Source organism: Neobacillus mesonae (assembly GCF_001636315.1).
Lineage (GTDB): Bacteria > Bacillota > Bacilli > Bacillales > Cytobacillaceae > Neobacillus > Neobacillus mesonae.
Map to the genome: position 1 here is coordinate 4,229,755 of NZ_KV440949.1, position 57,671 is coordinate 4,287,425.

Annotated in this window: 60 protein-coding genes, 1 pseudogene and 1 other annotated feature (2 of these 62 only partly in view); of the genes and pseudogenes, 41 read left to right on the forward strand and 20 right to left on the reverse strand. The window is 39.6% G+C overall.

All coding sequences use genetic code 11. From position 1 onward, the window contains the following. The 4 genes from A6749_RS19745 to addA form a co-directional block, all read left to right on the forward strand. Positions 1 to 327: the 3' end of a TVP38/TMEM64 family protein gene (locus A6749_RS19745; protein ID WP_066394761.1), read on the forward strand. Its footprint begins 330 nt before the window's first position; 327 of the gene's 657 nt are visible here — the last part of the coding sequence; the start codon falls outside the window, past its left edge; the stop codon is at positions 325 to 327. After that, positions 327 to 881, forward strand: a complete 555-nt coding sequence (gene lepB / locus A6749_RS19750) for a signal peptidase I (protein WP_066394768.1) — start codon at positions 327 to 329, stop codon at positions 879 to 881. Before A6749_RS19745 ends, lepB begins: the two co-directional genes overlap by 1 nt. A gap of 173 nt (positions 882 to 1,054) precedes the next feature. Next, positions 1,055 to 4,534: a helicase-exonuclease AddAB subunit AddB gene (gene addB, locus A6749_RS19755; RefSeq protein WP_066394771.1), complete on the forward strand. Its 3,480-nt coding sequence runs from the start codon at positions 1,055 to 1,057 to the stop codon at positions 4,532 to 4,534. Further along, entirely contained in the window at positions 4,527 to 8,303 is a 3,777-nt protein-coding gene (gene addA, locus A6749_RS19760) for a helicase-exonuclease AddAB subunit AddA (RefSeq protein ID WP_066394782.1), read from the forward strand. Before addB ends, addA begins: the two co-directional genes overlap by 8 nt. Positions 8,304 to 8,341: 38 nt before the next feature. Here the strand turns inward: addA and A6749_RS19765 are convergent, their stop codons facing one another. From A6749_RS19765 to A6749_RS19790, 6 genes are all read right to left on the reverse strand, one after another. Then, a complete protein-coding gene (locus A6749_RS19765; RefSeq protein ID WP_066394786.1) occupies positions 8,342 to 8,560 on the reverse strand; it encodes a spore germination protein in 219 nt (72 codons plus the stop codon). A 77-nt stretch (positions 8,561 to 8,637) separates the two neighbouring features. Further along, positions 8,638 to 9,012: a spore germination protein GerPE gene (locus A6749_RS19770; RefSeq protein ID WP_066394792.1), complete on the reverse strand. Its 375-nt coding sequence runs from the start codon at positions 9,010 to 9,012 to the stop codon at positions 8,638 to 8,640. Continuing rightward, positions 8,993 to 9,199, reverse strand: coding sequence for a spore gernimation protein GerPD (locus A6749_RS19775; RefSeq protein WP_066394796.1), 207 nt, complete (start codon positions 9,197 to 9,199; stop codon positions 8,993 to 8,995). The genes A6749_RS19770 and A6749_RS19775 overlap by 20 nt, the downstream gene beginning before the upstream one ends. After that, entirely contained in the window at positions 9,189 to 9,809 is a 621-nt protein-coding gene (gene gerPC, locus A6749_RS19780) for a spore germination protein GerPC (RefSeq protein WP_066394802.1), read from the reverse strand. Before gerPC ends, A6749_RS19775 begins: the two co-directional genes overlap by 11 nt. Before the next feature lie 106 nt (positions 9,810 to 9,915). Further along, positions 9,916 to 10,131: a spore germination protein GerPB gene (locus A6749_RS19785; RefSeq protein ID WP_066394805.1), complete on the reverse strand. Its 216-nt coding sequence runs from the start codon at positions 10,129 to 10,131 to the stop codon at positions 9,916 to 9,918. 18 nt (positions 10,132 to 10,149) lie between these two features. Continuing rightward, the gene (locus A6749_RS19790; protein ID WP_066394810.1) at positions 10,150 to 10,371 is read right to left on the reverse strand and encodes a spore germination protein; all 222 of its coding nucleotides are present in this window, start codon (positions 10,369 to 10,371) and stop codon (positions 10,150 to 10,152) included. Positions 10,372 to 10,514: 143 nt separating this feature from the next. On the opposite strand from A6749_RS19790, the gene A6749_RS19795 reads away from it, so the two are divergent. From A6749_RS19795 to A6749_RS19810, 4 genes are all read left to right on the forward strand, one after another. Then, the gene (locus A6749_RS19795; RefSeq protein WP_066394817.1) at positions 10,515 to 11,432 is read left to right on the forward strand and encodes a fumarylacetoacetate hydrolase family protein; all 918 of its coding nucleotides are present in this window, start codon (positions 10,515 to 10,517) and stop codon (positions 11,430 to 11,432) included. Between the two features lie 94 nt (positions 11,433 to 11,526). Beyond that, positions 11,527 to 11,889, forward strand: coding sequence for a YisL family protein (locus tag A6749_RS19800; protein ID WP_066394819.1), 363 nt, complete (start codon positions 11,527 to 11,529; stop codon positions 11,887 to 11,889). A gap of 120 nt (positions 11,890 to 12,009) precedes the next feature. Then, entirely contained in the window at positions 12,010 to 12,282 is a 273-nt protein-coding gene (locus A6749_RS19805; protein WP_066394823.1) for a ubiquitin-like small modifier protein 1, read from the forward strand. A 3-nt stretch (positions 12,283 to 12,285) separates the two neighbouring features. Continuing rightward, positions 12,286 to 12,558 (forward strand): hypothetical protein, encoded by a 273-nt coding sequence (locus A6749_RS19810; RefSeq protein WP_066394829.1) that lies wholly within the window; start codon positions 12,286 to 12,288, stop codon positions 12,556 to 12,558. A gap of 37 nt (positions 12,559 to 12,595) precedes the next feature. Here A6749_RS19810 and A6749_RS19815 read toward each other — a convergent pair whose 3' ends face one another. Continuing rightward, complete coding sequence (locus A6749_RS19815; protein WP_066394831.1) at positions 12,596 to 14,425, reverse strand: aldehyde ferredoxin oxidoreductase family protein; 1,830 nt, start codon at positions 14,423 to 14,425, stop codon at positions 12,596 to 12,598. A 202-nt stretch (positions 14,426 to 14,627) separates the two neighbouring features. Between A6749_RS19815 and A6749_RS19820 the strand changes: the two genes are divergently transcribed. After that, entirely contained in the window at positions 14,628 to 15,656 is a 1,029-nt protein-coding gene (locus tag A6749_RS19820) for a ThiF family adenylyltransferase (protein WP_084797909.1), read from the forward strand. A gap of 42 nt (positions 15,657 to 15,698) precedes the next feature. Here A6749_RS19820 and A6749_RS19825 read toward each other — a convergent pair whose 3' ends face one another. Next, the gene (locus tag A6749_RS19825) at positions 15,699 to 16,262 is read right to left on the reverse strand and encodes a DUF2777 domain-containing protein (RefSeq protein WP_066394836.1); all 564 of its coding nucleotides are present in this window, start codon (positions 16,260 to 16,262) and stop codon (positions 15,699 to 15,701) included. 341 nt (positions 16,263 to 16,603) lie between these two features. Between A6749_RS19825 and A6749_RS19830 the strand changes: the two genes are divergently transcribed. Beyond that, a complete protein-coding gene (locus tag A6749_RS19830; RefSeq protein WP_066394852.1) occupies positions 16,604 to 18,136 on the forward strand; it encodes an alpha-amylase family glycosyl hydrolase in 1,533 nt (510 codons plus the stop codon). Positions 18,137 to 18,181: 45 nt separating this feature from the next. On the opposite strand, the gene A6749_RS19835 is transcribed toward A6749_RS19830, so the two are convergent. Next, positions 18,182 to 19,054, reverse strand: a complete 873-nt coding sequence (locus A6749_RS19835) for an SDR family oxidoreductase (RefSeq protein ID WP_066394859.1) — start codon at positions 19,052 to 19,054, stop codon at positions 18,182 to 18,184. A gap of 104 nt (positions 19,055 to 19,158) precedes the next feature. Beyond that, the gene (locus A6749_RS19840; protein WP_066394866.1) at positions 19,159 to 19,650 is read right to left on the reverse strand and encodes a YajQ family cyclic di-GMP-binding protein; all 492 of its coding nucleotides are present in this window, start codon (positions 19,648 to 19,650) and stop codon (positions 19,159 to 19,161) included. A 126-nt stretch (positions 19,651 to 19,776) separates the two neighbouring features. Between A6749_RS19840 and A6749_RS19845 the strand changes: the two genes are divergently transcribed. Both A6749_RS19845 and A6749_RS27790 read left to right on the forward strand, forming a co-directional pair. Further along, entirely contained in the window at positions 19,777 to 20,643 is an 867-nt protein-coding gene (locus A6749_RS19845; protein ID WP_066394870.1) for a CvfB family protein, read from the forward strand. 73 nt (positions 20,644 to 20,716) lie between these two features. After that, a complete protein-coding gene (locus A6749_RS27790; protein WP_084797910.1) occupies positions 20,717 to 20,848 on the forward strand; it encodes a DUF3941 domain-containing protein in 132 nt (43 codons plus the stop codon). Positions 20,849 to 20,880: 32 nt separating this feature from the next. Here the strand turns inward: A6749_RS27790 and A6749_RS19850 are convergent, their stop codons facing one another. Then, positions 20,881 to 21,732, reverse strand: coding sequence for a DegV family protein (locus A6749_RS19850; RefSeq protein ID WP_066394877.1), 852 nt, complete (start codon positions 21,730 to 21,732; stop codon positions 20,881 to 20,883). Between the two features lie 106 nt (positions 21,733 to 21,838). Here A6749_RS19850 and A6749_RS19855 point away from each other — a divergent pair, with 106 nt between their 5' ends. Both A6749_RS19855 and A6749_RS19860 read left to right on the forward strand, forming a co-directional pair. Then, entirely contained in the window at positions 21,839 to 22,681 is an 843-nt protein-coding gene (locus A6749_RS19855) for a YitT family protein (protein WP_066401064.1), read from the forward strand. A 93-nt stretch (positions 22,682 to 22,774) separates the two neighbouring features. After that, a complete protein-coding gene (locus A6749_RS19860) occupies positions 22,775 to 23,467 on the forward strand; it encodes a BsuPI-related putative proteinase inhibitor (RefSeq protein WP_066394878.1) in 693 nt (230 codons plus the stop codon). A 33-nt stretch (positions 23,468 to 23,500) separates the two neighbouring features. Here A6749_RS19860 and A6749_RS19865 read toward each other — a convergent pair whose 3' ends face one another. From A6749_RS19865 to A6749_RS19870, 3 genes are all read right to left on the reverse strand, one after another. Beyond that, positions 23,501 to 23,686, reverse strand: a complete 186-nt coding sequence (locus tag A6749_RS19865; RefSeq protein ID WP_066394880.1) for a DUF3813 domain-containing protein — start codon at positions 23,684 to 23,686, stop codon at positions 23,501 to 23,503. 2 nt (positions 23,687 to 23,688) lie between these two features. Further along, positions 23,689 to 23,841, reverse strand: coding sequence for a hypothetical protein (locus A6749_RS28650; RefSeq protein ID WP_164745633.1), 153 nt, complete (start codon positions 23,839 to 23,841; stop codon positions 23,689 to 23,691). Positions 23,842 to 23,952: 111 nt separating this feature from the next. Beyond that, entirely contained in the window at positions 23,953 to 24,765 is an 813-nt protein-coding gene (locus A6749_RS19870; protein WP_066394885.1) for a Cof-type HAD-IIB family hydrolase, read from the reverse strand. Between the two features lie 259 nt (positions 24,766 to 25,024). On the opposite strand from A6749_RS19870, the gene A6749_RS19875 reads away from it, so the two are divergent. From A6749_RS19875 to A6749_RS19885, 3 genes are all read left to right on the forward strand, one after another. After that, complete coding sequence (locus A6749_RS19875; protein WP_066394891.1) at positions 25,025 to 25,333, forward strand: metal-sulfur cluster assembly factor; 309 nt, start codon at positions 25,025 to 25,027, stop codon at positions 25,331 to 25,333. Positions 25,334 to 25,345: 12 nt separating this feature from the next. Beyond that, positions 25,346 to 25,684 carry a DsrE family protein gene (locus A6749_RS19880; protein WP_066394894.1) on the forward strand — a complete coding sequence of 113 codons (339 nt, stop codon included), beginning with the start codon at positions 25,346 to 25,348 and terminating at the stop codon, positions 25,682 to 25,684. 167 nt (positions 25,685 to 25,851) lie between these two features. Next, positions 25,852 to 26,976, forward strand: coding sequence for a TIGR04053 family radical SAM/SPASM domain-containing protein (locus A6749_RS19885; protein WP_066394900.1), 1,125 nt, complete (start codon positions 25,852 to 25,854; stop codon positions 26,974 to 26,976). Positions 26,977 to 27,023: 47 nt separating this feature from the next. On the opposite strand, the gene A6749_RS19890 is transcribed toward A6749_RS19885, so the two are convergent. After that, positions 27,024 to 27,722, reverse strand: coding sequence for a Crp/Fnr family transcriptional regulator (locus tag A6749_RS19890; protein WP_066394902.1), 699 nt, complete (start codon positions 27,720 to 27,722; stop codon positions 27,024 to 27,026). Between the two features lie 268 nt (positions 27,723 to 27,990). On the opposite strand from A6749_RS19890, the gene moaA reads away from it, so the two are divergent. After that, on the forward strand, positions 27,991 to 29,007 hold the full coding sequence (gene moaA / locus A6749_RS19895) for a GTP 3',8-cyclase MoaA (RefSeq protein ID WP_066394904.1): 1,017 nt from the start codon (positions 27,991 to 27,993) through the stop codon (positions 29,005 to 29,007). 46 nt (positions 29,008 to 29,053) lie between these two features. Here moaA and ric read toward each other — a convergent pair whose 3' ends face one another. After that, a complete protein-coding gene (gene ric / locus A6749_RS19900; protein WP_066394907.1) occupies positions 29,054 to 29,749 on the reverse strand; it encodes an iron-sulfur cluster repair di-iron protein in 696 nt (231 codons plus the stop codon). Between the two features lie 230 nt (positions 29,750 to 29,979). Here ric and A6749_RS19905 point away from each other — a divergent pair, with 230 nt between their 5' ends. The 4 genes and pseudogenes from A6749_RS19905 to A6749_RS27795 all read left to right on the forward strand — a co-directional run bounded on the left by A6749_RS19905 (position 29,980) and on the right by A6749_RS27795 (position 33,573). Beyond that, a complete protein-coding gene (locus A6749_RS19905; RefSeq protein ID WP_066394910.1) occupies positions 29,980 to 31,245 on the forward strand; it encodes a molybdopterin molybdotransferase MoeA in 1,266 nt (421 codons plus the stop codon). Next, positions 31,233 to 31,754 (forward strand): molybdopterin-guanine dinucleotide biosynthesis protein B, encoded by a 522-nt coding sequence (mobB, locus tag A6749_RS19910; RefSeq protein ID WP_066394915.1) that lies wholly within the window; start codon positions 31,233 to 31,235, stop codon positions 31,752 to 31,754. The genes A6749_RS19905 and mobB overlap by 13 nt, the downstream gene beginning before the upstream one ends. Positions 31,755 to 31,821: 67 nt before the next feature. After that, positions 31,822 to 32,550, forward strand: coding sequence for a YwiC-like family protein (locus A6749_RS19915; RefSeq protein ID WP_066394918.1), 729 nt, complete (start codon positions 31,822 to 31,824; stop codon positions 32,548 to 32,550). 329 nt (positions 32,551 to 32,879) lie between these two features. Next, positions 32,880 to 33,573, forward strand: a pseudogene (locus tag A6749_RS27795) (transposase). Between the two features lie 299 nt (positions 33,574 to 33,872). On the opposite strand, the gene A6749_RS19935 reads toward A6749_RS27795, so the two are convergent. Beyond that, on the reverse strand, positions 33,873 to 34,571 hold the full coding sequence (locus tag A6749_RS19935; RefSeq protein ID WP_066394935.1) for a Crp/Fnr family transcriptional regulator: 699 nt from the start codon (positions 34,569 to 34,571) through the stop codon (positions 33,873 to 33,875). Positions 34,572 to 34,811: 240 nt separating this feature from the next. Between A6749_RS19935 and A6749_RS19940 the strand changes: the two genes are divergently transcribed. Both A6749_RS19940 and clpB read left to right on the forward strand, forming a co-directional pair. Beyond that, complete coding sequence (locus A6749_RS19940) at positions 34,812 to 34,991, forward strand: YjzC family protein (RefSeq protein WP_066394938.1); 180 nt, start codon at positions 34,812 to 34,814, stop codon at positions 34,989 to 34,991. Positions 34,992 to 35,106: 115 nt separating this feature from the next. Beyond that, positions 35,107 to 37,704 carry an ATP-dependent chaperone ClpB gene (gene clpB, locus A6749_RS19945; protein ID WP_066394943.1) on the forward strand — a complete coding sequence of 866 codons (2,598 nt, stop codon included), beginning with the start codon at positions 35,107 to 35,109 and terminating at the stop codon, positions 37,702 to 37,704. A gap of 35 nt (positions 37,705 to 37,739) precedes the next feature. Here the strand turns inward: clpB and A6749_RS19950 are convergent, their stop codons facing one another. Next, on the reverse strand, positions 37,740 to 37,922 hold the full coding sequence (locus A6749_RS19950; RefSeq protein ID WP_066394954.1) for a YjzD family protein: 183 nt from the start codon (positions 37,920 to 37,922) through the stop codon (positions 37,740 to 37,742). A gap of 167 nt (positions 37,923 to 38,089) precedes the next feature. Here A6749_RS19950 and A6749_RS19955 point away from each other — a divergent pair, with 167 nt between their 5' ends. The 4 genes from A6749_RS19955 (at position 38,090) to A6749_RS19970 (ending at position 41,056) form a co-directional block, all read left to right on the forward strand. Next, a complete protein-coding gene (locus tag A6749_RS19955) occupies positions 38,090 to 38,812 on the forward strand; it encodes a lipase family protein (protein ID WP_066394959.1) in 723 nt (240 codons plus the stop codon). 78 nt (positions 38,813 to 38,890) lie between these two features. Continuing rightward, positions 38,891 to 39,718, forward strand: a complete 828-nt coding sequence (locus tag A6749_RS19960) for a hypothetical protein (RefSeq protein ID WP_066394961.1) — start codon at positions 38,891 to 38,893, stop codon at positions 39,716 to 39,718. Positions 39,719 to 39,904: 186 nt separating this feature from the next. Next, positions 39,905 to 40,852 (forward strand): BMP family ABC transporter substrate-binding protein, encoded by a 948-nt coding sequence (locus tag A6749_RS19965; protein WP_066394963.1) that lies wholly within the window; start codon positions 39,905 to 39,907, stop codon positions 40,850 to 40,852. A gap of 15 nt (positions 40,853 to 40,867) precedes the next feature. Beyond that, a complete protein-coding gene (locus A6749_RS19970) occupies positions 40,868 to 41,056 on the forward strand; it encodes a ComZ family protein (protein WP_066394970.1) in 189 nt (62 codons plus the stop codon). Positions 41,057 to 41,085: 29 nt separating this feature from the next. On the opposite strand, the gene A6749_RS19975 is transcribed toward A6749_RS19970, so the two are convergent. Next, positions 41,086 to 41,454 (reverse strand): hypothetical protein, encoded by a 369-nt coding sequence (locus A6749_RS19975; RefSeq protein WP_066394977.1) that lies wholly within the window; start codon positions 41,452 to 41,454, stop codon positions 41,086 to 41,088. A gap of 194 nt (positions 41,455 to 41,648) precedes the next feature. Between A6749_RS19975 and A6749_RS19980 the strand changes: the two genes are divergently transcribed. From A6749_RS19980 to A6749_RS20020, 9 genes are all read left to right on the forward strand, one after another. Beyond that, positions 41,649 to 42,581 carry a beta-ketoacyl-ACP synthase III gene (locus A6749_RS19980; protein WP_066394985.1) on the forward strand — a complete coding sequence of 311 codons (933 nt, stop codon included), beginning with the start codon at positions 41,649 to 41,651 and terminating at the stop codon, positions 42,579 to 42,581. Between the two features lie 58 nt (positions 42,582 to 42,639). Then, a complete protein-coding gene (fabF, locus tag A6749_RS19985) occupies positions 42,640 to 43,878 on the forward strand; it encodes a beta-ketoacyl-ACP synthase II (protein WP_066394995.1) in 1,239 nt (412 codons plus the stop codon). A 119-nt stretch (positions 43,879 to 43,997) separates the two neighbouring features. Continuing rightward, entirely contained in the window at positions 43,998 to 44,789 is a 792-nt protein-coding gene (locus A6749_RS19990; protein ID WP_066394996.1) for a DUF2268 domain-containing putative Zn-dependent protease, read from the forward strand. Between the two features lie 152 nt (positions 44,790 to 44,941). Continuing rightward, positions 44,942 to 45,964: an ABC transporter ATP-binding protein gene (locus A6749_RS19995; protein WP_066395004.1), complete on the forward strand. Its 1,023-nt coding sequence runs from the start codon at positions 44,942 to 44,944 to the stop codon at positions 45,962 to 45,964. Next, positions 45,964 to 46,974, forward strand: a complete 1,011-nt coding sequence (locus A6749_RS20000; protein WP_066395006.1) for an ABC transporter ATP-binding protein — start codon at positions 45,964 to 45,966, stop codon at positions 46,972 to 46,974. The genes A6749_RS19995 and A6749_RS20000 overlap by 1 nt, the downstream gene beginning before the upstream one ends. 30 nt (positions 46,975 to 47,004) lie before the next feature. Beyond that, a complete protein-coding gene (gene opp4A / locus A6749_RS20005; protein ID WP_066395008.1) occupies positions 47,005 to 48,720 on the forward strand; it encodes an oligopeptide ABC transporter substrate-binding protein in 1,716 nt (571 codons plus the stop codon). A 184-nt stretch (positions 48,721 to 48,904) separates the two neighbouring features. Continuing rightward, complete coding sequence (opp4B, locus tag A6749_RS20010; RefSeq protein ID WP_066395011.1) at positions 48,905 to 49,870, forward strand: oligopeptide ABC transporter permease; 966 nt, start codon at positions 48,905 to 48,907, stop codon at positions 49,868 to 49,870. Between the two features lie 11 nt (positions 49,871 to 49,881). Beyond that, positions 49,882 to 50,793 carry an oligopeptide ABC transporter permease gene (opp4C, locus tag A6749_RS20015; protein ID WP_066395018.1) on the forward strand — a complete coding sequence of 304 codons (912 nt, stop codon included), beginning with the start codon at positions 49,882 to 49,884 and terminating at the stop codon, positions 50,791 to 50,793. Between the two features lie 271 nt (positions 50,794 to 51,064). Continuing rightward, positions 51,065 to 51,811, forward strand: a complete 747-nt coding sequence (locus A6749_RS20020) for a YjbA family protein (RefSeq protein WP_066395021.1) — start codon at positions 51,065 to 51,067, stop codon at positions 51,809 to 51,811. 54 nt (positions 51,812 to 51,865) lie between these two features. On the opposite strand, the gene trpS is transcribed toward A6749_RS20020, so the two are convergent. Continuing rightward, entirely contained in the window at positions 51,866 to 52,855 is a 990-nt protein-coding gene (gene trpS, locus A6749_RS20025) for a tryptophan--tRNA ligase (RefSeq protein WP_066395023.1), read from the reverse strand. Positions 52,856 to 52,901: 46 nt separating this feature from the next. Continuing rightward, positions 52,902 to 53,147 (reverse strand) — a binding site (T-box leader). A gap of 479 nt (positions 53,148 to 53,626) precedes the next feature. On the opposite strand from trpS, the gene A6749_RS20030 reads away from it, so the two are divergent. From A6749_RS20030 to A6749_RS20045, 4 genes are all read left to right on the forward strand, one after another. After that, entirely contained in the window at positions 53,627 to 55,225 is a 1,599-nt protein-coding gene (locus tag A6749_RS20030) for a peptide ABC transporter substrate-binding protein (protein WP_066401065.1), read from the forward strand. 102 nt (positions 55,226 to 55,327) lie between these two features. After that, a complete protein-coding gene (locus A6749_RS20035; RefSeq protein ID WP_066395026.1) occupies positions 55,328 to 56,263 on the forward strand; it encodes an ABC transporter permease in 936 nt (311 codons plus the stop codon). Between the two features lie 2 nt (positions 56,264 to 56,265). Then, complete coding sequence (locus A6749_RS20040) at positions 56,266 to 57,189, forward strand: ABC transporter permease (protein WP_066395034.1); 924 nt, start codon at positions 56,266 to 56,268, stop codon at positions 57,187 to 57,189. A 4-nt stretch (positions 57,190 to 57,193) separates the two neighbouring features. Then, on the forward strand, positions 57,194 to 57,671 hold the beginning of the coding sequence (locus tag A6749_RS20045; protein WP_066395037.1) for an ABC transporter ATP-binding protein. 590 nt of this gene lie beyond the right edge of the window; 478 of the gene's 1,068 nt are visible here — the first part of the coding sequence; the start codon lies at positions 57,194 to 57,196; the stop codon falls past the right edge of the window.

The window sequence follows — 57,671 nt, forward strand, 5'->3', positions numbered from 1 at the left end:
GGCCCGCTTTTCTTACTGCTTTGTTTTCCGTTTACGCCGTCAGCAGTAGTAAACATTGTGGCGGGACTTTCGAGAATCAGCCGTGCGCAATACATGCTTGCTGTTTGTATTGGAAAAATGGTGATGATTTTTACCATAAGCTTTATTGGGTATGATATACGGGCATTAATCACACAGCCATATCGGACAGCCATTGTTTTGGCGGTCATATTTATTCTATGGTTTGTTGGTAAAAGAATTGAAACAAGACTTAATAAAGCTGGTGTAAGTGACGATAATGGAGAAACCGATCGAAACAATGAGATGGAAAAACGGAGGGGAATTTGATGAAAAGTGAGTGGAAAAGGGAAGGCTTGGAATGGATTAAAGCATTCGCGGTGGGGATTATTATCTTTGCTTTTATTCGTACATTTTTCTTTTCCAATTATATAGTGGAGGGCGAATCAATGATGCCGACTCTGCAGGATGGCAATAAGCTGGTGGTAAATAAGCTTGGATATCAAGTAAGTGATTTACAGCGCTTTGATGTTATTGTTTTCCACGCTAATGCCAAAGAGGATTTTGTCAAAAGGGTTATCGGACTCCCGGGAGATAAAGTAGAATACCGCGATGATCAATTATATATTAATGGGCATAGGTATAACGAGCCATTTTTAAGCGAATATAAGAAGAAATCCCCCGGTATGAAGCTGACAGGTGATTTCGATTTGAAAGAAATTACCGGTGAAAATGCGGTCCCAGAGGGGAAATTATTTGTTCTTGGTGATAACCGGTTAGGCAGCTGGGACAGTCGTCATTTTGGTTTTATCTCAGTGAGTCAGGTAGTCGGCAAAGTAGACCTGCGGTACTGGCCATTAAATGAGATGGATGTACATTTTTAAACAAGAAATGGCACGATATCATTATCGTGTTTTTTTGTTGTGTCTAGCTCCAGCGCTTTTCTATGTTTTTCCCAGTTCTGCCTAAAATCTGTTTAAGTTGTATCCAAACATTTGTGCTTATTTATGTTAAAATGATAGGTACAAAGTTTATGAATGGAAAGTGGGGGTTGGGTATGTCATTAAGAATGGTAATCGGACGCTCCGGCAGCGGAAAAACGGCCATGTTTCTTAAGGAGATTCGTGACAAATTGGTGGAGAATCCGGAAGGGCCGCCGCTTATTTATATCGTTCCCGAGCAGATGACGTTTCAAACGGAATACGGCCTGGCAACAGACAAGGAAATTGGCGGCATGATTCGGACACAGGTATATAGCTTTTCCAGGCTGGCGTGGCGAATCCTGCAGGAAACTGGCGGGATTAGCCGTACTCATTTAAACAGTGTAGGCATCAGTATGTTAATCCGAAAAATTATTGAAGAGCAAAGGGAGCAATTGAAGCTTTTCCAGCGGGCTGTAGATAAGAATGGGTTTATCAAGCAATTAGAGCAAATGGTTACAGAATTCAAGCGCTATTGTATCAGGCCGGAGGAGCTTGTTAATAGTTCAAACCAGCTTTCCTCAAATGCTTTACAAGATAAGCTGCACGATTTAGAAATTATTTATCAAAAATTTGAGGACGAAATCTTTGGCAAATATGTTGATTCTGAAGATTATTTTCGCTTACTGGCAGAAAAAATTGCAAGTTCATCTTATTTATGCAATGCAGAAATATATATTGATGGTTTTTATAGCTTTTCTCCTCAGGAATATCAAATCATCCAGGAATTAGCTGGTCATTGCAAAAGGCTGTCTATCGCAATGACGACGGACCGGTTATCGTTCAATACTCCCCCGGATGAGCTGGATCTATTTCGCGCTGCCAATGAAACATGCTGCACTCTATTTGAGATGGCCAGCGCATTACAGCTTGAAATAGAGCAGCCGGTGGTATTACAGCAGCAAAGAAAATGGGACCATCCATCCTTAATGCATTTGGAAAAGAACTTCGATGAACGGCCGGTGCAAAGTTATCAAGGGGAACCTGCTATTCATCTTTCTCAGGCGGCAAATCGCCGTGCTGAAATCGAGGGGATTGCCCGTGAAATTTATCAATTGGTACGTACAAAAGGATATCGTTACCGTGATATTGCCTTATTAATCAGAAATGGAAGAGATTATCATGAAATTGTTGAACCCGTTTTCAGCGATAGCCAAATTCCATACTTTATTGACCAAAAAAGGACGATGCTTAATCATCCGCTGATAGAATTGATTCGTTCCAGCCTTGAAGTTATCCATTCTTATTGGCGCTATGAACCGGTTTTTCGGGTGGTGAAAACAGAATTAATCTTTCCGCTTCAGGAAAATTTGGGGAAAATGCGTGAGAAAATGGACAAGCTTGAAAATTATGTGCTTGCATACGGAATTAATGGGAGTAAGTGGACAAAAAAGGAGCGATGGGAATATCGAAACATTAGAGGGTTGGAGATAGGAACTAAGCTTCAAACGGATGCGGAAAAAGAGTGGGAACAGGAATTAAACGAATTAAAGATTATGATAACAGCTCCTCTGCTTCGGCTATCAAGACGGCTGAATAGAGCCGATTCAGGGAGGAAACTGTGCGAAGCAATCTACTTATATTTAGAGGAATTGGATGTTCCGGCCAAATTGGAAAATTGGAAGACGGCTGCGGAAGAAAAAGGTAATCTTGTACAAGCTCGGGAACATGAGCAAGTGTGGAATGCCGTGATTGACCTTCTTGACCAGTATGTTGAAATTTTAGGAGATGACAAGGTGCCATTAAAGTCATTTTCGGCCATACTTGAGGCGGGATTTGAATCGTTGCATTTTTCGTTAATTCCGCCGGCACTTGATCAAGTATTAATTGGTGATTTAGAGAAGTCAAGGCTGAATCAAATTAAGGTTGTGTTTGTGGCGGGCGTTAATGAGGGAGTACTGCCAGCAAAAATTTCCGATGAAGGAATTTTAACCGACGAAGACCGTGAATTGCTGATGATGCAAGGGGTCAAATTAGCACCAAGCAGCCGAATTCGATTGCTCGATGAAAACTTTTTGGCCTATAAAGCTTTTACCGCACCTTCAGACTTACTTTATGTTAGCTGTCCGCTTGCCAATGAGGAAGGGAAATCCTTAATTCCATCTTCCTATATTAAAAGATTAAAAGAGATGTTTCCTGAAGCACAGGAACTTTTTTATGTTACAGACCCGGCGGACTTAATGGAGCATGAACAGTTAAGCTTTGTCACGAATGAAACAACAACGCTTTCGTATTTAAATGCCCAGCTGCAATTGAAATCAAGAAATTATCCAATTTCAGACCTGTGGTGGGATGTCTATAACTATTATTTGAAGAGTCCAGAGAAGCAGCAGGCTCAAAAAGTACTCTCCAGTCTTTTTTACACCAATCAGACTGTTAAACTTGCAAAAGAAACAGCGGATGAATTATACGGTGAAACGATTCAAGCGAGCGTTTCAAGAATGGAGCTTTATAATGCCTGCGCATTCTCACATTTTGCTCAGCATGGATTAAAGCTAAGAGAAAGGCAGGTATTCCGGCTTGAAGCCCCGGATATTGGGGAGCTTTTTCATGCAGCGTTAAAGCAGATCGCTGATATTGTCAATGAACAAAAGCTGTCGTGGGCCCAGCTTTCAAGACAGCAGTGTGAGGCATTAGCGAAAGAGGCCGTGAACACATTAGCACCTAAATTACAGAACGAAATCCTGTTAAGCTCTGAGCGGCATCATTATATTAGAAGAAAGCTTGAACAAATAATTACTAGGGCTTCTCTTGTTCTAAGCGAACACGCAAAGGTAAGCGGATTTTCGCCAATTGGCTTGGAGTTAGGATTTGGTCCCAAAGGAAAGCTCCCGCCGCTCGCCTTCTCGTTGAAAAACGGAAAGCGGATGGAATTAGCGGGCAGAATTGACCGGGTTGACCAGGCAAAGGTTGACGATACTAGCGTCTATTTACGGGTAGTTGACTATAAATCAAGTCAAAAGGATGTCAACCTAACGGAAGTATATTATGGGCTGGCACTGCAAATGCTCACCTATCTGGATATTGTCATGACCCATTCAAAGGAATTAGTTGAAATGAAGGCCAGTCCAGCGGGCGTCCTTTACTTTCATGTTCATAATCCGTTTGTTAACTCTACGAAAGTGTTAACGGTGGAGGAAATTGAACAGGAAATTTTGAAAAAGTTTAAAATGAATGGCTTGATGGTAAGTGACCCTGAGGTAATCCGTTTGATGGACCAAACGCTTGAATCAGGTGATTCCCAAATAATTGCTGCCGGAATTAAAAAAGACGGACAATTATCGAAGAAATCAAAGGTTGCAAGCCTTAAAGAATTTGATGACCTAAGGGACTATGTTCGCGGCATTTATCAAAAAACCGGAAATGAAATTATGGATGGTGAAACGAATATTTCGCCCTACAAATTAAAAGAAAAAATTCCATGTACATTTTGTCCATTTAAATCCGTATGCCAATTTGATGAATCGATTGAACCGAACCGCTTTCGGATTCTTACACCGCATTCAAAGGAAGACGTTTTAGAAAAAATTCGAAAGGAGGATTCCATCTATGAGTAGAATCGTCATTCCGGAAAAGCCGGAAGGGGTAACATGGACAGATGACCAATGGAAAGCAATCATGGCAAAAGGCAAAGATATTCTGGTCGCTGCTGCGGCAGGTTCAGGGAAAACGGCGGTCCTTGTTGAAAGAATCATTCAAAAAATTCTTTCTGAAGAAGAGCCCATTAATGTTGATGAATTATTGGTTGTTACGTTTACAAATGCATCAGCGGCGGAAATGCGCCATCGGATTGGGGAGGCGCTGGAAAAAGCAATTGATGTGGACCCCCACTCCCGTCATTTAAGGAAACAGCTGAGCTTATTAAATAAGGCCTCTATTTCCACACTTCATTCCTTTTGTATGGAGGTCATCCGAAAATATTATTATGTTATTGATGTTGACCCCAGATTTCGCATTGCGGATGTAACGGAAGCGCAATTAATGCGAGATGAAGTAATGGATGAGCTATTAGAGGACGAATATGGAAAAAAAGATAACGAAGCTTTTTTCAATTTAGTTGATGCGTTCACAAGCGACCGAAGCGATGCCGCCTTACAGACAATTATTCAGTCCATCCATGATTTTTCCCAAGCAAATCCGCAGCCGGAAGCCTATTTGGATTCCGTCGTGTCGATGTACGATGTGTCAGCTGTCAAACATATTGAGGAGCTCTCATTTACCGAGGCACTACTATTTGATATTGAATTACAGCTGGAAGCCGCGAAGGAAATGCTGAACAGAGGCTTAGAAATTACGAAGCTTCCAGAAGGACCTGCCCCAAGAGCGGAAAACTTTTTAGACGACTTACATCTTGTTGATACTCTGATAAAAGCAAAACGGGCTTCTTGGGATACACTTTATCAGGCAATGCAGAACCTCTCATTTTCCACTGCCAAAAGGCTTAAAAAAGGTGAATACGACGAAGAATTGACCGCAAAGGCGCAAAAGCTGCGCGAGAAAGCGAAGAAAAAGATCCAAGCTATTCAAACGGAACTTTTCACCCGTAAGCCCGAAAGCTTCCTGCGCGATATGGATGAGATGCACCCGCTTATTGAAACGCTGATCCATCTAGTTAAGACCTTTTCAAAGCGGTTTGAAAAGGCAAAAAAAGACAAAGGGCTTGTGGATTATGCTGATTTAGAACATTATTGTCTTGCTATTTTAACAGGAGAAATCACTTCCGAAGGGGAGTTTATGCCATCCGAACCCGCTCTTGCCTATAGACACCTATTTAAAGAGGTGTTTGTTGATGAGTATCAGGATACCAATATGGTACAGGAGACGATTTTAAAGCTGGTAGCAAAAGAGGATGAGACCGCTGGGAATCTTTTCATGGTTGGTGACGTCAAGCAGTCCATCTACCGTTTTCGTTTAGCTGAACCAAATCTTTTTTTATCGAAATATACCCGGTTCCGAACTGACGGCGATTCATCCGGTTTAAGAATTGATTTAGCACGCAACTTCCGCAGCCGAAAGGAAGTTCTGGACGGGGTAAATTACTTATTTAAGCAGATTATGGGTGTAAAGGTTGGAGAAATTGAATATGATGAGGCGGCTGAACTGAGGAATGGTGCACCATATCCAGATGACAGCTTCCCGGTGGAACTAATTGTAATTGATCAAAAAGAAGGCAATGCAGAGGAAGCTGCGGACTTGGAGTCGGATAACGAAGAGGCGGCAGAAGCGTTTGATCAGGCCGACCTTGAACAATCCCAGCTTGAAGCAAGAGTAATTGCTGCTAAAATAAAAGAATTGGTGGCAAACGGAACGCCCGTCTATAATCCGAAGCTTAAATCATATCATCCATTGATGTACCGTGATATTGTCATCCTGCTTCGCTCATTTACTTGGGCGCCGCAAATTATGGAGGAGTTTAAACAACAAGGGATTCCAATTTATGCTGAATTATCAACCGGCTATTTTCAAGCAACTGAAGTAGCAATCATGCTGTCCCTTTTAAGGGTTATTGATAATCCGTTCCAAGACATCCCGTTAGCTTCTGTATTAAGGTCGCCGATTGTTGGATTGAATGAGGAAGAGCTGGCAAAGATTCGTCTTCAGCAAAAGCGCGGTTCATTTTGGGAAGCAGTTGCTGCGTTTTGCTCTGACCGAAAAAATGAATTTGAGGAAGTGTTTTATGATAAAATCCGCCAATTTTATGATTCATTAAATGGATGGCGTACAACAGCACGACAGGGTTCACTTTCTGAGTTAATTTGGCAGCTTTACCGTGACACTAAAATTTATGACTTCGTTGGCGGGCTTCCAGGTGGAAAACAACGCCAAGCGAACTTGCGCGCATTGTATGACAGAGCAAGAGCTTATGAACAAACATCCTTTCGCGGCTTGTTCCGCTTTTTACGATTTGTCGAACGCATGATTGACCGCGGGGATGACCTTGGGGCGGCTCGTGCCCTCGGGGAGCAGGAGGATGTCGTCCGAATCATGACGATTCACAGCAGTAAAGGATTGGAATTCCCGGTTGTCTTTATGGCAGGGATGGCGCGAAACTTCAACACAACAGATATGAAAAAAGCTTATATGCTCGATAAAGAGTATGGCTTTGCCGCAAAGTATGTTAATGCCGAAAAACGTCTATCTTATCCATCTTTGCCGCAAATTGCTTTCAAACGGAAAAAGAAAATGGAACTCCTCGCCGAAGAAATGCGTGTCTTATATGTGGCCATGACGAGGGCTAAGGAGAAGCTTTATTTAACCGCAACGCTTAAAGACGCAGCAAAAGCTTTTGATCAGTGGAATGAGGCCCAGGACCACCGAGAATGGCTGTTAAAAGACTATAGCCGGGCAGCCGCTTCCAGTTATCTAGATTGGATAGGACCCGCACTTGTTAGGCATCAGGACTGTGAAGAATTAAGAGAAGCTGGTAAAATAAATCCTCTAGTTCCCGAAGATATAAGTCAACATCGGTCATCTTGGGAGATTTCTCTGCTTACCGTTGATGATATTAAACATCAGGATTTAACTCCGGAGTCTGAAACAGATGATCATATTCAATTGGTAAAAGAGCAAAAAGCGGTTGCGGTGACCTCATCTTTTGCCGAAGAGATTACGGAAAGATTATCTTGGCAATATTCCTATCAAAATGCTGCAGTTCGCCGTTCCAAGCAGTCTGTCTCAGAAATAAAACGACAGCGTGAAATGGCTGATGAGCAAAGCGGAACGGAGTTGATTCGGAGGTTTAAAAAGCCGTTTCTAAAACGTCCAAAGTTTATGCAGGAAAAAGCACTAAGCCCGGCCGAACGAGGAACAGCCATGCATATGGTAATGCAGCATGTCGATTTAACGCAGGCGGTGAGTGCCCAATCGATTTCCGACCAAATCCAGTCGATGATGCAACAAGAATTATTAACTCCGGAACAAGCAGAAGTGATTGATGCTAATTTAATTGCGCAATTTTTCAATACAGAACTGGGGCAAAGATATTTCCAGGCATCGGCTGTTCATCGTGAGGTGCCATTTACATTATCTTTAATGGCACATGAAGTGTACCACGATTGGCAGGATGAGGATGAGTCCATTTTTATACAGGGAATTATCGACTGCATACTTGAGGACGAGGGGGGGCTTGTCCTAATTGACTACAAATCAGATACTATTAGTGATCGCTTTAAAGGCGGCTTTAATCAGGCTAAACCGATACTCGAGGATCGATATAAAGTGCAAATCGATCTATACTCAAGGGCCATTGAGAAGATCTGGAAGCGAAAAGTGGCGGAAAGATATTTATTTTTCTTTGATGGTGCCCATATATTGAAAATTGATTAAAAAAATTGACATAAACCGCTGCTGGTTTATGTCAATTTTTAATTATTTCCTGCAATTGGCTGATCAATTACATTTGTGTCAAGTACGTTTGTATTACTTAATCCACTAGCCGCAATAATTACCCCGCCGGTATTAAACCCTCCTGAGCCGGCAAAGGTTTTCGAACTGCTCTTAGGAGAAATATAAAGGGTATCTCCGAAATGGACAATACCTCCGCCTACATTCACGATTTGTACTGGACCAATAATTGCTGGCATTAAAAACATCCTTTACCTTTACCATTTTGGCTATAAGCTCTTTTCTCAGTTATCATATGCGTTTATATCATATCCTGTTAATGCCTTTCGGGCAGAAGCTGACGGATATGCTTAATTCTAGCCTCCAAGGAGATATTTTTACTGTTTCCGACATGTAAAACGGAAGAAAAGGCAACGGCATTAAGACTAATGTTATTTACCTTTATGATTGGCGAAAAATTGTGCCGTACCATATTGATTGGTTCATCAATGATTGGCAAAGTAAGCGGCTTTTTAAAAACTGGATAAGAAGGAAAGTTACCCTCGTCACCAAAGAATATTTCTGCTTCCCGCTGCACAGCAAGTGCCCTGGAAAATGCATTAATGATAGAAGAATCCCCAATCTGAAAGGTTGAACTAAAAACTACTTCCTTTGATTTAACATGATCAACGCTAGAGATTCGGGTCAGCATAACCTGGGGTCACATCCCGCTCCAACGGAACAAAAGGACCGATGATTAATGATTCCGGCGGTGTGTCAAACGCCGAAGTCTGCTGAATTGTTTCCGCGTCTCCAATCAAAAATAAAGACGAACTTGCGACACCAATTATACGAATATTTTCGACGTGCAATACTCGATTATAAACCTCAAAATTCATCAGGGTTCGCCCCTTTCATATTTTCAGGTAAGTTATTTAAAAACACCTGTACTCCGTTATTAATTTCTTGCTTGAGGGCATCAATGACTTTTTTCTCAATTAACTCATTATCAGCAGCAGGCCCATTTTTTGCATAAGCTTTTAAGTGATAATCAATCCTGCCTGGCAGCTGCTTTATAATATCCTCTTTAATAAAAGATAGATAGGATTCATTTGGAGGAATTGACAGGTTTCTTTGGGTTTCATCTACAATCTTAGGTAAGTCTGATTGTAAGTATTCTCTGATTTCATCTTCAATTTTCATTGATAATCTCATTTGTTGTTTAGGAGAAAACGGGGTATTAAGTGATTGATTTTCTACAGCGAAGTCCTCAATTCCGGATAACTCATTAGGATTTAAACCGATATTTAACGTTCCTTCCAGCGTCTCAACCTTCAATTGGTCAAATTTATATTCAATCGTATCAACATGAATCGTCGGCTTTTCTTGTACTTGTTTTAATTGATTCTGTAATTTTTGGATAGTATTCTCGAGTGCCACTATTCTCTTTTCCTGTGCCTGAATACTCATTTGCAGCCATTGAAGATAGTGGTATAGATCCTGATACATATTTTTCACCTCACCCGGGGCATCACCTTTTCTCCTTGTCTTCTAATTTATATGCATTGAAGCAGTGGGATTTGCCTCTTTTCCGAAACTATAAGGCTAAAAGGTTTTATCTTACAGGAGCTTGTAAAGGAACTGACGGGGCTAATATTTGCTCTCCAACTTTTACTCCTGAAGGAGCCGGTCCTGTAAATCCACCGGTATTATATAAGTGTGCAGACGGTTTTATGATTCCGGCACTGCCGATTTGCAGGACAGAGGAATTGGTGATCCCGCCAATCTTGATGAAATTTATATGAATAGTCTGCTGGATGAAAAAGTTCATATTAAACCCACCCGTTCATTACATATTGAGTGAAATATTTTGATCAATGTTATCAGGGTCCGTTACATTCGTTGAACTTAATCTATTTTGAACGTCTATCTGATCACCAGTATTAAAGGACCCAGCACCAGAGAAAGTTTTTGCCGTAGCAAATGGCATAATTTTATAAACATCGCCGATATGGAACACCGAACTGTTACCGAGCGTAATTACCTGGGCAACCCCAACAATTGCTGGCATGGACAACACCCTTTGTCATTATTCTACTGTCATCTTATGTATAGGCGGATGTAATGTGATTCATTCGCCCAAATTTTATATTTGTGTGATTGTTCAGTTTATTTTATTCTAATAATGTAGCAAATTTAATTGAGGTGATTAAGTTGAAATTTGTAACTGTAAAAAAGACTGAAGAAACATTTGTAGGATTAATGAATGAAGGGCTGGATCAAGTTCTTTTATTGAACCCGGCAGAAGAGACACGGACAGGACATAAGGGCTTTCCTGAATCAATGATTGACTGTATTGGGGCGGGAGAAAGTTTTATCAATCAGGTAAAGCAATTAGTTACTTGGGTGGAGTCCCAGGATAATCCAGAATCATATTACACACCAATCACGGAAGTCACACTGCTTGCCCCAATCCCGAGACCGTCTAAAAATATTTTTTGTGTCGGGAAAAACTATGCTGAGCATGCCATTGAATTAGGGAGTGCTGCTGATATTCCGGAACATGTAATGGTATTTACGAAAGCACCGACCACTGTGACAGGTCCTAATACTGTTGTGTTAAACCATCAAGGCGTAACCGAACAGCTTGATTATGAAGGGGAGCTGGCGGTTATCATCGGGAAGCAAGGGCGGGCCATTAAACATGATGAGGCGCTGGATTATGTATTCGGATATACTATTCTTAATGATGTGACAGCGAGGGATTTGCAATCAAGGCATAAGCAATTTTTTATTGGAAAAAGCTTGGATACTACATGCCCGATGGGACCGTGGATTGTACATAAAAGCTTGATTGATAATCCAAATAACTTACAGATTGAGACAACAATAAACGGTGAAGTAAGACAAAGCTCCAATACAAAGCAATTTATTTTCCCGGTGGAAGAAGTTATCTCAGTATTATCCGCTGGCATGACGCTTGAGCCTGGCGATATCATTGCTACCGGCACGCCGGCAGGGGTTGGCAAAGGTTTTAAGCCGCCAAAGTTCTTACATGCGGGAGATAAAATGGAAATAACGATTGAAAATATTGGAACACTTATTAATCATGTTGAAGGTAATATGAAGTAATTATAATTGTTACCATATTTAACTACCTTTTCTTCGTATTTTTTATTTGCCTATGTTATGATAGTCTCGAACTATTTACATAGGAGGCATTTAAATGATACATGGACATGTTACGGCATGGGCTTTAGCTCTTATTTTATTTATTGTTGCTCTAATTTTACAATCCGGGGGCAAGACTAAAGGGGCTAAAATTGTCCAAATGATTTTACGAGTTCTATATCTTATTATTATTGCAACAGGTGTCGGCCTGCTTTTCATGTTAACCAAAATTTCTGTAATGTACTTTTTAAAGGCAGTTGTAGGTCTGTGGATTATCGGGCTATTTGAAATGATCCTCGGCCGTGCTATGAATAAGCGCAGAACCTCGGTATTTTGGATTCAATTTGTCATTGCCTGGGCGCTTGTCTTATATTTAGGTTTTGTAGAATTGCCAATGTCGATTTTTCATGTAAAATAATACTTAAAAAGCTGTCAGACTGTAATATTGTCTGGCGGCTTTTTTACTATGGAATAACAAAAGCCGTGACAAGTTATACGAAAGGTTTTAATATTTAGATAATAAGGAAGGAGTGGTTAGGTGATCGTAAAGGTATTTGCTAACTTAAGAGAAATTTGCGGCGGAGTTACGGTTGAGGTTCATCCTGATGGTGACCGGGTTATAGATGTACTTGATAAAATGGTAGAAATGTTCCCCGAACTTCAGAAAGAAGTGTTTACTGAAGATAAACAGCTGCTTCCTTTTGTCCATGTTTATGTAAATGGCAAAAACATTTTCCATCTCGATGATTTGCAAACCAAGGTAGAGGACTCTGACCAGTTTGCCCTATTTCCGCCGGTTGCTGGCGGTTAAGATATGACAAAGATAGAATTAGAGTTTCGCGGGATTAGCAAGGAGTATTTGGGGATGTACTTTGAAGAACTTGGGGCGAAACGAATAACAGACACATTTCCTTACATTTATGAAGGAGAAGGCTGGAGCGGCCAACTTATATCCGAGAAAGAAATGGTTATAACTTCTACATTCAAAGTAAATGCCATTCAGGTCCGCTTTCTTGCAGCAGATGAGGCAGTGCTTTCCGAGCTGATCAAAAATTACCGCTTTAAAACCTTCAGAGTGGGAGGATAGAAAAAGGCTTCTGCAGCAATCCGCAGAAGCCTTTTTCTTATACTAATTGTTCTTCCGGATCGATAATGCCAAGTTCACGAAGCTTTTCTTCAGGAACAACACCGTCTTTCCAGCCGCGCACTTGATAGTACTCCTCAAGCATTATATCCATCCGGCTTACATGACCTGCACTGTTGCCGGATGCTTCTTCTTCAGTAAAGCGTTTAGGGAGGAAATCATCTTCCCGCTTGTTGAAGCCGGCTAGATTATTATAATAACGTTCAAGATTGTAAATTCTTTCTCCCGCTTTCATGACATCCTCCGCCGTTAATGGGACCCCTGTCATTGTACTATATTGTTCCGCATAGTGCTCGGCATTTTCAGAGAAAGAAGAGAACTTACAAATATTCATGGAGTCAGAAAAAGCTAAAAGGTCTTGGAAAACCTTTAATAATTCCCCTTTACCTTCTGGTTTTAAGCGATCTGTTGGCTCTGGAATGCCGGCAATTTCACTCGCTACAGTATAACCCCTTAAATGGCAGGCACCGCGGTTACTCGTGGCATATCCGAGTCCGATTCCTTGTATTCCACGAGGGTCATAGGCTGGAATCGATTGGCCTTTGACAGACATTGATAATTCCGGTGCGCCCCATGCCGCTGCTGCACGTGCAGGTCCTTCGGCAAGGATGCCTCCAACCCCTTCACGATGAGCAATCTTTCTTGATAATTCAACCATCGCGTCGGCATCGCCCCAGCTTAGCTGCTCAGGAATAAGTCCTTTTTCACTAGCTTCCATTGTAATCGAGAAGGCATGACCAAGCTCAATTGTATCAAGGCCGTATTCATTACAGCGGTCAATCAGGTAGGCAATAGCATTCGCATCACTTAATAAACAGTTGGCTCCAAGCGACCATGCCGACTCGAACTCAAAGCTCTCAACGCGTGTCTTAAACTTTCCTTCTTTTACTTCTACCTCTATTTTACAGGCAACAGGACAAGCATGACAGGCATTATTTTTAACATGGATGTTTTGGTTTACAAATTCACCGCTATGTTTTTCTGCTTCATCCCAATGGGTAAACTGCGAGTTTTTCGTTGGCAGTGCGCCTACCTCATTGATTAAGTTTGTCAGCACATTTGTACCATAGACAGACAACCCGCCCTTATTAGGGGCTGTTAACCCGCCGTCAAGTACTGCCTTTAAGGCTTTTTTGTTGGCGTCCTTATATTCACTATCTAATTTTGGCACAGGCATATTGCCTTTTTGTGCCGCTTTAATAACAATTCCTTTTAGTTTTTTGTATCCGGCAACTGCGGCTGTACCGCCGCGGCCCGCTGAACGGTCATGTTCATTAATGAAACAGGAGAAACGCACTTGGTTTTCACCCGCCTGCCCGATGGCCATCACGCTTAAATCTTTGTCGCCATATTGGTCCTTCATGCTTTTAATAAAAGTTCTTGTGCTGGTACCCCAATGGCCGGAAGCATCGCGAAGCTCTGCTTTGCCATCCTCAATATAAAGGTATACTGGCTTGTCACTTTTTCCTTTGACAATAACATTATCGATGCCCGACCACTTTAAGCGTGCTGCCGTCCAGCCGCCCATATGAGAATCAGTGACAGTCCCGGTTAATGGAGACTTAGTGACGACACAGAGGCGTCCACTCATGGTTGACCGTGAACCCGTCACAGGGCCGGTCATGATGCATAGGATATTCTCTGGTGACAGAGGTTCCACCTCAGGGCCATTGTCAAGAACATATTTCACCCCAAGTCCTCGTCCGCCAATATACTTCTTTGCGTCGTTCTCGTTGATGGTGCGGTATTCAACAGTCCCATCTGTCAAATCAACCACGATTTCTTTGTTTTTAAAACCACCTAGATTCAAAGCGATTCCCCTCTTTTCTTTTTTATTTTCTCTTTGTATATAAATAGATTTCAGAGGTAGTAAATCTTAGCTGTGTATCCAATATTTATTATACACTTTCTAGAATTTTTTTAAAATTATAACTTTTTTAATTCAATCAAACACATTTTTATTTGCTACAATAAGAGAAATGTAAATTATGATCGAGAAAAGGGGGATTATCATGGTTGATTTAGAACGTTATTCAAGACAAATCCTTTTTCATAAAATCGGGGAAGAGGGCCAGCGGAAACTGTTAAGAAGCCGGGTTGCGGTTGTCGGGGCAGGGGCGCTTGGTACAGTGATTTCCAATCATCTTGTCAGGTCGGGGGTTGGTTATATTAGATTAATAGACCGTGATGTGGTAGAACTGTCAAATCTGCAGCGGCAGACTCTTTTTGATGAAGAAGATGCACGTCTGGAGCTTCCTAAAGCGGCGGCTGCCCAAAAAAGGCTGAACAAAATTAATTCGTCGGTTGTAGTAGATGCTGTGATTGCTGATTTAAATTTGGATAATGCCGAGGAAGTTTTGACAGGAGTTGATGTGATTGTCGATGGTACGGATAATTTTATGACGAGATTTTTAATTAATGATGTTTCTGTTAAATTTGGTATTCCATGGATACATGGGGCAGCTGTCAGCTCACGGGGAATGTTCGCAGTGTTTAAGCCAGGAATCACACCTTGCTACCGCTGCTTGTTTCCACAGGTGCCGCAGGGGACAGGAGAAACCTGCGATACGGTTGGGGTTTTGTCGCCGTTAACTGATATTATCGGTTCGTTTCAGGCGTTGGAAACCTTAAAGCTTATAGTGGCGGCTGAAACAACTCAAAACCTGGAACAAATTGATGTTTGGGACTTATCCTTTTTGCAGATGGATATTTCTCAAGGGAAAAATCCAAATTGCCCGGCATGTGTACATCATCAATTTGATTTCCTTGACCGGTCATCACAACAGCAAATGGTTTTTACCACTCTTTGCGGGCGAAATACCGTACAGGTTAATCCGCGGCTGAAACAACAGCTGGATCTAAAAAGAATAGCGGCAAGCTTGAGCAAAAGCGGAAAAGTCGCAGTAAATGAATTTTTACTCCGCTTTTCACCAGAAAGTGATATTTCAATTGTCATTTTTAAGGATGCAAGAGTACTAATCCACGGAATCAATGACCTAACAAAGGCAAAGTCGCTCTACGCCAAATATATTGGAAATTAACAGAAAAGGCATTGAGGAGAATCCCTAAATGCCTTTTGCTAATTAAGATATTAATTTTTCTATAATCAATCGCTTTCCGGTATTGATGGTAAATTCGAACCGATCATTTATTTTCTCATAATAGCAAAAATGGTGCTGAACATTGCATATTTCATCCTGATTATCAAATACCATAAAGTTCACACCATCTTTACGATGCTCATCGGAAAGAAAGGACAAATGATTATAACAATAAATACAATCAAATATGGAAAAGTTTAATGAGTTTAACGTCGTTACAAATTGGAAAAAGGCGTCATCATTAATTCCATCTAAAAGTCGTTCAAGCGAATAAATTAAATGCTTTCGAATTCTGACCAAATCATTGTCGCGCAGCATAATTAATTCATTTCCAATCCGGATTTTTCCCGCTTCATTGAGGATGCCTTTTTTCCAGCGATTCATCCGGAAAATCTCGATTTCCTGCTGGACAAAATCCTCCAGCATGGCAGCTTCTTCCGTTTCCTCATCAAAAAATATCCATTGATCATTAATTTGTTCGACAGTACCCTCTGTATAGGCTCTGTTTTGAATATCATAAAGGTGCATTCGTTGTTGTCGATTCATTGTTTACCTCCATGCCAGATGCTTCATTTTTCTTTTTAGACATCTTCCTGGAATTTTATAACCTGTTTTGGATGAATTTGTGAAGGGCAGGACGGGGAGGAAAGGCGTTCAATGTCTTATTATGGCTTCGTATTTAATTTGATTACTAAACTCTTTCATTCTGTCAATCCAAAATGCCCCCTACTTTTAGAGTATTCTCAATTGATTTATTCTGATACTTTGTCATGTTACCAGCCTATATAAAATGGGCAGGCTATAAAAATAAACTGATTGTGAAAAATAAAATTTGGAATAACTACTTTCATAGATTAAAATGGGTGTAGATTAAGGAGGATTTTTTGATGAAAAGAAGAATTATACCCATTTTAATTGCAATGTTATTGTTTTCGGCCTTTCCTGCTTACGCCAAGGTAGAGAAAGACGGCCGCTTGTGGCAGGATGAATCCGTTTATTCAATCGTGGTAGACCGTTTTAATAATGGTGATATTAAGAATGATGTAGACGTCGATGCGACAAATCCGCTGGCCTATAATGGCGGTGATTTTCAAGGAATTATCGATAAGCTTGATTACATACATGATATGGGGTTTACAACGATCAGACTGACACCTATTTTTGATAACGCAAAAAGTGGCTATCATGGATATTGGGTAACCGATTTTTATAAGACGGATGAGCATTTTGGCTCACTGAAAACGTTCCAAAAGCTCATTAAGGAAGCCCATAAGCGAAAAATGAAAGTAATACTAGATTTTGTGACAAATAATGTTGCTCCGAGCCACCCGTGGGTAAGTGATACTGGTAAGCAAAAATGGTTTCATCCGAAACAAGCCATTAAAGATTGGGACAACCAGCAGCAAATTGAAAATGGCTGGGTGGACGGTCTTCCGGATTTAAATCAGGAGAATCCCGAGGTTAGCAAATATTTAATTGATGCAGCAAAATGGTGGGTCCAAAAGACAAATATTGATGGATATAGTTTGCCGGAGGTTAATCACGTCCCTTTAAATTTTTGGAGCGATTTTTCCAAGGCAGTAAAAAAGGAGAAAAAGGATTTCTTTCTTTTGGGAATACCGTCAAAAACTACTTCTGTGGATGTAAATAAATATCAAGCAGCTGGCCTTGACAGTGTTTTAGACTTTGGCCGCAGTCAAGATTTACGGCAGGTCTTTGCCGGGACGGACCAAACAGTGCCAGCCGAAAGCACGGAATTTGACAAAAATCAAAAAGCGGAACAATCGGCGAATTTTTTAGATAACGAGAATACCGTAAGATTTACCCATGATATTGTTGATAAGCGCCAATTTCCGGGCTCCCGCTGGAAAACGGCCTTAACTTATTTATATACAACACCGGGAATTCCTGTTGTTTATTATGGGACTGAAATTGCTTTAAATGGTACTGACATTCCAGATAACCGCAGGCAGATGAACTTTCGGGCGGAAAAAGAAATGATTGATTATATAACTAAAATAGCTGAGCTAAGAAATCAGCTGCCTTCATTAACAAGAGGAACATTTGAAATGCTGTACAACAAAGATGGGATGATTGTATATAAAAGAATTTATAAGGGAGAAACATCCGTCGTTGCCATTAATAATACAAACAAATCCCAAAAGGTGACGCTGACTGCTGACCAGCTGCCTGGTGGTAAAAACAAAGAGCTTCGAGGCTTGCTTGAAGGGGATCTTGTACGCAGCCACAAAGGTCAATATATTCTTATTCAGGATCGTGACCATGCTGAAATCTATGTGCTTACAGAAAAGACTGGGATTAATATCCCGCTTGTAGGCTCATTGACTGTTGTTTGGATCTTAGTGTTCGTCTTTTTATATTTTATTTTAAAAAGACGAAAAAGGAATAGCATAGATTAAAAATACAGCGGGGGAGGGGTTCTCCCGCTGTATTTTATTTAATCTTTAACCATTGATGATGGTTCCGCCATTTACGTGAAATATTTGACCGCTGATATAAGAGGAATCATCCGATGCCAGGAACACATAGCTTGGTGCAAGCTCACAAGGCTCTCCCGCACGCCCCATTGGTGTTGTGGAGCCGAAAGTGGCGACCTGGTCAGAAGAAAATGTTGAAGGAATTAGCGGCGTCCAAATTGGCCCGGGAGCTACTCCATTAACACGAATACCTTGTGCTGCAAGTGAACCCGCCAATGAACGGGTGAAGGAAACAACGGCCCCCTTGGTTGCTGAATAATCGAGTAATTGCTCATTGCCTTTATAGGCGGTAATGGATGCTGTATTAATAATTGAGGCGCCCTTTTTTAAATAAGGAAGAGACATTTTAGCCATATAAAAATAAGAAAAAATATTCGTCCGAAATGTTTTTTCCAGTTGTGCTGCCGTGATATTTAACAAACTGTTTTGCGGATGCTGTTCCGCGGCATTGTTTACTAAAATATCAAGCTTGCCAAATTCTTTAATGGTTTGATTTACGATTCCCTTACAATGCTCTTCACGCCCAATATCACCTGCAAACAGCAGGCATTTCTGACCTTCTGCCTCAATCAGCTGTTTGGTTTCCTCCGCATCCTGATGTTCTTCTAAATAAGCAATCGCTACATCTGCTCCCTCTTTGGCAAAGTAAATCGCTGTGGCTTTTCCAATTCCGCTGTCACCACCTGTAATAATCGCCGTTTTTCCAGTTAATTTTCCCGCTGCTTTATAATTGTGGTCAACTGAGACTGGTCTTGGGTTCATTTTGCTTTCAACACCGGGCTGCTGGTTTTGGTGCTGCGGCGGGAATATTCGTTTCGGCTGGTTTTGATTGCTGCTCATAAGATCTACCTCCAAGATATTCATTACAATCGTTAGTTTTGGAAAAAAGGTGAAAATTATAAGAGCAATAAAAAAAGCATAAGGAAATTCCCTTATGCCAAAATTTAGCGATAATTAATGAATTGAACGTCAATGCTGAGATCTGCATCGCGGACTAATGAAATAATTTTTTGCAGGTCGTCACGGTTTTTACCGCTTACCCGGATTTGGTCATCCTGCATCTGGCTTTTCACTTTTACACCGCTATTTTTGATAATGGTATTAATTTTTTTAGCATTGTCTTTATCGATACCTTGAACAAGCTTGGCCCGCTGCCGTACTGTACCGCCTGAGGCTTTTTCAAGTTTCCCGTAATCAAGATTTTTGATTGGAACACCTCTTCTGATTAATTTACTAAGAAGAACATCCTTCAATTGTTCCATTTTGTATTCATCATCTGATACAAGAACAAGATCTTCTTTATCGAGAGAGACCTCACTTTTGCTGCCTTTAAAATCATAGCGTGTACTAATTTCCTTCATGGTTTGCGTGATTGCATTTGTAACCTCTGAAAAATCTACTTTGGATACAATATCAAATGAGCTATCTTTAGACATGAAACCCAACCCTCCATTTTATATAAAAACCTTGTTAAAGTTTCCCTTCATGCCTACATTATAGTAAAATAAGCCCTAGTTTTACAACCTAAGAAAAAAAGCTCCAAAATGAAAGGGGAGTATAAAATGTCAATAAAAGAACTTGTTGGCCAAACCACAATATTAACGGTGGCACGGAAAACACCGTTTGGCTATTTTTTATCGGATGGAAATGAAGACGTTTTATTACATAACAATGAAGTAAATCGTGAGGTCGAAGAAGGGGAACAGCTCGAGGTTTTTCTATATGTGGATAATGAGGGACGGCCGACTGCCTCAATGGTGATTCCGGAGATTGCTGCCGGACGCTATGGCTGGGTAAAGGTAACCGATGTGAAGCCGGACATTGGAGTGTTCTTAAATATTGGGCTGCAAAAGGATATTTTGTTAGGGAAGGATGATCTACCTGCCCATAAATCGGTCTGGCCTAAAGAGGGAGATATGCTGTATATAACGTTGCGGGTGAACCGAAATTATCTTTTATACGCAAAGCTTGCAAGCGATCAGGTGATCCAATCAATTTCAACAAAGGCAGAACGGGAAAGTTTTAATAAAAATGTTCAAGGGTATATTTACCGTACAGCCAAAGTGGGCAGCTGGATTTATACGCTTGAAGGGTTTAAAGGATTTATTCATGAATCACAGCGCAAACAGGAGCCTCGGCTTGGAGAAAAAGTCGAAGGGCGGATCATCGATATAAAGGAGGATGGAACCGTAAACGTGTCTCTCCTTGCCCGTAAACAGGAATCGCTTGATTTGGATTCTGCCCATGTTTATGAATATTTAATGAGCAGGAACGGGGCAATGCCGTTTACCGATAAAAGCATGCCTGAGGATATTCAGGAGCGTTTTGGACTAAGTAAAGGGGCTTTTAAGCGGGCCTTAGGCAAGCTGATGAAGGATGGGAAGGTATACCAGGAAGGCGGCTGGACGTATGAAAAGAAAGATTCGTAAAGTTCATTACATATCCTGTTTCAAATTGACAGACACTAACACCTGATAAAGTGATTTGAAAGGGGTAATGAGCATGCCGCATACTTCAGATAATGATAAAAAGGCACAGGATAATAACGCACTGCGTCATGAAAAAAATATGATTCGTGAAAAAAACCGCCAAGCGGGGAAGCACCAGTATTCCAAAAAAACAGATCATAAATAAAGGAGTGAGGTACCCCTCACTCCTTTTATAGATCATTCATTTAAGAAGAAAATGGCAATCGTTCCCGCGCCGGTGTGTGCTCCAATCGCTGAACCAATGGAAGAAATATAAATCTCTTGAGGATGAAACTCCTCTTCAATCATTGCTTTAACTTCCAGTACGGTTTCTTCATTATCGGCGTGACTGATGCCGATCACCTGCTTACCAAGGCTGCTTCCCCGCTCTTTCATAAGTTCAATTAAACGGCGGAATACTTTTTTCTTTCCACGGATTTTTTCAATGGGTACGAGTTTTCCATCCTCCACATTTAAAACGGGCTTAATGTTTAATAACCCGCCAAGAAAGGCAGATGCTTTCGATACCCTGCCGCCCTTAGCCAGATAATCAAGATCTTCCACTGTAAAAAGATGTTCCATATGCTCACAGCGAAATTTTATATCTTTAACGATTTCATCTTTAGAAACATTCAAGGCTGCCAGTCTTGCAGCTTCCTTGACGATCAAGCCCTGTCCTAAAGATGCACATTTTGTATCAATGATGGTTAAATTAAAATTTGGATATTTTTCCTTCACTTGGTCAAAAATCATAACAGCGGTTGAATACGTACCGGATAGCTCGGAAGAAAAAGCGATGTAAATTCCATCTTCGTTATTCTCCGCCATAGAAGTAAAGATTTCTTCAAAAGTGAGCAGTGATGCCTGTGATGTTTTTGGGACAATCCCTCTGCGAATCGCATCGTAAACGGTCTTAGGATTAATATTTTTAACATCTTCAAATTCGTTTCCTTCAATGAAAACCTTTAACGGAATCAATGTGACATTATGTTCTTCATAAAAACTTTTTGGTAAATCGCATGCGCTGTCAGCCAGTATTTTTACTTGCATGAAGCTCACCTGCTTTCAGACTAATCATTCTCAAGCTTAGTTTATCGGTTTCGTCTCAAAATTACAATAATCTAATTTGTTTCACGGAAAAAATAAGGGGGAATTCATTTTGTGGCTTGAAATAAAGAAAATCGCGATTGTGATTGCCGGTGCCTTTTTAACCGCCCTTGGTATGAATTTGTTTTTAATACCTGCAAATGTCTATTCCAGCGGGTTTACCGGTATTGCTCAGCTGCTTTCGAAGGTGCTCACTGACTATACTCCTATTCATATATCCATTGGGTTCTTATTGCTTTTGCTTAATATTCCTGTGGCTATCCTTGGCTGGAAGAAAGTAGGGAAATCGTTTACGATCTACAGCTTTATCAGCGTTGTCCTGTCGTCATTATTTTTAGAATTAATACCTGTAAAGCAAATGTCACATGATATATTACTAAATGCTGTTTTTGGCGGAGTCATCATCGCAGTGGGGGTAGGCTTTACCTTGAAATTTGGCGCCTCAACAGGCGGGTTGGATATTATTGCTATGATTCTGTCCAGAATGAAGGACAAACCAATTGGGCCGTATATGTTAGCTTTAAACAGCATCATAATTTTAACGGCCGGCTTCCTGTACGGCTGGGAAAAAGCTCTTTATACATTGGTGTTCTTATATACGTCAACAAGAGTTATCGATACAATCCATACAAGACATTCTAAGCTGACCGCCTTTATAATTACAAAAAAAGCTGATGAGATGAAAAAGGCGATTCATGCGAAACTAGTAAGAGGAATTACGATGATTCCCGCTAAAGGAGCATTTTCAAATGAAACAAGAGAGATGATGATGATAGTTATTACTCGATATGAATTGTATGATATAGAACGAATTATTAGAGATGTGGATCCAAATGCATTTACGAATATAGTTCAGACCACCGGGGTTTATGGATTCTTTCGAAAAGATTAAAGGGATTAGGTGATGAATTTGCGAATAATTATCTGTATAGTAATGCTTTTCCTAACTAACATACTCAATGCTTCAGCAAATGGGAGGGATGATTTGAATTACCAAATTGATGTTATTCCAATTGCCGGGCCCAATCAAGCAGAAATTGAGGTGGTTGTAAAGAATCTGGAAGAGTTCCCGCTCGATTTTGAATTTCCTACCTCACAAATATTTGAAATGATCATCACAGACAAATCCGGCAACGAGGTATATGTCTATTCAAAAGGCCGTTATTTTTTACAGGCATTTCAAACCATTACAATCCAGCCGCATGAAAGCATTAAACGAGTTGTAAAATGGAATTATGAATTTGAAGGGAAAAGGGTCCCGAAAGGTGAATACTTGATTTATACGGCATTAAAGCCAATCAGCATCAATAATAAACCAGTTCAAAATAAGACAAAATTAATGAATAACCAAAAGTTGTATGTCCCTAGGGTAAATGAGGTGTTCCATAATCTAAAGGTGTCAGGCACCAAAGGGGATTATGCAATTAGCGGTAAAGTAAAAAAACAACATAAAAGATTGTACTATGTTGTGGAAGATGGGCATGTGGAAATCGTTAAAGAGTCAATGATTAAAGTAACGGGGGCAAAGCAGGAGTGGGAAGAATTTAATATTGATATTCATATTCCAAAGGAAAGACTTCCACATAATGCTACGCTAATCCTGTATCTTTATGAAAAAAATAATGAGGGAAAGAAAGTTAATATCAATCCATTAGTTCTGGAAAGATTGAAAGAATAGAAAAGCGGATGCCCAATGCATCCGCTTTTCTATTCAAGTAATTTGGTCAAGCTCTTGTTGCATTTCTTGGAGCTGTCTTTGCTCCGCAAAAGTGGAGTTTGCAAAAGCAGAGCTTAAGGCATTCTTTGCTTTTGCCATCGCACTTTCACGAGATTCTGGGTCGGCGCTTTTTGCCATCTCCACAAATCTTCTGGCTTCTTGGAATAATTGGTTACCCATTGTTAAATTCCTCCAAGCGAGGAGTCATGTACATTGGCCATTTTCCGAGCCTCCGCTTCAGCATAGGTCATTTTATACGGAATTCTCTCAGCATGCTTAGTAACGGAATCTTTCCCTTGCTGGACAAAGCGTTTCGATTTGTTCGATCTACCCATTCGAATCCCTCCAATATGCTAAAAAGCTCATATTGAAACAGCTTTGCTGCCTCAGAAATTAGTATGCACCATCTGATGAAGATTCATTTATGTAAACAATGGAGATGATGATTATTTCAGATTTAACAAATCCTCAATATAGGCAGCAACACCATCTTCTTCATTTGTTAAGGTTATATCATTGGCAATGTTTTTTAGCTGGTCGATCGCATTTCCCATGGCAATCCCATGTCCGGCATAATCAATCATTTCTAAATCATTATCTTCGTCGCCAAAAGCAATGACTCTTTCTGCAGGAATGCCGTAATAATCCGCTGCTTTTTTTAGGCCAACTGCCTTATTTAGACCGGCCTTAATAATTTCAATTACATGCCAAGGTGCTGCCCAGCTACGCTGCTCTATTACCTCAGCATGAACCTCGGATAAGTGTTCACGAATTTTTTGCAGCTGATCTTCCTCTGTATGAATCAGCAAACTTGTTGGTGAGTCATGAAGAAAGCTCTTTAAATCTCCGGTGGTGATTTTAGGATTTCCAAAGCCAAAAATGTCCAGTAATTTCTGGTCATGATAGTGGAAATATACGTCATCCATTACCTCAGCGATAATATTGTGGAATTGAAAACTGCGGCATGCTTCGACGATATTCTTTGCTACCTTCACATCAAGCGGTTGATGATAAAATCCCCAGTTTGAATTAAGTGGATGGTGTGTAAAAGCGCCATTAAAATTTACAATCGGAGTGTCAAGTTCCAGCTCTCGATAATACATTTCACTTGAACGGTAAGGTCTTCCGGTGGCAATCATGACAACATGACCTTCCTCTTTAGCCTTTTTGATCACATCTTTTGTCTTTAAGGAAATTGTCTTATCGTCTTTCAGCAGCGTCCCATCTAGATCTAATGCAATTAAATGTCTTTCTGACATAATATTCCCTCGCTTTAATTTAAAATTATTTTTCGTAGATGCTTGTGTTTAGGAAAAAATTATAATACATGATACACTACATTTATAAATAATTAAAAAGTAGTTATTAACTATACAGACAATGTTAACAAGATTATAGCTAAACTGTAAAAAATTTCACACCATTGATAGGTAAAAATCGTTATACTATGTTTGAAATTAAGTAAAACTATTTCTTTTGATATAATAGTGATAACACTAAAAATAGGAGTGAGACGACATGAATGAGGAATTAAAAGAAAATATAATGGGGGCATTAGAGCTTGTAATTGACCCTGAACTTGGTATTGATATTGTAAATTTAGGTTTAGTATATGATGTTGAAATGGATGACGAAGATAAATTGACTGTCACAATGACACTAACTGCAATGGGCTGTCCGCTTGCGGGAACCATAGTGGATCAAGTTAAACGAGCATTGGCAGATATTCCTGAAGTAAAAGACGTCGATGTTAATATTGTCTGGAATCCACCATGGAATAAAGATATGATGTCTCGTTATGCGAAAATAGCTCTGGGCATTCGTTAAGGAGTATAGTAAATGAAAAATAAAGTGATTTTAGTGAGTTCCGGTCAGCTTGGCAGAGGCGATCAAGTATTAGGAGAAAATGTTTTAGAAACCTTTTTCACTCTTTTAAAACAAAGGGAGGACCTTCCAGTTGCAGTGTTTTGCATGAACAGCGGAGTTTTCACCATGACGGAGGAATCATTGGTTTCCGTCCATTTGAAAGAGATGGAGGATAAAGGGGTGGATATTTTAGCCTGCAAAACTTGTGCTGACCACTACGGTGTCAGTGAAAAATTAACCGTCGGCAAAATTAGCGGCATGGCTGATTTTATTGAACTTGCTGCAAAATATGAGGTATTAACCATTTCTTAAAAACGGCAGAACATTCTGCTGTTTTTTTATGCCTTTTCTTCACAAATTGGACAAATATGTACAAAAGGGTTGTGAGGTAGTTCACTTTTTATAAACATAAACACTTTTATAATACAGGTATTAAAGCTATTTGAGGTTTAAATAGCTGTATTAGGAGGCGTTTCGAAATGGATTTTAGTCGAGATTTTAATAAAGATCCGTTTATTGTAATTTGGGAGCTTACCCGTGCATGTCAATTAAAGTGTCTGCATTGCCGTGCAGATGCACAATATACTAGAGACCCAAGAGAATTAACGTTTGAAGAGGGAAAGAATTTAATCGATCAAATATACGATATGAATAACCCAATGCTTGTATTTACTGGCGGGGACCCGCTTATGAGGCCGGACGTTTTTGATATTGCCAAATATGCCGTGGAAAAAGGCGTGCGTGTTTCGATGACACCTAGTGCAACTCCAAATGTTACGATTGAAGCAATGCGCAAAGCGAAAGAGGTCGGACTTTCTCGCTGGGCATTCAGCCTTGATGGGCCAAAGCCCGAGATTCATGACCATTTCCGGGGAACATCAGGTTCGTTTGCTTTGACCATGGAAAGGATTAAGTATTTACATGAACTTGATATGCCAATTCAGATTAATACCGTTGTTTCCAGATATAATTATGAGCACCTCGATGAAATGGCAAGATTGGTTGAAGAATTAGATTGTGTTCTTTGGAGTGTCTTTTTCCTTGTTCCTACTGGAAGAGGGCAGGCAGAAGACATGATTTCTCCCGTCGAACATGAGAAAGTCTTACGTTGGCTTTATGATCTAAGCAAACGTGTATCATTCGATATTAAAACAACTGAAGCAATGCACTACCGCCGTGTGGTAATCCAGCAAAAAATGCGGGAAGCGAAGGAACAAACAGATGAAATCAATTATTTATCAGCTTTAACTGAAAAAGGACTAACAGGGTCGATTGATGGCCTTGGCAGGGCGCCAAAAGGAGTGAATGATGGAAATGGCTTTGTGTTCATTTCCCATATTGGTGATGTATATCCTAGCGGTCTGCTGCCAATTAAGGCCGGAAATGTCCGTGACACACCGCTGGCTGAAATCTATCGAGAATCACCAATTTTTAAAGCCTTACGAAATCCCGATGGGTTTAAAGGAAAATGCGGTGTCTGTGAATTTCGTTATGTTTGCGGTGGTTCAAGGTCAAGAGCATACGCAATGACAGGAGACTACTTAGAAAGCGAACCTTTCTGCGTCTATATACCTAAGGCTTTAAGAGAAAAGCAGACAAAGTAATTGTTACATTAAAAAGCGGGCCGCTTCTAATGGCGGCCCGCAGGTACTTACTCTATACTACAATAAACAGCGGAACAGTTTTCACAGCCAATTTCATCTTTTAAATATTGTAAGTCTAATACGGTGATTTTGCCTTTTTTGACGGAAATAATATTATCACGTTTTAATTCGCTAAGAATTCTATTCGTACTTTCACGAGATGTTCCGCAGAAATTAGCCAGTTCCTGGTTGGTTAATGGCAGATCAATTAAAATGGACTTACCTTTATGCACGCCATAGCTGTTGGTCATCCGAATAAGCGTAGAAAAGAGCGCACCGCGTTTCCCATTAAGCACAAGGTCACGGAATTTAGTTTGGGTTTTGCGAAAATGATCGCTCATCCATTTCATAAACTCATACGCGAGCTTGCTGTTTTGAAAGATTTCACTTTCAATCACATCTTTTTTGATTGCGGCAATTTCACCTTCTTCAAGAACCTTGGCACTTAATAGATATTTCGGGCTTTCTGTAAATAATGTTAGTTCCCCGCAAATGTCATTTTCGCCGCAAATTCTTAAAGAAAGCTCCCGTCCATCCGCGGTAATTTTACTGATTTGAATTTTTCCGGAAATAATAACATAAAGCTCATCCGCCTTCATTCCCTCTTGAAATAAGAATCTTCCCCGTTCACTTGTAAAGATTCGGTCGGCAAATTTTAATAATTCTTTTATTTCAATTGATTGAGTTGGTTTAATAGTCGTTGTCATAACATTCACCTCTAACAAAATAGGAGTACCCGTAGGTCCTTTTTGATTCCATTAGTAATATTTTATAACATTAAAATTGGTTTGAACTGGGTAAACAATGACAATATAGTGAAAAGTTATGGTGTTCTAGCAGGAATTTATTGAATTTAGTGGAAATAATTAAATATGATTAAAATGTTATGACAGTGAAAAAACTAACAGTCTTTTTTTGTAATCATTTGATACAATAGTTATAACATGTTTCTTTTTTTTATGGAGTTGATATTTAATGGAAAAAACCATTATTAAAGATAAATTAAATAGGCCATTACGAGACTTGCGGATTTCAGTCATTGACCGCTGTAATTTTCGATGCCAATATTGTATGCCCGCGGACCAATTCGGTCCTGACTTTGAATTTTTGCCGCGAAGTGCTTTGTTAACTTATGAAGAAATAGAACGGGTAGCGAAACTGTTTGTTCAACTTGGCGTTGAAAAAATTCGTTTAACCGGCGGTGAACCGCTGTTAAGAAGAGACTTGCCAACCTTGGTCGAAAAGCTTTCGAACATTGACGGTTTAGCTGATTTAGCTCTTACAACGAATGGAGTGCTGCTCCCAAAATTGGCGCAAAGCTTAAAAGATGCTGGTTTAAAAAGAGTTAACGTCAGCTTGGACAGTTTGGATGATGAGCTATTTGGAAAGATTAACGGACGCGGTGTTGGAACAGGTCCGGTACTTGAAGGAATTGAGGCAGCAAAACAAGCAGGATTAGGCGTAAAGCTTAATATGGTAGTTAAGCGGGGGCTGAATGACAGTGAAATTATTCCAATGGCGGAATTCTGTAAAAATAACGGTTTAGAACTTCGATATATTGAATATATGGATGTTGGCTCGACAAATGGCTGGAAAATGGATGATGTAGTAACGAAAAAGCAGATTTATCATTTATTAAAGGATCATTTCGAATTGGAACCTGTAGACCCAGCATATTATGGCGAGGTCGCAAAACTGTACCGCTACAAGGATAAGGACGTTAATGTCGGCTTTATCACCTCCGTTTCCGAATCGTTTTGTTCCAGCTGTACTCGTGCCCGGCTTTCTGCCAATGGTCAGATTTTTACTTGTTTATTTAATGGAAATGGCCACGATATCCGGAACTTTATGCGCAACGGCGCAACAGATGAGCAATTAGCGGAGCGGATAACAGCCATTTGGAATGGCCGCAATGACAGGTATTCGGATGAAAGAACGGCAGAAACAAATAAAAATCGCAAGAAAATTGAAATGTCTTATATTGGCGGCTAAAGCCTTTTAAAAAACGAGCCTGCATTTGACTGCAGGCTCGTTCTTCTTACAGATATCTAGGGAATAGAATGTTATTCTCAAGATGGACATGCATAAAGGTCAGGCTCTCTAATGCCTCTAAACGGGCATAAACCAATCGATAGGTACCGCATGCATCGAGTGGGAGAGCAAAATCTGAGGTAACTTCACGGATTTGTCTAAGGATTTCTCCGGCATGATCATGCTCTTTTTCAAGTTCAACAATCATTTGAATTGCTTCCTCGCGATTTGGCACGGTACCGTCCTCGAGCTGTCTAATTAATGGGAATACGACTGCCTCTTCTTTTTCCATATGCTCTATCAATTCCTTCTTAAACTCGTAGAACAGTTCATTTACTTTTAATAATTCTGGATGATTGTCACCATGCACGCGGGAAACCTTCGTGACATAAGGACTGAGATTTTTTAATTCCTCTTCAGAAGCGCGATGATAATTTTGGATTACATGGTCGATGATTGTATTGGAATGGGAATCAGTCCAAACCTCTACATCCTTTTCAGTATGTTCGTACTTCTCAAAAACGACTTTTAATTCATCCAAAAGAGTATTCATATCTAGCCCATGCTGGGCAGCTGCCTGTGTTAATGGAATATTTCCACCGCAGCAAAAATCAATGCGGTTCTTTTTAAAAACATCACTTGTCTTTGGTATTTCGTTCACAATATCTTTAACTAATGAGTCAGCAGAAAATGGGAAAGTCATTTATATTTCCTCCTTTTAATATCATAAAGGTAGTACTTATTAACCTAATCATAAGCTAAACCGGGAAAAAACTTGGTGACCTGCATCACACATCTCCTATGATTTTTTGTTTCTACAAGGAATCTTTCAAAAAAGGTGTGATATTTGATATGTCAATGAGTTTTTTGTAGGCTTATAATAAACATGGAAAAGTACGAATAATGAACTGTTTTAGATAGGAGCCGATGAATTTGTTTGAAAGAAGACAACCCATTCCAATAGCAGAGGCAGTAAAAAAAATTATGGAATATGAAATGCAAGGTGTTACAGAGCCGGTATCGATTGAAGAAAGCTATGGTCGCTTCTTGGCAGAGGATTTAACGGCAACTTGTGATGTTCCTCATTTTGACCGGGCACCATATGACGGCTTTGCGATAAGATCGATTGATTCAAGTGACGCATCAGCTTCCCATCCTGTTGAATTTGAAGTGGTTGATCATATTGGTGCCGGGATGGTTTCACAAAAGTTGATCGCAGCAAATCAGGCTGTCCGTATTATGACAGGTGCGATGATGCCTGAAGGAACCGATGCGGTAGTGATGTTTGAAGTAGCGCAAGCCTATGAAAAAAACGGAATACCGTATATGTCTATTAAGCGGGAGTTTAAAGCAGGAGAGAACGTATCATTTCACGGAGAAGATGCAAAGGAAGGCGAAGTTCTCGTCAGAAAAGGGACATTAATTAATCCTGGAATACAAGCCATGCTGGCAACCTTTGGCTATAATCATGTCCCTGTTGCGAAAAAACCATTAGTTGGTTTATTTGCAACTGGAACGGAATTATTGGAGGTTGATGAACCATTAGTTCCCGGGAAAATTCGAAATAGTAATTCACATATGATTGCTGCACAGATTGAAAGAGCCGGCGGGGCAGTCCAATATTTAGGCAAGCTCCCGGATGTTTTTGATACTTGTTTTACCGCTGTAAAAAATGCTTTGGATAAAGTGGATATTTTGATCACTACTGGAGGTGTTTCTGTCGGAGACTATGATTTCCTTCCGGAGATTTATGAGAAATTAGAAGCGAAAGTGCTATTTAACAAGGTTGCGATGCGGCCGGGAAGTGTAACGACAGTTGCTCAGCATAATGGAAAGCTGCTATTTGGGCTCTCTGGTAATCCTTCGGCATGTTATGTGGGGTTTGAACTCTTTACCCGTCCGATTATTCGCCGGATGCTTTGTTCTTCCAAACCGCATTTACGGATTGAAAGAGCAATACTGGAGACTGATTTTCCTAAAGCTAATCCATTTACAAGATTTGTCCGCAGCTCAGCTTACATCGAATGCGGCAAACTGAAAGTTACTCCAAGCGGATTAGACAAGTCTAATATTATTATGAGTTTGGCAGGTGCCAACTCACTGACGATTCTTCCGGGCGGGACAAGAGGTTTTACCAAAGGCGCAGAAGTGGATGTTTTATTGCTTGAAGACCAAGCAGGCAGTGAATGGCCGTGGTAAAACCGGTAATCCTCCAAATAGTAGGTTATCAAAATAGCGGGAAGACAACATTTACAGCGAAATTGATCGAAAGACTGACCAATCTTGGAATCAAAACAACTGCAATTAAACACCATGGTCATGGAGGAAAGCCGGATGTCCCTGAAGGAAAGGACTCTTCAAGATATGTGATGTCAGGTGCGGCCGCCGCAATTGTTGAAGGAGGCGGCCGCTTAGTGCTGCAGGCAGAACATGAAAAATTCAGCCTGGAAGATCAAATTCAGTTATTGGCTTTCTTTCATCCGGACGTTATTTTGATAGAGGGCCATAAGTCAGCCAATTATCCTAAGCTGGTAATGGTCAAGGAGATGGCCGATACAATTTTATTAAATAAACTAGATAACCTTGAGGCTGTATTGTACTGGCAGGAGGATATAAAGAGGTACATTGAGACAAATATGAATATACCCTGCTTTTCGATCGATGATGAATCGGTGGTAAATTTCATTGTTCAATTATGTACAAAGTGATGTTCTTCACTTATTTTTCTAGTTGCCTAATTTATAGTAATGGTAACAGGAGAAGGAGTGAAAGAAGATGAAGCTATTTTTACCAAAACAGCATGGCGCCTGGGCAATGTTAATCATCCCATATTGGCTTGGCGTGTTCAATGGCGGCTTTTTATGGCAGCATATTCCGTTTTTTTTAGGCTGGCTATTATTATATTTAGCAACATATCCGATGCTCCTGATTTTTAAAAAGAAAAAGGTCCCTTATTATATAAAATGGACTTTTATATATATGCTGCCGGCTTTATTGCTGCTTATCATCCCGCTAATGGAAAGGCCGTCAATTTATTTTTTTGGCCTGTTAATGATTCCGTTCTTTATCATAAATGCTTATTACACATCCATTAATCGGGACCGGGCTTTTATGAATGATATTAGTGCAATTTGTGCGTTTTCTATTGCCGGGCTGGCAAGCAGTTATTTTGGAGCCGGCGGGATTACTATCGAAACACTTATTTTCAGCTTTTTAAGTTCTATTTTATTTTTCATTGGCTGTACATTCTATGTGAAAACGATGATTAGGGAGAAGAAAAATTCACAATTTAAATGGGTTTCTTGGGTATATCATTCTCTTTTAGTCCTTTCCTGGCTGGTATTTGGCTTATGGATCGTCGTCCTCGCTTATATACCAAGCTTGGTCAGAGCGATTATTTTTTACGGCAAAAAGCTATCTCCAAAAGAAATTGGAATTTATGAAATTGTGAACTCTGCTATCTTTTTTATCTTGATGGCTATACAAATTCTAATGTTAAAATAAAAAAATCGGTCAAATTTGACCTAAAGGCTGTCAAAAAACTTTCGATAGCCTTTTATTTTATATAAATACTTTAATATTTCACCGCGTTAATTTATTATAATATTATTAAGATATATGCCTTTCAATAGGTCTGTTGATTTCCGCTCCAGGCGGCTTCGCTTTCCGCGGGCGTGCCGGGGAGCCTCCTCGGCGCTGAAGCGCCTGCGGGGTCTCCCCCTGCCCCGTACTCCCGCAGGAGTCTTCGCCGCCTTCCGCTCTAATCAACAGTCTGTTATTAATAAAGAGCTTCCGTTCAATTAATAAATAATTAAAAAGAAGTGATGAAAACAATGTTTAAGCCAAAAGAGTTTAGCCAAAGTGAATATGAATTTGTGTCTATTGATGAGTTAGTTCCAGACGACCACCTCCTTCGCTTGATTGACAAATACATTTATTTTTCATTTCTTCTAGAAAAAGTTCGTCCTTATTATAGTCATGATAACGGACGCCCTACTAATCCCCTTATTCTTTTTAAAATGATGTTTATTGGGTACATTTACAGCATTCGTTCTGAACGTCAATTAGAAAGGGAAATAAGGACAAACGTCGCCTACCGCTGGTTTATTTCCTAAATGGAAATTCTCGTATGATAAAGACCGTAATCTATATGTTTGTCCTAATAAGCAAGAATTAACGTACAAAACAACTAACCGGGAGGGGCATCGAGAATACAAGACAGATCCAAAGAAATGTGAAAACTGCCCACTTCTTTCCCAATGTACACGATCTAAAAATAAGGTCAAGGTAGTGACACGTCATGTTTGGGAAGAGCACAAAGAAAAGGTAAGATTAAACCGTTTATCAAAATCGGGAAAAATACTTTATAAATTTAGAAAGGAAAAAATTGAGCGAAGCTTTGCAGATTCAAAAGAACTGCATGGGCATCGCTACTGCCGGTTACGGGGATTGAAGAAAGCAAGTGAACAGGCTATCCTTACGGCAGCCTGCCAAAATATAAAAAAAGATTGCAACACACTTAGCTAGGCTAGAAAAAGTGTGTTGCAATACTTCAGGTTGATTTGCCCCCTGTTGATTGGAGCGGAGGGCACTCGACTCCTGCGGGATAGAGAGGTCACTGGAGACCCCACAGGCGCTAAAGCGCCGAGGAGGCTCCAGGAACCTCCCCGCCGAAAGCGAGTGCCCGTAGCGGAAATCAACAGGTCCGTTAGCAAAGACAATCTTTTAATAAAAATCAGTATATTAGGTCTGACAAAATGAAAAATTGTCGAGAAAAATACCCTTTCCCGACAATCTGACGGTCAAATTTGACCGATTTTTTTATTTTAATCGACTTTGCATATTTCTACAGGGCAGTCTTCACAATCAATTTCCAGTTTCAAATAATCTATGTCATGGATGGTGATGGCACCTTTTGAAATGGAAATAATCCCGTTTTTTCTTAAATCACTTAGGAGCCGATTGACCACTTCCCTTGAGGTTCCGCAGAAATTAGCTAATTCTTGATTTGTTAGAGGAATATTAATCAAAATTCCATGGTTCGTATTGATTCCGTAGCTGTTACAAATCCGGATAAGAGTGGAGTATAAAGCTCCTTTTTTGCCATGCAGGACCAAGTCGCGAAACTTAGTTTGGGTTTTTCTATATTGCAGGCTCATCCATCTGATGAATTCAAAGGCAAGCGGAAGGTCTTGTGATAATTTTTCCTCAAGCTCATCTTTCATAATGACAGCGACTTCTCCGCTTTCGATTACACGTGCACTTAATAAATAGCGAGAACCCGGGGAAAATAAATTTAATTCACCCACGAAATCACCGCTGTTGCACATTCTTAAAGTAAGTTCACGTCCATCAGGGATGATTTTGCTAAGCTGAAGGATGCCGCTTTGAATGATAAACAATTCTTCCGCCTGTCCGCCCTCTTGGAATAAAAAAGAGCCTCTTTCAATTTTTTTAACGTGATGCACTGTTTCAAAAAGATGAGACAATGTGATCGGAATTTCTTTCACTGACTGCATATTCATAACCACCTTTACAGGTATGTCTATATAATTTGAATCAAAGTTGTTGTGCCAAGATATTACTATAATTATATTGTTTACAAAGAATAATTAGCAATATAAGTGGAATAAGTTCATACAATCGTCATAAAGCTTTGCCGTATTTCTTAGGAAATATGTCGAATGAAAAAAAAGAAAGAAATTCCTTTAATGGACTTCAATGAAAAGGAAATACTAATAATGTAAACATGAAGGAGGGTCATTATGGGACAAAATCGTCAATTCAAACCAGGGAATAAAGCTCCTAATAATGGTGTGTATATTGAAGTTGGAGATACCGGAAGCAATGTTATTAATCCGAAAAAAATAAAGCTTAAAGCAGGGGATCCATTTCCTGAAAATTCAAATGACGAACGGGTATGGACCTATCAGCGGAAACCTTAATGAGCAAAAGTAGACAAAGTCATCCTCTAAAAGGATGGCTTTATCTTTTACTTTTATATCAGGTTTTTCTATAATAAAGGTAAAAGGTCAAGAAAGGTCAAAGGGAGTGGGAAATATGGATATAAATCGTATGACTGAGCGGTTGCAGACGGGGATTATGGTTGCGCAGAATCTTGCTATAAAGAAAAACCATCAAGAAATTGATGAAGCCCATTTATTTTTGGCCCTAATGGAACAAGACGATAGTTTAATAAACGCCATTTTAACAAGAGCCAATATTCCGGTTAAGAAGGTACAGGAATACTTAACAAATTCGTTGGCAAAAAAACCTGAAGTAAGCGGCAGCGGGGCAGAGCAGGGGAAGCTCTATATTACCAATAAGCTTCAAAAGTTATTAATAAGTGCCGAAGAATTTGCTGCTAAATTTTCAGATGAGTATATTTCTGTTGAACATCTTCTCTTAGCTGCGGTATTTGCGACGGATTCAGAAATGAAAAAAATCGTCCAATCAATAGGCGGTACAGCTGAAGCGATTTTAAAAGCAATTAAGGAGATAAGGGGGAACCAGAGAGTGACATCACAAAATCCAGAAACAGGATATGAGGCATTAAAAAAATACGGAAGAGACCTTGTCGCTGAGGTGAAAGCAGGAAAGCTTGATCCAGTCATTGGCAGGGATGCTGAGATCCGGAATGTAATACGAATTCTCTCAAGAAAAACAAAAAATAATCCTGTCCTAATCGGTGAGCCAGGTGTCGGAAAAACGGCGATAGTCGAGGGGCTGGCACAGCGGATTGTTAGGAAGGATGTTCCTGAAGGTTTAAAGGATAAAACGATTTTTTCCTTAGATATGAGTTCATTAATTGCTGGGGCTAAGTTTAGAGGGGAATTCGAAGAACGCCTAAAAGCTGTGTTAAATGAAATAAAAAAAAGTGAAGGACAGATCTTGTTGTTCATTGATGAAATCCATACGATAGTCGGTGCAGGCCGCACGGACGGTGCAATGGATGCCGGCAATATGTTAAAACCGATGCTGGCCCGCGGCGAGCTTCATTGTATCGGTGCAACCACCTTGGATGAACACCGTAAATATATTGAAAAGGACCCCGCACTGGAACGTAGATTTCAGCAAGTATTGGTACAAGAGCCAACAGTTGAGGATACAATTTCGATTTTGCGCGGACTTAAAGAACGATTTGAAGTGCACCATGGGGTGAAAATTCATGACCATGCATTGGTTGCCGCTGCTACTTTATCAGACCGCTATATTACGGACCGCTTTTTGCCGGATAAAGCAATTGACTTGGTTGACGAAGCCTGTGCGATGATCCGTACAGAAATCGATTCTATGCCTACGGAGCTTGATGAAGTAACGCGCAGGGTCATGCAGCTGGAAATTGAAGAAGCGGCGCTGAGAAAAGAACAGGATGAAGCCAGCAAACAAAGGCTTGAAACGCTGCAAAAAGAATTAGCTGATTTAAAGGAACAAGCTAATACGATGAAGGCCAAATGGCTTGAAGAGAAGCAAAATATAACCAAGCTCCAGGAAAAACGGGAGCAAATTGAAAAACTTCGCCGGGAACTTCAGCAGGCAGAAGATAAATATGATCTTAATCGCGCAGCAGAACTGCGCCATGGTCTCATTCCAATGGCGGAAAAAGAATTAAAAGAACTTGAAAAAGGTGCCGAAAATGATGAAAAGCTTCTTAGGGAAGAGGTTACAGGTGAAGAAATTTCCAATATCGTCTCTAGATGGACCGGCATTCCGCTGGCTAAATTAGTAGAGGGAGAACGAGAAAAGCTTTTGAGATTGGAATCGATTCTACACGAACGTGTCATCGGCCAGGATGAAGCCGTCAATTTGGTGGCTGATGCGGTCCTGCGCGCCCGGGCTGGAATTAAGGATCCTAAACGTCCGATTGGCTCATTCTTATTTTTAGGACCAACTGGTGTAGGGAAAACTGAACTAGCCAAAGCGCTTGCAGAATCATTATTTGATAGTGAGGAACAAATCATTCGAATTGATATGTCCGAATATATGGAGAAACATGCTGTTTCACGTTTAATTGGAGCCCCTCCCGGTTATGTGGGATACGAAGAAGGGGGACAGTTGACGGAAGCTGTAAGAAGAAGACCGTATTCCGTTATTTTAATGGATGAAATTGAGAAAGCTCACCCAGAAGTATTTAATATTCTGCTTCAAGTTTTAGACGATGGCCGAATTACCGATTCCCAAGGCCGGGTGGTGGACTTTAAGAATACTGTAATTATTATGACATCAAATATAGGCTCACAATATTTACTTGAACGGACTGAAAACGAAGTTGAGATATCGTCAGCCACAAGGGAAAAGGTTATGGGACAATTAAGAGTCCATTTCCGTCCTGAATTTTTAAATCGCATTGATGAAACCATTCTCTTTAAACCATTGTCATTGACAGAAATTAAAAAAATTGTAGTGAAGATGTTAAAAGAGCTCGAAAATCGTTTGAAAGAGCAGCAAATTCAGATTACAATCGGTGAAGATGCGAAAGAATTCATTGCGGCAAATGGATTTGATCCCAATTATGGAGCTAGGCCGTTAAAGCGGTATATTCAGAGAAATATTGAAACGAAGCTCGCTCGCGAAATAATCGCTGGCAATTTGTTTGATGGTTCAACAGTTGAAATAACGGCAGGAAATGGGGAATTGGCGGTCAATGTTCATAAATAAAAAAAGGTCTTCCATCATGGATGGAAGGCCTTTTTTTAATGCTTTTCCACAGGTTGATTTGGAACAACAGCTGCTAAAACAATGATCAAAATAGATACTACGAGAGAGACAACTGCTGCGGCTGCATAATCAAATGTTGCACCTGACATTGAACTAACAACATATGCAAGCATTTCTACTAAAAGAAATGACCAGAAAAAGGTCCAAAAATATCGCACTATTTTTTCACCTGCCTATTTTCATCAGCTTTAATAGTACCATAACCATTAAAAATAATAAACAACCTTTTTAGCTCAGGGAGAATCTGAATATAGGCGAATCCCCTTTCATCTTTTGTGAAGCGGCATACAATATATTGAGGAAATATGTAAAAGGAGATTTACCGATGGATTGTCGAGCGTTTCAGATGGATACCCAATGGAATATTATTTATTATCCAGCAAGACCCAATGGATTTGGGGTTTTAATCATTGGTGATGAAAGGCATTTTGTGGATGAAAGTAAATGCTTTTGGACACAAAATGAAGGCAAGCATGCCATTTTAAATGAGCTAAAAGAAAAAGGGTACACCATTTTTTCCTCAAATCTTTATGGGCGGCATTGGGGGAGTGAGAATGCCGTAGAACTTGCACAGCGGGTTTATGAAAGAATAATCCGAAGTGAGATTCTTAATACAAAAATTCATATTTTGGCGGAAGGCATGGGAGCGCTTGTCGCCGTTAAGCTGATGGAGAAAATGAACGGCGCGATTCGTTCTGTCATCCTTCTAAATCCAATTCTTTCATTAAAGCATCATCTCGAACAGGAAAAAGAACATAAATTTTTTTATAAAAAATTAATTAAGGAATTAACATCTGCATACAAAATGGATCAAAAAGAATTGGAAAATAAAATTTTCGGCATTGAAGAAAATATTCAGTTCAAACCGGATTTACCTGTTAAGATTATCCATGTCTTATCGAGCGGCAGAGCTTATAATCAATCAAAGCAATATAAAAAATTATTAGCCGGTTCAACATTAAACCCGACCTTTCTCGTCCCTGAAAAAAATCATTTAATAGGAAAAACTTGCATAAGTTTTTTTCAAAGTTGTGAATTGAATCTATAACATCAACCTCCTCAAAAGAAATAAATCCTTTATGTGCGGCATACGATACATTAAGGTTAGTTTGAGGAGGTTAAACCCATGGACAAGGCCATTATTATAGGCGTTTATAACTTTGTCAGTTTTCAGCTTTGCCAAACATTGTTAAATAAAGGAATCGAAGTAAAAGGTATTCAAATTGATTCGCAAACCAATTTATTTCTTGAAGAAAAAAGGCTGGAAATCGGCAGGAATGCAAATTTTATTGAGGTATCGTTACCACATTTAAATAAAACGGATGGAAGGGAAAAGTCCGGGAAACAACCGCTTATTCTTTCCGTATATGATCTATACATGCAACGCCATGAGAAGATTTTAGAAGATAAAACAGTATTAAATGAAATTGTTCATTACTTAGGACAAAATAAAAATAGCACTAATTTGGTGATCATCGCCCCCATTCAATTTTTGATTGATAATAGATCGTTTATCTCACCCTTTTTAGCACGAACCCGTGATCTGGAAATGAACATACAGATGATTTATCTGCCAACAATATTTGGACCATGGCAGCCGCCGATATTTATGTTCCAGCAGGCAATCGCCTCATCTTATTATAAAGCAAATATCACCCCATCGGATCGTGAATGGACAGAAGATGCCCTCTTTGCTGCAGACGCCGCCGAGACAATGTATGAAATAATTGAGACAGGAAATCCCGGCAGTTATTTGCTTGAAAGCGGGAAGAAGGGCTATTGGGAACAGTGCGCGGCATATTTTGATAAAAATATTAAGGCAAGTGAACAGCGGATCTCGGTTCCAATGGACAGGGAAATTACTAGAGTAAAGGCTAAATTCTTGACACCAATCTCTGAGGCGGTCACTCTTCAAAAAGAGCATATGAAATTACTTAACAATACCAATTTCTAACTTTTTGTCCATTATTTTTAATGTTATATGGATAAAAGCGGAATCTGAGGAAAATAATCTTTGCATTTTTGTCATCAACGGTTAGAATAAGTATTAAAAAAGGATATTTCTAAGAACCTCCTATATACTTACGTATAACATGAAACGAGTTATAGAAAAGGCAACCGTACGAAGGAGATGCATTAGATGCTAAACCGTTTCGGTATAATTTTTATATGCCTTTTACTGCTTGGCGGTTGCAGCGGACCGAATCCCAAAGGAAAATTGCAAAAGGTTGGCCTTTTAGTTCCTGAAACCATTAATGACCAAGTTTGGGGAACAAAAGGCTTTAAAGGAATGTTAAGAATACAATCAAAATTTGATGTAGATGTTTTCTATAAAGAAGGGATGAATTCACAGTCTGCAGTTGAAAGGGCAGTAAAAGAATTTTCACAAAAAGGGGTAAATTTGATATTCGGCCATGGCTCGGAATACGGTGAATATTTCAATAATATTTCTAAAGACTATCCGGAAATTCATTTTGTTTCCTTTAATTCTGATGCTAAAAATTCAAACACCACCAGCTTAAGTTTTAAGGCATACGCAATGGGGTTTTTTGGGGGGATGGTCGCGGCGCATATGTCAAAGCTAAAAAAGGTTGGCGTACTGGCAGCATATGAATGGCAGCCGGAAATTGAAGGATTTTACCAAGGGGCAATGGCGGAGGACAAAAACATCCAGGTGAGTATCGACTATGTGGGTAACTGGGATGACGAGCAGAAAGCCGTTCAATTAGCAGATAAGATGATAGAGAAAGGTGTTGATGTCATATACCCTGCCGGAGATGGTTATAATGTTCCTGTTATTGAAAGAGTAAAAGAGCGGGGGCTGTATGTGATTGGCTACGTTTCCGAACAATCTGATCTAGGAGAATCTACTGTTTTAACAAGTACCATCCAACAGGTTGACAAATTATATGAGAAAGTAGCAGAACAATATAATGAGGGCGAGCTTAAGTCAGGGAATTTATTTTTCGATTTTCAAGATGATGTTATTTGTTTAGGGGAATTCAGCCCTTTGGTTAGTAAGGATTTTATTCAAAAAATGAATCGTTATATTGAAACATATAAAGTTACAGGGAAATTACCGAAGTAAAAGGAGATACATAAAATGTTCGAAGACAAATCATTACAATTTATGCAGATTGCGATGAAATATTTACCTGAAGCAAAGGAGCAGCTGGACAAGTCTGGCGTTGAATTATCAATGGATCTTATTGAACCTTTTATGAATTTATTTATGAAAGTCATGCAAGAGGCATATGAACTCGGCCGGGAGGATGCTATTGCCAATAAGTAATAAATTTAGCTGCCATGTAGTATGGCAGCTTATTTCTTTTTAATATATTGTTCTATATAGGGATAGACCTTTTGAAATAACGGTTTTAATCCGTGGACAGATTCAATTAAAGTATCAATATGGGTAAACATTGCCTCTATATCGATTGTAGGCTGATTAGGATATAGAGAGTGGATTGGATTATTCTCCGGCATCTGCCTAGAAATCTTTCTTGCTCTATCTGAGCCGAACATTAAGGCTGTGAATGGATCTACATTGTCCTGCTGCCCCCTCTGCTCCTTATGATTACTTGGGGGCCATTGTTCAGATGATTCAAAAGGTTCATCCGTGGATTTCTCAAACTCAGAATGCCCAGACGGGATTACCTCTTCAAGGCCCGCTAAATCCTGTTCGTCCATTGCTTTCGCTCCTTTCAAATGGTCCATTATTATTTACAATATGAATAATTAATGAAATTCGAGAGTACATTAGCGGAGAAGATCAAGCAGAAAAAGTTGCGAAAAAGAGGTTTTTTTTGATAAAATTAGTACCAAGTCATAATAATTGATATAAAATTGTATATATATGGTTTTACTTCAAAGGAGATGGAAATATGAGGGCTGGTATCATTGGCATGGGCAGGTACTTACCTGAAAAAGTAGTCACAAACCATGATTTAGAGAAAATGATGGATACATCAGACGAATGGATCCGTACAAGAACAGGAATAGAGGAGCGTAGAATTGCCGCAGATGACGTAGATACTTCAGATATGGCATTTTCCGCCGCCCAAAAAGCAATTGAAAATGCAGGAATCACTCCTGAGGAAATTGATCTAATCTTAGTAGCAACAGTAACACCTGACTCGCCATTTCCATCTGTGGCATGCAGAATTCAAGAGAGATTAGGAGCAAAGAAAGCTGCAGCAATGGATGTAAGTGCGGCGTGTGCCGGATTTATGTATGGGATTATAACAGCTAAACAATTTATTGAATCTGGTGTCTACAAACATGTCTTAGTTGTGGGAGTCGAAAAGCTTTCCAAAATCACCGATTGGACAGACCGTAATACCGCTGTACTATTTGGTGATGCTGCAGGCGCGGCGATTATTGCACCAGTATCTGGAGACCGAGGAATTCTTTCATTTGAATTGGGTGCTGATGGAACAGGCGGTAAGCATCTTTATCAAGATGAATACATCATCATGAACGGCCGTGAAGTCTTTAAGTTTGCCGTGAGACAAATGGGTGAAAGCTGTATTAATGTATTGGAAAAAGCAGGGCTAAAAAAAGAAGATGTAGATTTCCTTATTCCACATCAAGCGAATATTCGTATTATGGAGGCCTCTCGTCAACGACTAGAGCTTCCTGAAGAAAAAATGTCTAAAACCGTTAATAAATATGGAAATACGTCTGCAGCCTCGATTCCAATTTCACTAGTTGAAGAATTAGAAGCAGGAAAAATTAAAGACGATGACTTAATTGTAATGGTTGGATTTGGAGGCGGCTTAACTTGGGGCGCCATTGCAATCCGCTGGGGAAAATAATAACGGCAAAAAAAGATAAAATAGTTTATAAGAAAAGCTTTATAAAGGAGATGCGCAAATGGAAAAACGTAGAGTTGTCGTGACAGGCGTTGGAGCGGTAACACCACTTGGAAACGATGTTGAAACAACTTGGAAAGGGATTTTGGAAGGAAAATCCGGGGTTGGCCCTCTGACAAGAGTCAACGCGGATGATTACCCTGCCAAGGTTGCCGCAGAAGTGAAAGACTTCGATCCAGAAGTGTTTATGGAAAGAAAAGAAGCGAGAAAAATGGATCGCTTTACGCAATTTGCAGTTGCCGGTGCTATAATGGCGGTTAAGGATGCAAACTTAACGATAAATGAAGAGAACTCCCACCGTGTTGGAGTTTGGATTGGTTCCGGTATTGGCGGAATGGAAACCTTTGAACAGCAATTTGAAATTTTTCAAAAAAGAGGCTACAAACGGGTAAGCCCATTCTTTGTCCCAATGTTAATTCCCGATATGGCAACTGGTCAGGTTTCCATTACTCTAGGGGCAAGAGGCTTTAATTCCTGTACCGTAACGGCCTGTGCGACAGGAACGAATTCTATCGGAGACGCCTTCAAAGTGATTCAGCGCGGTGATGCCGATGTAATGGTAACCGGCGGTGCGGAGGCACCGATTACAAGAATGTCCGTTGCCGGCTTCTGTGCCAATACAGCTCTATCCACTAATCCTGATCCAAAAACAGCGAGCAGGCCGTTTGATAAGAACCGGGATGGTTTTGTCATCGGTGAAGGCGCCGGAATTGTTATTCTGGAAGAATTAGAGCACGCATTGGCGCGTGGTGCTAAAATATATGCTGAAATTGTCGGATATGGAGCTACAGGGGATGCTTATCATATCACTGCACCAGCACCAGGCGGTGAAGGCGGTGCAAGGGCAATGAAAACGGCGATTGATGATGCCGGACTTAAGCCTGAAGATATTGATTATATCAATGCTCACGGAACAAGCACAGAATACAATGATAAATTTGAAACGCTTGCTGTTAAAGAAGTTTTTGGAGAACATGCTTATAAAACAGCAATGAGCTCCACCAAATCAATGACAGGCCATTTACTTGGCGCTGCTGGCGGTGTGGAAGCTATTTTTACTGTGTTGGCAATGAAGAACAGCATTCTTCCACCGACAATGAATTACGAAACACCAGATCCAGAATGTGATTTGGATTATGTAACAAATACTGCCCGTCCAAAAGAAATAAAAGCGGCAATGAGTAATTCATTAGGTTTTGGCGGTCATAATGCAACAATAGTTTTTAAAAAATATGAATAAACAATGCCCGGCCTGTATTAATAGGCTGGGCATTTGCATTTTTCGGAAGCACTGAACATCCCTTTAATTCATTCATAAAATATTAGAAGTTCAAATTTAAAATGAATGGGGAGCTCAAAATGGGGATTATTCGTACAGATGAATGGCTTCAAAAGCATTTTGACCGACCAGCAAAAATCTGCGAACGGCTTATTCCGTATTTCAATGGGCAAACAGCAAGTGAAATATACAGTCAACTGCAAAAGTTTGGAATGTACCGGCCGTCTTGGAGAACAGGAAAAAATTTCGAGTCAATGCATGATGATAAGGCGTGGAATCAAGTGGAAAAATTGTTTTTGAAATATAAAAATAAATGGTCAGGACCTGACATACCAGTATTTCTCTTCCCATTGGAGCAGCGAGGGGGATTGTTTTTCAGACACGAAGAAAGGAATAAAGCAGGGGTTTCCTTTCCGGATAAAATGTTTCTATTTTTGTCCCATTATGATGATCCAAAGGAATTAGAGGCACTCATTGTCCATGAATATCATCATGTATGCAGATTGCGCTCATTGAATAGAAAAATGGAAGATTATTCATTACTCGATTCCATCATTATTGAAGGACTTGCTGAGTATGCCGTTTTAAAACATTGCGGTGAAGAGTATATAGCCAATTGGTGTAATATTTATACAGAACGAGAAATGACGATACTTTGGAATCGCTTTCTTAGAAATCAGCTGGATAAGAAAAAAAATGAACGAATACATGACGAGTTATTATATGGCGGAGGAAGAATACCATCATTACTCGGATATGCTGCTGGATTTAAAATAGTGAAGGATTTTTATCAAAAGGACAATTATTCTACAAAACTATCTTTTAGTATCCCTGCCTCAAAATTTATAAATGAAAGGAATATTATTCAATAAAAAAGCCTAGAAAATAAAGGCTTTTTTTATTTGTAATTGCTTGTTTATTGGAAATCTTGTAAAAAAGTCTTGCAATTGTAATAATTCTGTAATAGAATTCTATTTAAATATAGCAAAATTTAATAATAATTCCAAATGTAAGAAGGTGTACTATGAGCACAAAAAAGTCATTACTCAAAGAAGCACCGCTCCTCGAAGTAAAGAATTTAGAGACTGCCTTTGATATTGATGGTACATATTATAATGCTGTGGATAATGTTTCCTTTAATGTTAAACCTCGGCAAATTGTCGGAATTGTAGGGGAATCTGGCTGTGGTAAATCGGTCATGAGCCTTTCGATCATGCAGCTTTTACCAAAAGGAATTGGCAAGGTGAAATCAGGCGAAATTATTTTCGACGGAATCAATCTTGAAAAGCTGTCTGAAGGGCAAATCAATAAGATTCGCGGTAAAGATGTCTCCATGATTTTCCAGGAACCGATGACCTCTTTAAATCCAGTTTTTACAATAGGGTATCAGCTGCAGGAAGTGCTGTTTAACCATATGAAAATTTCAAAACAAGAGGCCCGTCAAAAGGCGGTCGCATTATTAAAAAGTGTGGGGATTTCCCGGCCGGAAAAAATCGTAGATGAATACCCGCATCAATTATCGGGCGGAATGAGACAGCGTGTTATGATTGCGATTGCGATTGCCTGTCAGCCTAAATTATTAATTGCTGATGAGCCTACGACAGCGCTTGATGTTACTGTACAAGCCCAAATTCTTGATTTGTTAAAGGAAATTCAAGAAGTTAACGATATGTCCATCATTCTGATCACCCATGATTTAGGTGTAGTAGCTGAAATGTGTGACGAAGTGATTGTTATGTATGCTGGAAGGATTGTTGAACGTACAGATGTTGATACACTGTTCTATAATCCAAAGCATCCATATACATCTCTACTTTTGGGAGCGATTCCAAAAATGGAGGAAGAGGAAGAACGGCTTAGTTCCATTCAAGGAATTGTCCCATCTCTTACAAATATGCCAAAAGTAGGATGCCGGTTTGCCAACCGCTGTCCAAAAGCGATGCCTGAATGCTTTACAACCACCCCTAAGCTTAATGATGTTGATCAAGGACATGAAGTAGCTTGTTTACTCTATAAAACTAGTAAACCAAGAGAAGGGGTGAAGTAATGAGTACAACTACCCTAAATAAAAAAAACGGAAACCATTCCTCTCAATTAGAAAACCTGTTGGAGATCAAGAACTTAAAAACCTATTATCCTGTAAAAGGCGGCTTCTTTAAACATACGGTTGGGCATGTAAAGGCAGTTGATAATATTTCATTTGAAATCAAAAAAGGGGAAACCCTGGGGCTGGTTGGGGAGTCGGGCTGCGGCAAATCAACTGCAGGGCGAACAATTTTAAGACTCATAAAGCCAACAGAAGGCCAGATACTTTTTGATGGTAAAGATATTACTAATATTTCCGGAAAACATTTGCGGGAAATTCGAAAAGACATGCAAATGGTGTTCCAGGATCCATATGCATCACTAAACCCGATGCAAATGGTGGGGGATATCATCGCAGAACCGATTTACAATTTTATGAAGAAAAGTAAAGAGGAACTAAAGAGGGAAGTTATGGACCTCTTGGAAAAGGTAGGCCTGCCTCCTGATGCTTACTATAAATATGGTCATGAATTTTCCGGTGGTCAGCGTCAAAGAATTGGCATCGCACGTGCACTGGCACTTAGGCCAAAATTAATTATTGCAGATGAACCAGTGTCTGCATTGGATGTTTCCGTTCAATCGCAGGTATTGAATCTACTAAAGGATTTACAGAAGGAATTTGATTTGACATTCCTCTTTATCGCTCATGACTTAAGTGTTGTCAAACATATGAGTGATCGGATTGGAGTTATGTATTTAGGAAATATGGTGGAGATTGCGGATAAGGATAGTCTTTACGCAGAACCTTTGCATCCATATACCAAAGCGCTGATTTCGGCAATTCCTTCTCCGGATCCAAGGCAGAAAAAGGAACGGATCATTCTGACCGGCGATGTCCCAAGCCCAATTAACCCGCCATCAGGATGTCCGTTCCACCCGCGATGCCCTATGGCAATGGAAGAATGCTCGAAAACAAAACCGGTATTAAAGGAGGTGAAGCCGTCTCATAGAGTAGCTTGCCACCTTTATTAAAAAATCTAAAAAACTTTAGGGGGGAACCTAATGAAGAAGAAAAGTATGCTCATGTTGGCTGCTTTAATGCTTGTCCTGTCAGCGTTCTTGGCAGCGTGCAGCGGCAGCAACAAAGCAGGGACAAAGAAAGAAGACGATAATAAAGGGAAGACTGAAGAAACAGCTGAGCCGCAAGATGGCGGTACATTAGTATACGCTCTTGATTCTGCTCCGGATGGAAAATTTAACTACGCGTTTTACGGAACTTCGACTGATGCTGAAGTCATTGACTTCTTTGATGAAAACCTCATCAAGTTTGATGACAAGCTGCAGCCTCAGTCAAATATTGCTTCTTGGAAAACAGAAGATAATAAAGTATATGATTTTGAATTCAAACAAGGTGTGAAATGGCAAAATGGTGAAGAATTATCAGTTAAAGACTGGGAATTCGCACTCAAAGTAATTGCTGACAAAGACTATGACGGCCCACGTTATGAAAACGTAAGAAACATCGTTGGTGTACAAGAATATCACGATGGTAAAGCTAAAGAAATCTCAGGTATCAAAGTAATTGACGACTACCATATTCAAATTACGTTTGATAAGGCTCGTGTAAATAACTTAGAAAACCTTTGGACATACCCAATGTCCCGCAAAGAATTTGAAGGCATTGCAGTAAAAGACATGATGTCTTCTGAACAAGTTCGTACAAAGCCTGTAGGTTTAGGACCATATAAGGTTACAAAAATCGTTCCAGGTGAATCCATCGAAATGGAACGCTTCAATGATTACTTCGGCGGAAAACCGCACATCGATAAAATTGTTATCAAAGTTATCGATCCATCACTTTCCGTTGGTGAACTTAAAAACGGTACACTTGATATGACATCATTCCATCCAAGCATTATTGATCAAGTAAAGGCGCTAGACAATGTAAATGCTGTTACTTACCCTGGCCTAAGCTATTACTATGTTGGTTTCAGATTAGGTACTTGGGATGGCAAGAAAAACGTTATGAACGAACCAAAATATCAAGATCTTAAACTGCGTGAAGCTATGTACTATGCGATTAATCGCGAAGAATGGGTAAAAGCGTTCTTCTTCGGTGTAGGTAAACCAGTTAACCGTCCTGTTCCAACAAATCACTGGATAGCAGCTCCAAATGATCAGTTAGAGCAATTTGCTTATGACCCTGAAAAAGCAAAGCAGCTTTTAGACGAAGCAGGGTACAAAGATGTTGATGGCGATGGCTTCCGTGAGGATCCAAACGGCAAGAAATTTGTTGTCAACTTCAGCCACTATGCAACGCAAAATCCAACATTTGAAGCTCGTGCAAAAGCATTGACTCAATATTGGGAAGAAGTTGGCTTAAAAACAAAACTATCAATGACTGATGTCAACCTATATTACGATATGCTTGAAAAAGGCGATAAGTCAATGGAAGTATTCTTTGGCGGATGGGGAACTGGTTCCGATCCGGATCCAACTCCTCTATGGAGCTCAAAAGCAGTTTGGAACTATCCACGCTGGGTAAATGCTGACAGTGACAAATTGCTTGCTGATGCAATTGATATGAGCGTAGTTGGTACAGATACAGAAAAACGTAAACAAATTTACGTTGATTGGCAGAAACTATTCATGAAAGAACTGCCTGCCCTTCCAATTGCGGAACTTGAAGAAACAATGGCAGTTGCCAAGCGAGTTCAAGGTGTTACATTTGACGTTTCTGGTATGAACCGTCCTAACAATTGGTGGATTAAACAATAATGACAGCAGTCTAACATGGTTTAAACTATGTTAATGGATGCGATTCATTACCATTAGCCTGCTATTATTCAAATCGGGTGAGGAATAGAAGAATTCATTCTTTTTTAATCCTCACCCATTTGAATCAATAGGCTACATACCTCACAACTGTGTTTAACATGGTTTATAGACAAGGAGAATGCACATGCTAAAGTATGCATTTCGAAGAATATTGGGCATGATTCCGATGCTATTCCTGATCTCCATCATTGTCTTCACCTTAGCGAAATTAATGCCTGGGGACTCTTTTGCTGGTGAAATTGATCCAAGAAATACAAACCCGCAATATATTCAAGAAATGCGGGAGAAATTAGGATATAATGATCCACTGCCACAACAGTATTTCAGATGGATTGGCAATTTTGCTCAGGGGGATTTTGGAAAATCAACACGCTATAAAATTCAAGTATCGGAAGTAATTAGTGAACGTCTGCCGAACACGATTATGCTCGGTCTAACCTCAATCATAATAACTTATTTCCTTGCATTTATTATGGGTACCTACGCGGGACGAAAGCCATATACACTTGGAGATAACCTAATAGGCGGACTGAATTATCTAGGATTGTCGATACCGTCCTTTGTTGCCGGGGTATTTGCCATTTTCCTATTTTCATTTACGCTTGGATGGTTTCCATCAAACGGTTCAGTTGATATTGGCGTAACCGAAGGAACTCTAGAATATTGGTTAAGCCGTTTTCACCATGTATTATTACCAGCTCTAGTTCTAGGATTATTAAGTACAGCTAGCTATACGCAATTTTTACGGAATGACATAATTGAAAACAGCCGAAAAGATTTTGTCCGCACTGCTCGTGCGAAAGGGACATCAGAAAGAAAAATTTATAATGTGCATATTTTAAGAAACTCGGTGATTCCGCTCATTACTTTCTTGGGCTTTGACCTTGTAGCCATCATCAGCGGCGCAATTATCACTGAAACAATCTTTACTTATCCCGGCCTGGGGCAGCTATTCCTGCAATCTGTTGGGACAAGGGATTATCCGGTTTTAATGACTTTGACAATGTTATTCTCATTCATAACCCTAATTGGCAACTTGGTTGCTGATATATTATATGGTGTTGTGGATCCGAGAATTAGGTTAGATTAGGGGGAGACAAAATGGAAGTAGTGACACAGAAAGATACAAATATAAAGACTCAACCCCCGAAAAAAAGTTTATCACCGTGGGCAATGGCACGCAGAAAATTCACAAAAAATAAATTAGCCATGACCAGTTTGATTTTTTTAATCATTGTTGCGATTGTCTCATTTCTCGCACCATATATCACAACGGCGGATGTTTCAAGGATTAATATCGGGCAAATGTCATTAGAACCTTCGAGTGAGCATTGGCTCGGTACGGATAAGGCCGGACGTGATGTCTTTACTCGTTTATTGTACGGGGGAAGAATTTCTCTCTTGGTTGGACTAAGTTGTACACTTTTTGTTATCTTCCTTGGGACATTAATTGGCTCCGTAGCCGGATATTTCGGTGGTGCGGTCGACAATTTATTAATGAGATTTACCGATTTAATCTTGAACTTTCCGTTCTTAGTGTTTGTTATTGTCCTAAACGCGATCCTATTTGGGAAGGTAAATGGTTTATGGGTATTAATTATCGTTATTAGTATCCTTAGCTGGGGCGGAATTGCACGGATTGTGCGCAGTAAGGTATTAGCAGAAAAAGAAAATGAATATATTACTGCAGCAATTTCAATTGGCTGTTCACCGGCTAAAATAATCGTAAAACACCTGCTGCCAAATATTTTATCAACCATTATTGTACAAGCGACTATTACGTTTGCAACCATGATTGTTGCCGAAACAGGATTAAGTTTCCTGGGCTTCGGTGTTCCGCAGGAAATTCCTAGCTGGGGAAATATGTTGAACTCCGCAAATGAACCAGATGTTCTTCAGTATAAACTATGGATTTGGATGCCTCCTGCATTGATTATTACAATTACAATTTTGTCTATTAATTTCATTGGAGAGGGAATTAAAGATGCCTTTAATCCTAAATCCAGAAGGTAAAAATCTACCATCCAGAAATGGTAGATTTTTTTCATGGAAAAGGGGAGAGGCGCAAATAATGCGTCCGGTCAATTTCTTTTAGGTAAAATATATAGATAACTTTTTTAGATAAATAAAGCTAAGCTCTGCTCACACCGCCTTTTTGGTTACCACTTTTGCAATACGTTAAGCATTTGTGCTTTATCCCCAAATTATATATCTTTAGGAATAAATTAACTACTACCTGCCCATACTGAGTGACAAATAGCTACTTGAAGTGAGGGGTTGTTATATGTTGTATCTTCATGATGTATGGGTGAATTGGTTTGAAGGGGAAGAGAACGGTTATAATATTTGCCATTTTCACGAATGGCGTAAAGATGATGCAGTAGAACTGCTAGACCAAGTTCCGCTAATAAGAGTAGAACCGGTTTTATTCCACTATATTGAGAATGATCTGGCAGAATTACCACAGCAGCTGTTAGATGATATTTTTCAAAAAGCATATCTTAGAAAAAATCACGAGAGAATCCAGCTGGAATATTGCTTTGTAGTAACGGATGGTACTGGAATTCTAGCTGTTGATACGATTGGTTATAACATTCCTATTCGCAAGAGCAGATTAATTCCAAGACAGGAACAATTGGTATATGAAATGATATCAGCCCACGAAGCAAAGAATTATCAATTTAATGGACATCAGAAAGAGAAGGAATTTCATATTTTATCCCCAGATCCGGAACTGATGAGAGGATTAACAAGAAAAGAACGTCAGTTAAAGCAATTATTATTCATGGCCCTTGATCAATTATTTTCATCGAGTAATGAAGCGGAAGTCCGTTATTGGTATACTGAATGGTGTCCCGAGCGTTATTCACTTATTCAAGAAATGAAATTTGACGTTGCTTGGGAGCAGTTGTTTGAAGAAACCAAATATGGATGGTCCGAAAAGCATGAAATATTCTGTGAAAATATTATTAAAGGACAGCCATTTTTTGAAAAACTTTGGGAAATGGAAAATGGGTCAAAAGTAAACTAAAAGCCTGTTGCAAAAGGTACATCTCGATACCTTTTGTAAATCAGGCTTTTTTTTCTATCTTTTTTTTCTTCCTAAACCCATTGCATTTTCCATTTTCTTAAGTGTCTTGTTTGCAACGGCATTAGCCTTTTCAGCACCGCGGTCTAAAATCTCATCAAGCTCGCTCGAATCTACAAGATGATAGTATTTTTCTTGAATTGGTTTTAAATAGTTTGCTACAACCTCAGCTAAATCTCCTTTGAAATCACCGTAACCTTTTCCACTATACATTGCTTCCAAATCAGCAATTGATTGACCTGAAAGGATAGAATAAATGGACAGTAAATTGGAGACACCAGGTTTGTTGTCTTTATCAAATTTAATAATTCCTTCAGAGTCCGTAACGGCGCTCTTAATTTTCTTCACAATTTGATTTGGTTCATCCAAAATCGAAATAAACCCTTTTTGATTCGGGTCCGATTTGCTCATTTTCTTTAGCGGATCTTGCAGTGACATAATACGGGCTCCAACTTTTGGTAGACTGATTTCGGGAATAGTTAAAATGTCATTATATTTTTTATTAAATCTTTCGGCTAAATCCCTCGTTAACTCCATATGCTGCTTTTGATCTTCACCTACTGGCACAAGGTCGGTATTATACAATAGAATATCTGCAGCCATCAGTGGCGGATACGTTAATAAGCTTGCGGATACAGCATCTTTTCCTGCTGATTTGTCTTTAAACTGGGTCATCCGTTCTAGTTCTCCGATATAGGAAATACATTGCATCATCCATCCGGCCTGTGCATGCGCAGGCACTTCCGATTGGATAAACAAAGTTGCCTTCTCTGGATCAATTCCTACAGCAAGATACAACGCTGCCAAGCTGCGAATATTTTTTCGAAGCTTTTGCGGGTCCTGCGGCACTGTGATTGCATGTTGATCAACGATACAGAAGAAGCAGTTATAATCATTTTGCAGCTCCACAAACTGTTTCAATGCTCCTAAATAATTGCCAAGTGTGATCATGCCGCTTGGCTGAATCCCAGAAAAAATTGTTTTCATTTTGATTTCCTCCTAAAAAATATATAAAAAAGCCATTCATCCCATAAATAGGGACGAATGGCTCGCGGTACCACCCTAATTACTCAGAAGCATCTGAGTCTCTTAAGTCTTGATTGTTTATAGCACAATCAAGCATCCTTGTAACGCAGGAAGACGTCAGTCCCTACTTTCTAAAACGGGTTCGGGGTGAAGCTCAAAAGTCCATTCCGCATTTCCATCATGTTTGTTTCCACCAGCCACAAACTCTCTGTAATGACTAAAAATACGTACTACTCTTTATCATTGCATTCTATTTAACATGTGATTACACCTATTATAAATGAAGCACATATTTAATTTCAAGTAAGTGAAAAATAATGAAGGAAGAAGCAGGTACTAAAAGTATATTGAAATAACTTAATTCTAGAATAATTTGTGTGAAAAACTATGCTAATATGAATAGTGGGAAAATTCTGTAAGCGTTATCAATTTTGTTGTTAAGTCGGCAAACGCTTTTTTGGGAAAGTCCAACAAACGCTGATTTAAAAGGGTTTTCAGGCTGTTGGAATTCAAAAAAATTGTCGTAAAGCAAAATTATAGCATATTTTTTTACTAGGAATACTTGTGATTAATGACAAAATAGAAAATTAATTTTCAAAAAGTAATGTACAAATAATTTTAAAATATGTATAATAGGCAATGTAGTAATTTTTCAGAAAAATAGAAAAGGGAGGTCTACCAGTGAAGAAAACTAAACTTTCACTACTTTTAGTTTTATCGCTAGTGTTAAGCATGTTCCTAGCCGCATGTTCAGGTGGAAAAGATAATGCTGACGGCGATAAAGGCAAGACAGGAGATACTGGTAAAAAGGATGTAAAGCAAGAACTACGTATTAATATCAGCACTGAGCCATTCTCACTACACCCAGGTCTTGCAAACGATTCCACTTCCGGCGGTGTCATCAGACAAATCTATGATGGCTTAACTCGTATCGGTAAAGATGGTAAGCCTGAAATGGCAGCAGCAGAAGATGTAAAAACTTCTGATGATTTAAAGACTTACACATTCAAGCTTCGTGATGCTAAATGGTCAAACGGAGATCCTGTAACTGCAGAAGACTTCGTTTATGCATGGCAATGGGCAGTTGACCCTGCAAACCAATCACAATATGCTTATCAGCTATACTATGTGAAAAACGGTCAGGCAATCAACGAAGGAAATGCAAAAGCTGATACACTTGGCGTAAAAGCTATTGATGACAAAACATTGGAAGTAACATTAGAAAACCCTACTCCTTATTTCTTGGAGTTAACAGCTTTCTACACATACTCTCCAGTTAATAGTAAAGTTGCGAAAGCAAACAAAGACTGGTATAAAGATGCTGGCGACCAATACACATCAAATGGTCCTTTCAAGATGGTTTCATGGGAGCACAGCAGCAAAATCGTTCTTGAAAAGAACGAAAATTATTGGGATGCTGCAAATGTTAAATTAACGAAAATTTCAATGGATATGATCAATGATGGTAATACAGAACTTAATATGTTTAAGAACGGTGAATTAGATTGGGCCGGTTCTCCTCTTGGAAAACTTCCAATTGATGTTCTTCCACAGTTAAAGTCTGATGGCTCACTTCATACGCAGCCAATCGCAGGGGTTTATTGGTATAAATTTAATACTGAAAAGCCACCATTGAACAATGCTAATATTCGTAAAGCACTTGCATATGCAATTAACCGTAAGGCAATTGTAGAAAACGTAACTCTTGGCGGACAAATTCCAGCAATGGCAGCTGTACCACCATCCATGATCAAAGAAAATGAGACAGGTTACTTCAAGGATAATGATGTTGCAAAAGCAAAAGAATTCTTAGCTGCAGGCTTAAAAGATCTTGGTTTAAGCGATGCGTCTAAGCTTCCAACCATCACTCTTTCTTATAATACTGATGAAGGGCATCAAAAGATTGCTCAAGCTATTCAGGATATGTGGAAGAAAGAGCTTGGCATCAATGTAAAACTTGAAAACGAAGAATGGAAAGTTTACATTACAAAACTTCATTCTGGTGATTATCAAATTGGCCGTATGGGCTGGTTAGGTGACTTTAACGATCCAATCAACTTCCTAGAGTTGTTCCGTGACAAAAAAGGCGGTAACAATGATACAAACTGGGAAAATCCTAAGTTTAAGCAATTGCTGACTGATTCTCAAACTGAATCTGATCCAGCAAAACGTTTACAAATGTTAAAAGATGCAGAAGCTATCTTTATGGATGAAATGCCAGTAGCACCAATCTATTTCTACACTAATAGCTGGGTTCAAAACGAGAAGTTGAAAGATGTCGTTGTATCTGGTCTTGGTGATGTACAATTTAAGTGGGCTCATTTCGAATAAACCCAATTAAATTTCTAATTAGAACAAAGGTATATGGGGAATTTCCCCGTATACCTTCGTTTCTGATTGGGGCCTTTTTAGCAAAATATGGAGGTGTGTCATTTGGTAAAATATATTAGCAAACGTATGCTTTATATGATTGTTTCTTTACTTATCATCATAACGGCAACGTTTTTCTTAATGAGAATAGCACCCGGAAACCCATTCACATCTGAAAAAAAATTACCTCCTGAAATTGAGGCAAGTCTTAATGCACACTATGGATTAGATAAGCCTTGGTATGTTCAATATGGGGATTATTTAGTAAGAATTGCTCAATGGGATTTTGGTCCATCGTTTAAATATGAATCACGGACTGTAAATGACTTGATCAACGATGGTTTTCCAGTTTCATTAACGCTTGGACTTGAGGCAATTCTTTTTGCGGTTGCTTTTGGAATTATCTTAGGGGTTATTGCCGCTTTAAGGCATAACAAATGGCAGGATTATACCGCAATGATTATAGCCGTTTTTGGTATATCGGTACCATCATTTATCATGGCTACTTTTTTACAATATATATTTGCGATGGAATTAAAGCTTTTTCCGGTCGCCCGTTGGGAAACGTTTTCACACACCATTTTACCTTCAATCGCACTTGGCTTATCGCCAATGGCTTTTATTGCACGATTAACAAGATCGAGCATGCTTGAGGTATTAAGCAATGACTATATTAAAACAGCAAAAGCAAAAGGGTTAAGCAGAGGGGCCATGATTATGAAGCATACGATACGTAATGCGATGCTTCCGGTCGTTTCGTACATGGGACCACTTGCTGCAGGTATTATTACAGGTAGTTTTGTTGTCGAAAAAATCTTTGGTATTCCAGGTTTAGGTTCCCACTTTGTTTTAAGTATTACTAACCGTGACTATACAGTCATAATGGGTGTTACCGTTTTCTATAGTATCTTATTATTAGTATCAATTCTCCTTGTCGACATTGCATATGGACTGATAGATCCTCGCATTAAACTGGCTGGCGGGAAGAAGGGAGAATAATTATGCAGCAAATTTCAAAAGAAAAATTTCAAATTGTTGGAGCAAAAACATCTGACGCAGAAAAAATTTCTAAGCCAAGCCTTTCTTTTTGGAAGGATGTAACTATTCGTTTCCGAAAAAACAAGCTTGCCATGTTTGGGATTGTATTGTTGATAATACTTATTTTCATGGCAATCTTTGGACCATATATGACTAAATTTGATTATTCTACAAATGATTTAATGAATACGAATAAACCGCCATCATCTACCCATTGGTTTGGAACTGATGACTTAGGCCGAGATATGTTTGCACGTACATGGCAAGGAGCACGTATCTCACTGTTTATCGGGGTTGCTGCTGCGTTAGTTGACTTTATTATCGGGGTTACTTGGGGTGGACTAGCTGGCTTTAAGGGCGGCCGTGTCGATGAAATCATGATGCGGATTGCCGATATTTTATATGGGGTTCCATATTTATTGCTAGTTATTTTACTAATGGTTGTATTAGGTGCAAATTTAACGACAATGATTATAGCAATGACGATAACCGGCTGGATTAATATGTCAAGGATTGTTCGTGGAGAAGTCCTATCATTAAAGAATCAGGAATATGTTTTAGCTGCAAGAACACTTGGAGCGGGCGTATCACGTATTATGGGCCGTCACTTAATCCCTAATGCGATGGGTTCAATTCTTGTAACAATGACATTGACTATTCCTTCCGCAATTTTTACGGAATCATTTTTAAGCTTCCTTGGTCTAGGGTTAACACCGCCATTAGCAAGCTGGGGAACAATGGCCAGTGATGGTTTAGCCTCAATCCAATATTATCCATGGCGTTTGTTTTTCCCGGCGATTTTAATTGCTTTGACCATTTTCGCATTTAACGTTATCGGTGATGGGCTGCGCGATGCTTTAGACCCACGATTACGGAATAAGGGGTGAGAACATGGAAAAGATACTTGAAGTAAAAGATTTAAGAGTCTCATTCCAGGTGTATGGAGGAGAAGTACAAGCTGTACGAGGGATTAACTTTGATCTTTATAAAGGTGAAACGCTTGCTGTTGTAGGAGAATCCGGTTCGGGTAAGTCAGTTTTGAATCAAACAATTATGAAGCTGATTCCAATGCCTCCAGGAAAAATCACAGGCGGGCAGATTCTTTTCCATGGCGAGGATATCGTTAAGAAATCAGATAAAGAGATGGAAAAAATCCGCGGAAAAGAAATTAGTATGATTTTCCAAGATCCAATGACTTCACTTAACCCAACGATGAAGGTCGGACATCAGATCATGGAGGTTTTACTCAAACACCAAAACATGAAATCACAGCAGGCAAAAGAACGGGCCGTTGAATTGCTTCGACTAGTAGGAATCCCCATGCCGGAAAAACGGGTGAATCAATATCCGCATGAGTTTTCCGGTGGGA

Excerpts from the sequence above, each read along its gene's own strand:
- lepB (WP_066394768.1), top strand. The coding sequence starts at position 327 with ATGAAAAGTGAGTGGAAAAGGGAAGGCTTGGAATGGATTAAAGCATTC.
- addB (WP_066394771.1), top strand. The coding sequence starts at position 1,055 with ATGTCATTAAGAATGGTAATCGGACGCTCCGGCAGCGGAAAAACGGCC.
- addA (WP_066394782.1), top strand. The coding sequence starts at position 4,527 with ATGAGTAGAATCGTCATTCCGGAAAAGCCGGAAGGGGTAACATGGACA.
- A6749_RS19765 (WP_066394786.1), bottom strand. The coding sequence starts at position 8,560 with ATGCCAGCAATTATTGGTCCAGTACAAATCGTGAATGTAGGCGGAGGT.
- A6749_RS19770 (WP_066394792.1), bottom strand. The coding sequence starts at position 9,012 with ATGCTGACCCGAATCTCTAGCGTTGATCATGTTAAATCAAAGGAAGTA.
- A6749_RS19775 (WP_066394796.1), bottom strand. The coding sequence starts at position 9,199 with ATGAATTTTGAGGTTTATAATCGAGTATTGCACGTCGAAAATATTCGT.
- gerPC (WP_066394802.1), bottom strand. The coding sequence starts at position 9,809 with ATGTATCAGGATCTATACCACTATCTTCAATGGCTGCAAATGAGTATT.
- A6749_RS19785 (WP_066394805.1), bottom strand. The coding sequence starts at position 10,131 with ATGAACTTTTTCATCCAGCAGACTATTCATATAAATTTCATCAAGATT.
- A6749_RS19790 (WP_066394810.1), bottom strand. The coding sequence starts at position 10,371 with ATGCCAGCAATTGTTGGGGTTGCCCAGGTAATTACGCTCGGTAACAGT.
- A6749_RS19800 (WP_066394819.1), top strand. The coding sequence starts at position 11,527 with ATGATACATGGACATGTTACGGCATGGGCTTTAGCTCTTATTTTATTT.
- A6749_RS19810 (WP_066394829.1), top strand. The coding sequence starts at position 12,286 with ATGACAAAGATAGAATTAGAGTTTCGCGGGATTAGCAAGGAGTATTTG.
- A6749_RS19820 (WP_084797909.1), top strand. The coding sequence starts at position 14,628 with ATGGTTGATTTAGAACGTTATTCAAGACAAATCCTTTTTCATAAAATC.
- A6749_RS19825 (WP_066394836.1), bottom strand. The coding sequence starts at position 16,262 with ATGAATCGACAACAACGAATGCACCTTTATGATATTCAAAACAGAGCC.
- A6749_RS19830 (WP_066394852.1), top strand. The coding sequence starts at position 16,604 with ATGAAAAGAAGAATTATACCCATTTTAATTGCAATGTTATTGTTTTCG.
- A6749_RS19835 (WP_066394859.1), bottom strand. The coding sequence starts at position 19,054 with ATGAGCAGCAATCAAAACCAGCCGAAACGAATATTCCCGCCGCAGCAC.
- A6749_RS19840 (WP_066394866.1), bottom strand. The coding sequence starts at position 19,650 with ATGTCTAAAGATAGCTCATTTGATATTGTATCCAAAGTAGATTTTTCA.
- A6749_RS19845 (WP_066394870.1), top strand. The coding sequence starts at position 19,777 with ATGTCAATAAAAGAACTTGTTGGCCAAACCACAATATTAACGGTGGCA.
- A6749_RS27790 (WP_084797910.1), top strand. The coding sequence starts at position 20,717 with ATGCCGCATACTTCAGATAATGATAAAAAGGCACAGGATAATAACGCA.
- A6749_RS19850 (WP_066394877.1), bottom strand. The coding sequence starts at position 21,732 with ATGCAAGTAAAAATACTGGCTGACAGCGCATGCGATTTACCAAAAAGT.
- A6749_RS19865 (WP_066394880.1), bottom strand. The coding sequence starts at position 23,686 with ATGGGTAACCAATTATTCCAAGAAGCCAGAAGATTTGTGGAGATGGCA.
- A6749_RS28650 (WP_164745633.1), bottom strand. The coding sequence starts at position 23,841 with ATGGGTAGATCGAACAAATCGAAACGCTTTGTCCAGCAAGGGAAAGAT.
- A6749_RS19870 (WP_066394885.1), bottom strand. The coding sequence starts at position 24,765 with ATGTCAGAAAGACATTTAATTGCATTAGATCTAGATGGGACGCTGCTG.
- A6749_RS19875 (WP_066394891.1), top strand. The coding sequence starts at position 25,025 with ATGAATGAGGAATTAAAAGAAAATATAATGGGGGCATTAGAGCTTGTA.
- A6749_RS19880 (WP_066394894.1), top strand. The coding sequence starts at position 25,346 with ATGAAAAATAAAGTGATTTTAGTGAGTTCCGGTCAGCTTGGCAGAGGC.
- A6749_RS19885 (WP_066394900.1), top strand. The coding sequence starts at position 25,852 with ATGGATTTTAGTCGAGATTTTAATAAAGATCCGTTTATTGTAATTTGG.
- A6749_RS19890 (WP_066394902.1), bottom strand. The coding sequence starts at position 27,722 with ATGACAACGACTATTAAACCAACTCAATCAATTGAAATAAAAGAATTA.
- moaA (WP_066394904.1), top strand. The coding sequence starts at position 27,991 with ATGGAAAAAACCATTATTAAAGATAAATTAAATAGGCCATTACGAGAC.
- ric (WP_066394907.1), bottom strand. The coding sequence starts at position 29,749 with ATGACTTTCCCATTTTCTGCTGACTCATTAGTTAAAGATATTGTGAAC.
- mobB (WP_066394915.1), top strand. The coding sequence starts at position 31,233 with ATGGCCGTGGTAAAACCGGTAATCCTCCAAATAGTAGGTTATCAAAAT.
- A6749_RS19915 (WP_066394918.1), top strand. The coding sequence starts at position 31,822 with ATGAAGCTATTTTTACCAAAACAGCATGGCGCCTGGGCAATGTTAATC.
- A6749_RS19935 (WP_066394935.1), bottom strand. The coding sequence starts at position 34,571 with ATGAATATGCAGTCAGTGAAAGAAATTCCGATCACATTGTCTCATCTT.
- A6749_RS19940 (WP_066394938.1), top strand. The coding sequence starts at position 34,812 with ATGGGACAAAATCGTCAATTCAAACCAGGGAATAAAGCTCCTAATAAT.
- clpB (WP_066394943.1), top strand. The coding sequence starts at position 35,107 with ATGGATATAAATCGTATGACTGAGCGGTTGCAGACGGGGATTATGGTT.
- A6749_RS19955 (WP_066394959.1), top strand. The coding sequence starts at position 38,090 with ATGGATTGTCGAGCGTTTCAGATGGATACCCAATGGAATATTATTTAT.
- A6749_RS19960 (WP_066394961.1), top strand. The coding sequence starts at position 38,891 with ATGGACAAGGCCATTATTATAGGCGTTTATAACTTTGTCAGTTTTCAG.
- A6749_RS19965 (WP_066394963.1), top strand. The coding sequence starts at position 39,905 with ATGCTAAACCGTTTCGGTATAATTTTTATATGCCTTTTACTGCTTGGC.
- A6749_RS19970 (WP_066394970.1), top strand. The coding sequence starts at position 40,868 with ATGTTCGAAGACAAATCATTACAATTTATGCAGATTGCGATGAAATAT.
- A6749_RS19975 (WP_066394977.1), bottom strand. The coding sequence starts at position 41,454 with ATGGACGAACAGGATTTAGCGGGCCTTGAAGAGGTAATCCCGTCTGGG.
- A6749_RS19980 (WP_066394985.1), top strand. The coding sequence starts at position 41,649 with ATGAGGGCTGGTATCATTGGCATGGGCAGGTACTTACCTGAAAAAGTA.
- fabF (WP_066394995.1), top strand. The coding sequence starts at position 42,640 with ATGGAAAAACGTAGAGTTGTCGTGACAGGCGTTGGAGCGGTAACACCA.
- A6749_RS19990 (WP_066394996.1), top strand. The coding sequence starts at position 43,998 with ATGGGGATTATTCGTACAGATGAATGGCTTCAAAAGCATTTTGACCGA.
- A6749_RS19995 (WP_066395004.1), top strand. The coding sequence starts at position 44,942 with ATGAGCACAAAAAAGTCATTACTCAAAGAAGCACCGCTCCTCGAAGTA.
- A6749_RS20000 (WP_066395006.1), top strand. The coding sequence starts at position 45,964 with ATGAGTACAACTACCCTAAATAAAAAAAACGGAAACCATTCCTCTCAA.
- opp4A (WP_066395008.1), top strand. The coding sequence starts at position 47,005 with ATGAAGAAGAAAAGTATGCTCATGTTGGCTGCTTTAATGCTTGTCCTG.
- opp4B (WP_066395011.1), top strand. The coding sequence starts at position 48,905 with ATGCTAAAGTATGCATTTCGAAGAATATTGGGCATGATTCCGATGCTA.
- opp4C (WP_066395018.1), top strand. The coding sequence starts at position 49,882 with ATGGAAGTAGTGACACAGAAAGATACAAATATAAAGACTCAACCCCCG.
- A6749_RS20020 (WP_066395021.1), top strand. The coding sequence starts at position 51,065 with ATGTTGTATCTTCATGATGTATGGGTGAATTGGTTTGAAGGGGAAGAG.
- trpS (WP_066395023.1), bottom strand. The coding sequence starts at position 52,855 with ATGAAAACAATTTTTTCTGGGATTCAGCCAAGCGGCATGATCACACTT.
- A6749_RS20030 (WP_066401065.1), top strand. The coding sequence starts at position 53,627 with ATGTTCCTAGCCGCATGTTCAGGTGGAAAAGATAATGCTGACGGCGAT.
- A6749_RS20040 (WP_066395034.1), top strand. The coding sequence starts at position 56,266 with ATGCAGCAAATTTCAAAAGAAAAATTTCAAATTGTTGGAGCAAAAACA.